The organism is Streptomyces sp. NPDC031379 (assembly GCF_055569615.1).
The window spans coordinates 56,415-107,806 of the sequence record NZ_JBVIIT010000032.1; the positions used below are offsets into that span (position 1 = coordinate 56,415).

General features: G+C 71.3%; 42 protein-coding genes, 1 tRNA gene and 2 pseudogenes. 20 read left to right on the forward strand and 25 right to left on the reverse strand.

Going from position 1 to position 51,392, the window contains the following annotated elements; all coding sequences use genetic code 11:
* Nucleotides 1–155 precede the first annotated feature (155 nt).
* Nucleotides 156–797, forward strand: coding sequence for a hypothetical protein (locus ACZ5CW_RS35765; RefSeq protein WP_468608971.1), 642 nt, complete (start codon nt 156–158; stop codon nt 795–797).
* 87 nt (nt 798–884) lie between these two features.
* On the opposite strand, the gene ACZ5CW_RS35770 is transcribed toward ACZ5CW_RS35765, so the two are convergent.
* Nucleotides 885–3,245, reverse strand: a complete 2,361-nt coding sequence (locus ACZ5CW_RS35770) for a SpoIIE family protein phosphatase (RefSeq protein WP_468608973.1) — start codon at nt 3,243–3,245, stop codon at nt 885–887.
* 207 nt (nt 3,246–3,452) lie between these two features.
* Nucleotides 3,453–4,277 carry a lysozyme gene (locus ACZ5CW_RS35775; RefSeq protein WP_468608975.1) on the reverse strand — a complete coding sequence of 275 codons (825 nt, stop codon included), beginning with the start codon at nt 4,275–4,277 and terminating at the stop codon, nt 3,453–3,455.
* 242 nt (nt 4,278–4,519) lie between these two features.
* Here ACZ5CW_RS35775 and ACZ5CW_RS35780 point away from each other — a divergent pair, with 242 nt between their 5' ends.
* Nucleotides 4,520–5,011: a MarR family winged helix-turn-helix transcriptional regulator gene (locus tag ACZ5CW_RS35780; RefSeq protein WP_468608977.1), complete on the forward strand. Its 492-nt coding sequence runs from the start codon at nt 4,520–4,522 to the stop codon at nt 5,009–5,011.
* A gap of 51 nt (nt 5,012–5,062) precedes the next feature.
* On the opposite strand, the gene ACZ5CW_RS35785 is transcribed toward ACZ5CW_RS35780, so the two are convergent.
* A complete protein-coding gene (locus ACZ5CW_RS35785; protein WP_468608979.1) occupies nt 5,063–5,851 on the reverse strand; it encodes a protein phosphatase 2C domain-containing protein in 789 nt (262 codons plus the stop codon).
* A 384-nt stretch (nt 5,852–6,235) separates the two neighbouring features.
* On the opposite strand from ACZ5CW_RS35785, the gene ACZ5CW_RS35790 reads away from it, so the two are divergent.
* Genes ACZ5CW_RS35790 through ACZ5CW_RS35810 form a run of 5 tightly spaced genes read left to right on the forward strand, consistent with a single transcriptional unit; the run spans nt 6,236 to nt 12,120 of the window.
* Nucleotides 6,236–9,286 (forward strand): sensor histidine kinase, encoded by a 3,051-nt coding sequence (locus tag ACZ5CW_RS35790; protein WP_468608981.1) that lies wholly within the window; start codon nt 6,236–6,238, stop codon nt 9,284–9,286.
* The gene (locus ACZ5CW_RS35795) at nt 9,283–9,795 is read left to right on the forward strand and encodes a roadblock/LC7 domain-containing protein (protein ID WP_468608983.1); all 513 of its coding nucleotides are present in this window, start codon (nt 9,283–9,285) and stop codon (nt 9,793–9,795) included. The genes ACZ5CW_RS35790 and ACZ5CW_RS35795 overlap by 4 nt, the downstream gene beginning before the upstream one ends.
* Nucleotides 9,792–10,199: a DUF742 domain-containing protein gene (locus tag ACZ5CW_RS35800; RefSeq protein WP_225823271.1), complete on the forward strand. Its 408-nt coding sequence runs from the start codon at nt 9,792–9,794 to the stop codon at nt 10,197–10,199. The genes ACZ5CW_RS35795 and ACZ5CW_RS35800 overlap by 4 nt, the downstream gene beginning before the upstream one ends.
* Nucleotides 10,180–10,839 (forward strand): GTP-binding protein, encoded by a 660-nt coding sequence (locus ACZ5CW_RS35805; protein ID WP_468608986.1) that lies wholly within the window; start codon nt 10,180–10,182, stop codon nt 10,837–10,839. Before ACZ5CW_RS35800 ends, ACZ5CW_RS35805 begins: the two co-directional genes overlap by 20 nt.
* Nucleotides 10,840–10,866: 27 nt before the next feature.
* Nucleotides 10,867–12,120 (forward strand): styrene monooxygenase/indole monooxygenase family protein, encoded by a 1,254-nt coding sequence (locus tag ACZ5CW_RS35810; RefSeq protein ID WP_468608988.1) that lies wholly within the window; start codon nt 10,867–10,869, stop codon nt 12,118–12,120.
* 30 nt (nt 12,121–12,150) lie between these two features.
* On the opposite strand, the gene ACZ5CW_RS35815 is transcribed toward ACZ5CW_RS35810, so the two are convergent.
* From ACZ5CW_RS35815 to ACZ5CW_RS35830, 4 genes are all read right to left on the reverse strand, one after another.
* Nucleotides 12,151–13,236: a C40 family peptidase gene (locus ACZ5CW_RS35815; RefSeq protein WP_468608990.1), complete on the reverse strand. Its 1,086-nt coding sequence runs from the start codon at nt 13,234–13,236 to the stop codon at nt 12,151–12,153.
* 112 nt (nt 13,237–13,348) lie between these two features.
* Nucleotides 13,349–13,651 (reverse strand): hypothetical protein, encoded by a 303-nt coding sequence (locus ACZ5CW_RS35820; protein WP_468608992.1) that lies wholly within the window; start codon nt 13,649–13,651, stop codon nt 13,349–13,351.
* A gap of 10 nt (nt 13,652–13,661) precedes the next feature.
* Complete coding sequence (locus tag ACZ5CW_RS35825; protein ID WP_468608994.1) at nt 13,662–14,312, reverse strand: TetR/AcrR family transcriptional regulator; 651 nt, start codon at nt 14,310–14,312, stop codon at nt 13,662–13,664.
* A 98-nt stretch (nt 14,313–14,410) separates the two neighbouring features.
* Nucleotides 14,411–15,349, reverse strand: coding sequence for an AurF N-oxygenase family protein (locus ACZ5CW_RS35830; RefSeq protein WP_468608996.1), 939 nt, complete (start codon nt 15,347–15,349; stop codon nt 14,411–14,413).
* A 123-nt stretch (nt 15,350–15,472) separates the two neighbouring features.
* Here ACZ5CW_RS35830 and ACZ5CW_RS35835 point away from each other — a divergent pair, with 123 nt between their 5' ends.
* Both ACZ5CW_RS35835 and ACZ5CW_RS35840 read left to right on the forward strand, forming a co-directional pair.
* A complete protein-coding gene (locus tag ACZ5CW_RS35835) occupies nt 15,473–16,582 on the forward strand; it encodes a ferritin-like domain-containing protein (RefSeq protein WP_468608998.1) in 1,110 nt (369 codons plus the stop codon).
* A 52-nt stretch (nt 16,583–16,634) separates the two neighbouring features.
* Complete coding sequence (locus tag ACZ5CW_RS35840; protein WP_468609000.1) at nt 16,635–17,450, forward strand: hypothetical protein; 816 nt, start codon at nt 16,635–16,637, stop codon at nt 17,448–17,450.
* Here the strand turns inward: ACZ5CW_RS35840 and ACZ5CW_RS35845 are convergent.
* From ACZ5CW_RS35845 to ACZ5CW_RS35875, 7 genes are all read right to left on the reverse strand, one after another.
* Nucleotides 17,434–17,946 carry a DUF3291 domain-containing protein gene (locus ACZ5CW_RS35845; RefSeq protein WP_468609001.1) on the reverse strand — a complete coding sequence of 171 codons (513 nt, stop codon included), beginning with the start codon at nt 17,944–17,946 and terminating at the stop codon, nt 17,434–17,436. The two genes, ACZ5CW_RS35840 and ACZ5CW_RS35845, sit on opposite strands and share 17 nt — an antisense overlap.
* A 45-nt stretch (nt 17,947–17,991) precedes the next feature.
* Nucleotides 17,992–19,449, reverse strand: a complete 1,458-nt coding sequence (locus tag ACZ5CW_RS35850; protein ID WP_468609057.1) for a penicillin-binding transpeptidase domain-containing protein — start codon at nt 19,447–19,449, stop codon at nt 17,992–17,994.
* A 23-nt stretch (nt 19,450–19,472) separates the two neighbouring features.
* The gene (locus ACZ5CW_RS35855) at nt 19,473–20,834 is read right to left on the reverse strand and encodes an FtsW/RodA/SpoVE family cell cycle protein (protein ID WP_468609003.1); all 1,362 of its coding nucleotides are present in this window, start codon (nt 20,832–20,834) and stop codon (nt 19,473–19,475) included.
* A 43-nt stretch (nt 20,835–20,877) separates the two neighbouring features.
* Nucleotides 20,878–21,393 (reverse strand): SH3 domain-containing protein, encoded by a 516-nt coding sequence (locus tag ACZ5CW_RS35860; protein WP_468609005.1) that lies wholly within the window; start codon nt 21,391–21,393, stop codon nt 20,878–20,880.
* A 112-nt stretch (nt 21,394–21,505) separates the two neighbouring features.
* Nucleotides 21,506–22,750 carry an ATP-binding protein gene (locus tag ACZ5CW_RS35865; RefSeq protein ID WP_468609007.1) on the reverse strand — a complete coding sequence of 415 codons (1,245 nt, stop codon included), beginning with the start codon at nt 22,748–22,750 and terminating at the stop codon, nt 21,506–21,508.
* The gene (locus tag ACZ5CW_RS35870) at nt 22,747–23,481 is read right to left on the reverse strand and encodes a hypothetical protein (RefSeq protein ID WP_468609009.1); all 735 of its coding nucleotides are present in this window, start codon (nt 23,479–23,481) and stop codon (nt 22,747–22,749) included. The genes ACZ5CW_RS35865 and ACZ5CW_RS35870 overlap by 4 nt, the downstream gene beginning before the upstream one ends.
* 132 nt (nt 23,482–23,613) lie before the next feature.
* The gene (locus tag ACZ5CW_RS35875) at nt 23,614–24,120 is read right to left on the reverse strand and encodes a protein-tyrosine phosphatase family protein (protein ID WP_468609011.1); all 507 of its coding nucleotides are present in this window, start codon (nt 24,118–24,120) and stop codon (nt 23,614–23,616) included.
* Nucleotides 24,121–24,221: 101 nt separating this feature from the next.
* Between ACZ5CW_RS35875 and ACZ5CW_RS35880 the strand changes: the two genes are divergently transcribed.
* Nucleotides 24,222–25,025 carry a nuclease-related domain-containing protein gene (locus ACZ5CW_RS35880; RefSeq protein ID WP_468609013.1) on the forward strand — a complete coding sequence of 268 codons (804 nt, stop codon included), beginning with the start codon at nt 24,222–24,224 and terminating at the stop codon, nt 25,023–25,025.
* A gap of 1 nt (nt 25,026) precedes the next feature.
* Here ACZ5CW_RS35880 and ligD read toward each other — a convergent pair whose 3' ends face one another.
* Entirely contained in the window at nt 25,027–25,914 is an 888-nt protein-coding gene (gene ligD / locus ACZ5CW_RS35885; protein ID WP_468609015.1) for a non-homologous end-joining DNA ligase, read from the reverse strand.
* A 53-nt stretch (nt 25,915–25,967) separates the two neighbouring features.
* On the opposite strand from ligD, the gene ku reads away from it, so the two are divergent.
* Nucleotides 25,968–27,047, forward strand: coding sequence for a non-homologous end joining protein Ku (gene ku / locus ACZ5CW_RS35890; protein WP_468609017.1), 1,080 nt, complete (start codon nt 25,968–25,970; stop codon nt 27,045–27,047).
* A gap of 93 nt (nt 27,048–27,140) precedes the next feature.
* Here the strand turns inward: ku and ACZ5CW_RS35895 are convergent, their stop codons facing one another.
* On the reverse strand, nt 27,141–28,376 hold the full coding sequence (locus ACZ5CW_RS35895) for an MFS transporter (RefSeq protein WP_468609019.1): 1,236 nt from the start codon (nt 28,374–28,376) through the stop codon (nt 27,141–27,143).
* 192 nt (nt 28,377–28,568) lie between these two features.
* Here ACZ5CW_RS35895 and ACZ5CW_RS35900 point away from each other — a divergent pair, with 192 nt between their 5' ends.
* The 3 genes and pseudogenes from ACZ5CW_RS35900 to ACZ5CW_RS35910 all read left to right on the forward strand — a co-directional run bounded on the left by ACZ5CW_RS35900 (nt 28,569) and on the right by ACZ5CW_RS35910 (nt 32,515).
* A complete protein-coding gene (locus tag ACZ5CW_RS35900; protein WP_468609021.1) occupies nt 28,569–28,934 on the forward strand; it encodes an ArsR/SmtB family transcription factor in 366 nt (121 codons plus the stop codon).
* Between the two features lie 151 nt (nt 28,935–29,085).
* Nucleotides 29,086–30,247, forward strand: a pseudogene (locus ACZ5CW_RS35905) (MFS transporter); the annotation flags it as partial.
* Between the two features lie 234 nt (nt 30,248–30,481).
* Nucleotides 30,482–32,515, forward strand: coding sequence for a TerD family protein (locus ACZ5CW_RS35910; protein WP_468609059.1), 2,034 nt, complete (start codon nt 30,482–30,484; stop codon nt 32,513–32,515).
* 290 nt (nt 32,516–32,805) lie between these two features.
* Here ACZ5CW_RS35910 and ACZ5CW_RS35915 read toward each other — a convergent pair whose 3' ends face one another.
* Genes ACZ5CW_RS35915 through ACZ5CW_RS35925 form a run of 3 tightly spaced genes read right to left on the reverse strand, consistent with a single transcriptional unit; the run spans nt 32,806 to nt 38,908 of the window.
* Nucleotides 32,806–33,411, reverse strand: coding sequence for a hypothetical protein (locus ACZ5CW_RS35915; protein ID WP_468609023.1), 606 nt, complete (start codon nt 33,409–33,411; stop codon nt 32,806–32,808).
* Nucleotides 33,408–33,767 (reverse strand): hypothetical protein, encoded by a 360-nt coding sequence (locus ACZ5CW_RS35920; protein WP_468609025.1) that lies wholly within the window; start codon nt 33,765–33,767, stop codon nt 33,408–33,410. Before ACZ5CW_RS35920 ends, ACZ5CW_RS35915 begins: the two co-directional genes overlap by 4 nt.
* Nucleotides 33,764–38,908 (reverse strand): HD domain-containing protein, encoded by a 5,145-nt coding sequence (locus tag ACZ5CW_RS35925; RefSeq protein WP_468609027.1) that lies wholly within the window; start codon nt 38,906–38,908, stop codon nt 33,764–33,766. Before ACZ5CW_RS35925 ends, ACZ5CW_RS35920 begins: the two co-directional genes overlap by 4 nt.
* A 233-nt stretch (nt 38,909–39,141) precedes the next feature.
* Between ACZ5CW_RS35925 and ACZ5CW_RS35930 the strand changes: the two genes are divergently transcribed.
* From ACZ5CW_RS35930 to ACZ5CW_RS35940, 3 genes are all read left to right on the forward strand, one after another.
* Complete coding sequence (locus ACZ5CW_RS35930; RefSeq protein ID WP_468609029.1) at nt 39,142–39,819, forward strand: HNH endonuclease family protein; 678 nt, start codon at nt 39,142–39,144, stop codon at nt 39,817–39,819.
* A 293-nt stretch (nt 39,820–40,112) separates the two neighbouring features.
* On the forward strand, nt 40,113–40,727 hold the full coding sequence (locus tag ACZ5CW_RS35935) for a DUF1326 domain-containing protein (RefSeq protein WP_468609031.1): 615 nt from the start codon (nt 40,113–40,115) through the stop codon (nt 40,725–40,727).
* Nucleotides 40,724–41,482 carry a DUF2182 domain-containing protein gene (locus tag ACZ5CW_RS35940; protein WP_468609033.1) on the forward strand — a complete coding sequence of 253 codons (759 nt, stop codon included), beginning with the start codon at nt 40,724–40,726 and terminating at the stop codon, nt 41,480–41,482. The genes ACZ5CW_RS35935 and ACZ5CW_RS35940 overlap by 4 nt, the downstream gene beginning before the upstream one ends.
* A 138-nt stretch (nt 41,483–41,620) precedes the next feature.
* On the opposite strand, the gene ACZ5CW_RS35945 is transcribed toward ACZ5CW_RS35940, so the two are convergent.
* The 4 genes and pseudogenes from ACZ5CW_RS35945 to ACZ5CW_RS35960 all read right to left on the reverse strand — a co-directional run bounded on the left by ACZ5CW_RS35945 (nt 41,621) and on the right by ACZ5CW_RS35960 (nt 45,081).
* The gene (locus ACZ5CW_RS35945) at nt 41,621–42,037 is read right to left on the reverse strand and encodes an SANT/Myb-like DNA-binding domain-containing protein (protein WP_468609035.1); all 417 of its coding nucleotides are present in this window, start codon (nt 42,035–42,037) and stop codon (nt 41,621–41,623) included.
* 240 nt (nt 42,038–42,277) lie between these two features.
* The gene (locus ACZ5CW_RS35950) at nt 42,278–43,297 is read right to left on the reverse strand and encodes a cytochrome P450 (protein ID WP_468609061.1); all 1,020 of its coding nucleotides are present in this window, start codon (nt 43,295–43,297) and stop codon (nt 42,278–42,280) included.
* Nucleotides 43,298–43,537: 240 nt separating this feature from the next.
* Nucleotides 43,538–44,908: pseudogene (locus ACZ5CW_RS35955) on the reverse strand (NAD(P)/FAD-dependent oxidoreductase); the annotation flags it as partial.
* The gene (locus ACZ5CW_RS35960; RefSeq protein ID WP_468609037.1) at nt 44,905–45,081 is read right to left on the reverse strand and encodes a ferredoxin; all 177 of its coding nucleotides are present in this window, start codon (nt 45,079–45,081) and stop codon (nt 44,905–44,907) included. The gene ACZ5CW_RS35960 and the pseudogene ACZ5CW_RS35955, both read right to left, overlap by 4 nt.
* A gap of 405 nt (nt 45,082–45,486) precedes the next feature.
* Between ACZ5CW_RS35960 and ACZ5CW_RS35965 the strand changes: the two genes are divergently transcribed.
* Nucleotides 45,487–46,044: a GNAT family N-acetyltransferase gene (locus tag ACZ5CW_RS35965; protein WP_468609039.1), complete on the forward strand. Its 558-nt coding sequence runs from the start codon at nt 45,487–45,489 to the stop codon at nt 46,042–46,044.
* A 103-nt stretch (nt 46,045–46,147) separates the two neighbouring features.
* Here the strand turns inward: ACZ5CW_RS35965 and ACZ5CW_RS35970 are convergent, their stop codons facing one another.
* Together ACZ5CW_RS35970 and ACZ5CW_RS35975 are read right to left on the reverse strand one after the other, a co-directional pair.
* Nucleotides 46,148–47,173 carry a cytochrome P450 gene (locus ACZ5CW_RS35970; protein WP_468609041.1) on the reverse strand — a complete coding sequence of 342 codons (1,026 nt, stop codon included), beginning with the start codon at nt 47,171–47,173 and terminating at the stop codon, nt 46,148–46,150.
* 1,038 nt (nt 47,174–48,211) lie between these two features.
* A tRNA-Arg gene (locus ACZ5CW_RS35975) sits at nt 48,212–48,276 on the reverse strand.
* Between the two features lie 274 nt (nt 48,277–48,550).
* Between ACZ5CW_RS35975 and ACZ5CW_RS35980 the strand changes: the two genes are divergently transcribed.
* Both ACZ5CW_RS35980 and ACZ5CW_RS35985 read left to right on the forward strand, forming a co-directional pair.
* Nucleotides 48,551–49,723: a DNA cytosine methyltransferase gene (locus ACZ5CW_RS35980; RefSeq protein ID WP_468609043.1), complete on the forward strand. Its 1,173-nt coding sequence runs from the start codon at nt 48,551–48,553 to the stop codon at nt 49,721–49,723.
* A gap of 18 nt (nt 49,724–49,741) precedes the next feature.
* Nucleotides 49,742–50,821 carry a restriction endonuclease, SacI family gene (locus ACZ5CW_RS35985; protein WP_468609045.1) on the forward strand — a complete coding sequence of 360 codons (1,080 nt, stop codon included), beginning with the start codon at nt 49,742–49,744 and terminating at the stop codon, nt 50,819–50,821.
* The last annotated feature ends 571 nt before the right edge of the window (nt 50,822–51,392 follow it).

The window sequence follows — 51,392 nt, forward strand, 5'->3', positions numbered from 1 at the left end:
GATGGGGGGGGGGGCCGGGGGGCTGGAGCTCCCTTTTGGGAAAGGGGGTGGGGGGGGGGGGGGGGGGGGGGGGGGCGCGCCGGGGGCCTCCCCCCCCCCCCTCGGCCCCGGATACCGAAAAGAATTTGCAGCCCCCTCCAGAAACGAAATCCCTCATGATGAGCAAAACCCGGAAGAACGGCTTGACCGTGGCCGTCGCCACCCTTCTGTTTCCCCTCGGAGTCCTGATCCCGGCCGGTGCCGCCGTAGCCGCGGCCGCGCCGCAGAGCGTCACTTCCTCGGTGACAGGCGGAGACCATCACGAGAACAAGGAAAAGGACAAGAAGGAAGGAAAGGGGAGCCACGGTCACAAGAAGTCCGGCCACGGCAAGCACGACCGGCACCACGGAGACCACGACTCCTGCCGGGCCGGCAATGCCACGGGCGGCAATGGCGGCAACGGCACCGGCGGAGACGCCACGGTCTGCACGGCCCCGGGTGGCACGGGCACCGGTGGCGCCGGCGGCCGCGGCAGGGGGTCGTGCGGCGGCAAGGGAACGAACGGCCGCAACGGAACCGGCACCAACGGCAAGAGCGGCCCGCCGTGCCCCGACGGCAAGACGCCGCCGCCTCCGGACCACGGCGGCTCCACCACCCCGGACGCGCCTCCCGCGCACGAGCCCGCTCCGGACACCGGCAGCACCCCGCCGCCGGACGCGCCCGCTCCGCAGCCCGAGCCCCAGCCCGCCCCGGACACCGGCGGCTCCGCGCCGGACACGCCCGCTCCGCCCCCTCCGCCCGACGTGGTCGTCAAGTGATCGCCCCGACGGGCACCCCGGGTGAGATCTCCTGAGCCCCTTGCCCCGCCGCCCCGCGGCGGGGCAAGGGGCTGTGCGGGCGCCTTCTCAGACCCGGACGACCGTCTGCTCCGCCCACACCGTCTTGCCGACCCGGTCGTGCCGGGTGCCCCAGCGTTCGGCGAGCTGGGCGACCAGCAGCAGACCCCGGCCGCCCTCGTCGAAGATCCGGGCCCGCCGCATGTGCGGAGTGGTGCCGCTGGAGTCGTACACCTCGCTGATCAGCTTGTTGCCCTGGTGGATCAGCCGGAGCTGGATGGGTGGGCGGCCGTAGCGGATGGCGTTGGTGACCAGCTCGCTGACCATCAGCTCCGTGGTGAACGCGATGTCGTCCAGGCCCCAGGAGGCCAGCTGCTCGTCGGCGTACCGGCGGGCGAGGGCGACGACGCTGGGTTCGTTGTCCAGCGCCCAGGAGGCGACCCGGTCCTCGTGCAGGGCGCGGGTCCGGGCCACCAGCAGGGCGATGTCGTCGTCGGGGCGATGGGTGAGCAGCTCGGCGAGCACCCGGTCGCAGACGGAGTCCAGCGACTTCGCGGGGCGGCCCAGTGCGGCGAACATCTTGTCCAGCGCCTCGTCGATGTCGTGGTCGCGGGCCTCGAACAGCCCGTCGGTGTAGAGGGCGAGCAGGCTGCCCTCGGGCAGTTCCGTCTCGAAGGCCTCGAAGGGCAGCCCGCCGAGCCCGAGCGGCGGTCCCGCGGGCACGTCGAGGAAGCGGACGGTGCCGTCCGGAGTCACCACGGCGGGCGGCGGATGCCCGGCCCGGGCCAGGGTGCAGCGGCGCGAGACCGGGTCGTAGACCGCGTACAGGCAGGTGGTGCCGATGCCGCCGGCGGTCTCGGCGGACGGGTCCGCGCTGCCCTCGTCGGCGGCGAGCCGCAGGACAAGGTCGTCGAGGTGGGTGAGGAGTTCGTCGGCCGGCAGATCGACGTCGGCGAGGGTGCGCACCGCCGTGCGCAGCCGGCCCATGGTGGCGGAGGCGCGCATGCCGTGGCCCACCACGTCGCCCACGACGAGCGCCACCCGCGCCCCGGACAGCGGGATCACGTCGAACCAGTCGCCGCCCACGCCGGCCCGGGTCGCGGCGGGCAGATAGCGGGTGGCGATGTCCAGAGCCCCTTGGTCGGGCAGCGTGTGCGGCAGCAGGCTGCGCTGCAGGGCCATGGTGGTGGTGCGGGCCCGCGAGTAGGAGCGGGCCTGCTGGATGCCGGTGGCCGCCTTGGCCGTGAACTCCTCGGCGAGCCGCAGATCCTCCGGGCCGAACGGCTCCCGGTCCCGGTGGCGGCCGAAGAGGGCCACGCCGAGGGTGCTGCCCTGGGCGAGCAGCGGCACCGCGAGCACCGACCGGGCACCGGACGCGCGCAGCCACGCGGCGCCCGGGTCCAGCGCCGCCCACTCGGCGACGGCCGGGTCCGTCGTGTCGTACAGGAGCGGACTCCCCGCCGTCAGGCAGTGCGCCGGAGGGGAGTCCGCCGGGCAGACGATCGCCTCGCCCACACCGGTGCCGTACGCCGGCCGGTCGCTGTCCGGAACCGCGCGCAGGGCGGCGCGGCGCAGCACGACCGGGCCCGGCGGCGGGGCGGTCTCCTCGGTGCCGGTACGAGGGGAGTCGAGCAGGTCGACCGCGATGACGTCGGCCAGCCGGGGGACCGTGACCTCGCCGAGTTCCTGCGCGGCACGGGCCTGGTCCGCCACCGTGCCGGGGCGGGAGGCGGTCTCGCCCGAGGGGCGCTGCCGGGCGGCGGTGTCCTGGGCGGGCTGCTGCGTGGACAGGCAGACGGCCCGCACTCTGCCGCCGGCGTCCTTGAGCGGGGTGAGGACGATGACGCGGCCCAGTTCCGGGCCGAGGCGGAGGCGCACCTCCTCGGGCCGGCCGGACTCCAGCGCCAGCCGCATCGAGCGATCGGTCTCCTCGCTCGCCGCACCGGGCACGATGTGGGCGAGACGCAGCCCGCGCATCGCCGCCTCGGGCAGGGCGAGGGCGTGCTCCATCCGGCGGTTGGCGCGGACCAGCCGCAGCTCCCCGTCGAAGATGGCCAGCGGGAAGGGCGACTGCAGGAACGTCCACTCCTCCAGCGGCTCGCCGCGGGGCGGCTGGGCCCGGGCCGTCACGGCGCTCACCACCAGCCAGTCGACGACCCCGGCGTCCGAGGTCCGCCGGTGCACGAGCACGCCCAGCTCCACGGACCGGCCGTCCTGGTGCCTGAGCGGGACGCTGCCGTTCCAGCGTTCCCGCCCGGCCAGCGCCCGCCGGGCCGCCGCGCCCTCGGCGGCGAGCAGCGCGGTGGCCGGCCGTCCGACGACCGCCGAGGAGTCGTAGCCGAGCAGCCGCCGGGCGCCCTCGCTCCAGCTCGTGAGGATGCCGTGCTCATCGATGGTGGCCGTGGCCGTGTACGTCGACTGTCGCTCCATCGCCGCTCATCTCGCCCTTGCTCGGCAGGCTCTCCCTGACCAGCATGATCCCGGCCGGCGCCGAACACCAACGCAGGGACGGGCGGGGAAGGGGCCGGGCCGCGGGAGGAGGGGCGGAGCGAAACTCCTGTCCGTGCCGCGTCCGCGTCGAGCCCGGCCCGCACCGGTGCGGGCCGGGCTCGACGCGGATCGCGATCCCGGAAGCCCCTAGCCGAGGGCCAGGGCCTGCACGCGGTCCAGGGCTCCGTTGAACTTGTCGTGGTCGCCGACGGTCGGCCCGGAGGAGGTGTACTGCCACATCGTGTAGTACGACCAGCCGGCCGGCAGCGTCCCCGGGTCCGAGGCGTACCGGGCGATCCACAGCGGGTTGTTCGCGGCGAAGCCGCCGTAGTTGCCGGTGCACTGGGTCCACCAGCTGGTGGCCGTGTAGATCACGGCGTACCGGCCGGTGCGCGCCTTGTAGGTGTTGATGAAGTCGGCGATCCAGCTGACCATCTGGCTCGCGGTCTTGCCGTAGCAGGCGGCGCCGTAGGGGTTCCACTCGATGTCGAGGACGCCGGGCAGGGTCTTGCCGTCCCGGGACCAGCCGCCGCCGTGGTCGACGAAGTAGTTGGCCTGGGTGGCGCCGCTGGTGGTGTCCGGGGTCGCGAAGTGATAGGCGCCGCGGATCATGCCCACGTTGTAGGAACCGTTGTACTGCTGGGCGAAGTACGGGTTCGTGTAGTAGGTGCCTTCGGTGGCCTTCGTGTACGCCCAGCGCACCCCGCTGTTCCACAGGGTCGACCAGGCGACGTTGCCCTGGTGGCCGGAGACGTCCACGCCCTCGGTCTGGGTGACGTCACCCGTGCTGGGCGTGCCGTTCTGGCCGTCGTGCGCGAGGACGCCCACGCCCATGTGGGCGGAGCCGCGGCTGGGCGTGGTCGCGGCCTGGGCGGAGGTGAGGGGAACCGTGAGGGCGAGTGCCGCGAGCAGCGCCGTGACGAGGACGGCGAGGGGGCGCGGGCGGACGGGGCCGGGTCTGTGCACGGGCATGGCGTGCCTCCGGGGAGTGGGGTGGGGGGACCGTGGCAGTGACCGTTGGGGTGGGGGGCCGCACCAATGGCGTGGGCATGCCATTGATTGCCTGATAAAGAAGCTACGCACGTAGATGATGGCGGGGGAAGGGGGTCCGGACACCGCCGTTGGTCTACGCCTGCGAAATACTTACGGAGCTGCGGCAATGACGACAATTGACGGAAACTTTCAGGACCGCGAAACCGAGCAGAGGTGCTGACGTGCACGAGGACGGAAACGGCGACGCACATCGCGTCGCCGGCCAGGTGACGCCCAGTGGTGCAGACCAGGAATTCCTGGCGCTGGAGCGCGAGTTGACCGTGCTGCTGCGGCGCGCCCGGGCCAACCAGGGCGAGATGGCCCGAGAGGTCCACCCCGACCTGGAGTCCTCCGCCTACGGACTGCTCATCCGGCTGGACGAGCTGGGCGGCCAGCGGGCCACCGAACTCGCCGCCTACATCGGCGTCGGCAAGGCCACCATGTCCCGCCAGCTGCGCGCACTGGAGGAGCTGGGCCTGATCGCCCGCCAGCCCGACCCCGCCGACGGCCGCGCCTGGCTCGTCACCCTCACCGCCGAGGGACGCGGCCGGGTCGGCAAGGTCCGCGAGGCCCGCCGCGCCCGCTATGTCAGCCAGCTCTCCCACTGGGACCGCCACGAGGTGGCCGAACTGGCCCGCTTGCTGCACCAGTTGAACGTCGGCATGGACAAGTAGACGGGACCCGGTCGGGCCGGACCCCGACCGGCCGGAAGCCGGGCGGGAGCCTCACAGCTGCGCGTACACCACCGTCGCGTCGTCATGCGTCTTGCTCCGCCCCAGGAACGCCCGCTCCTCCCGGTCCGCCGTCTCCAGTTCCCGTACCCGCTCGACCAGCGACCGGGCACCCTCCTTCTCGATCATGTCGAACAGGGCCGCCCAGTCGCCCTCGCGGAACTTCTCCGTCCAGCGGGTCGCGCCGTCCGTCAGCGCGGCCAGCGCGCGGACCTCGCGCCGGGGCAGGGAGCCGGTGACCGCGCGGGCGGCCACCGAGGGGTCGGCGGCGGCGGTGAAGAAGCCGCCCTCCTGGTTGCGCAGGGTGGTGTCCACCAGGGCCTCGTCGGCCAGCGCGGAACGGGGGAGCCGGTCGAGCCGGTCGTCCAGCACCGGGACGACCGTGCCGTCGGGGCCGCTCAGCAGCAGCGCCGCGTCGGACAGCACCAGGTACTCGACCGTGTCGGCGGACCACCGGGCCAGGGCGACGGTCGCCTGCGGCGTTCGCGGGTGAGAAAGGTCACAGGTGCCCGAATGAACCTCGGCGGTGCGTCCGATCGCCCGCGCGAGAACCTCCGGGAGCGTCAGATCTCGCCCCGAAACGGTCAGTTCGGTCAGTGCGCCGCCGAGTCGTGCGGTGAACCAGGGGACGGAATGCAGACAGCCCGTCCCGCCGCCGGGCGGGGTCACTCCGTCCAGGACGACCACGCAACCTCCCTGCCCCGAGGCGGGGAGTGCGAGACCGGCGAAGTCCTCGTTGGGGCGGGCGGCGGTGCCGGGTTCCGAGACGAGATCAGTTCGCATCCAGCCAGTCTGCACCAGGCCTTCACAGGCTTCGCCAAAGGCTGGCAAGCACCGTGGAAAGAGCACGACCCCGCAGGTCAGCCGCCAGGTTTGGGTGAGAATGATCCATTCCGGGAAGGCGTGTCGGCGAATACTGCCAAAGCCGGCCGCGCGCGTCCAACCGGCCCGCCGCGCAAGGGGGCGGACCGCGCCGCCGGAACTTGCCCGCCAACTCCCCTCCGATGTTCACTCCTTCGGGTGGCGGGTCAGGTGATGCACGACCACTGCCCACCGGCGCTGGGAGGGTCGGGAACCGTACGAACCGGGTGTACGCACCACTTGGCGCCGAAATGACGGGGCGCCACCCGGGCCCCTGGGTATACGAGTTCAGGATTGCGAGCACCGGTGCAGAAGAAGCGGCCTCGGCGCACAGGCAGGCAGACGGCCCCCGCGGGGACCGACCCGCAGACCCCCGTGGGCACCGGTCGTCCCACCCATGTGCGCACCCGGCTGATCGTCGCCGTCGCGGTGGTCGCGGCGGCTGTCGCGGGGGCCGGTGCGCCGGCCCTGCTCACGGCGTCCCGGGACGTCAGCGACTCCCAGGACCTGGTGACGCTGGCCGCCCGCACCCAGGACGCACTCGTCCTCGCCCACTCGCTCGCCGACGAGCGTGACGAGGTCACCTCCTACATCGCGGCCGGGCGCCCCAAGTCCAAGGCGCCCGCCGAGGACCGCAGCGCCCGCGTGGACCGGCAGGTCGAGGAGCTGCGCGCGGACACCGACACCCCGGCGAGCCTGCGCACCGACCTCGACGCCATCGCCGCCGTCCGCCGGTCCGCGCTCACCGGCAAGAGCACCGCCCTCCAGGCCCACCAGGCCTACTCGGCGACGATCACCGAGCTGCACCGGCTCGCCGAGCAGCTGGCCGAGCAGATGCCCCCCAGGGCCGGCTCCGGCGCCTACGCGCTCGCCGAGCTGGACTCCGCCGTCCAGCAGTCCGCCGCCGCCCGCGGCCTGCTGCTGGCCGCGCTGAACGTCCCGTCGAGCACCCAGACGGTGATCAGTCCCGTCACGGGCCTGCCGACCACGACCACGACCACGACCGAGGCGGACAGGAAGCAGCGCGACGCTCTCACGGCCGCCGCCCAGCAGGCCCGCCTGCGCGCCGACGCGGCCCTCGCCGACTTCCGCGGGACCGCCCCCCAGGCCGCCGTGGACTCCTACGGCTCCACGGTGACCGGCCCCGAGGTCAACTCCGCCGAGAAGTACCTCGCCACGCTCACGGACCAGGCGACGCTGGCCGACAGCGAGCTGACCACCAGCACCAAGAAGCTGGACGCGGCCCTGTCCGCCCGCGTCGACCTGATGCGCGGTGCCGAGTCCGCGCTCTACGACCGCCGCACCAAGGACCTCGAGAAGCTGCGGGACGACGACGTCACCGCCCTGGAGATCCGCATCGCCGTCCTCGGCGCCCTGATGCTGGTGGCGATCGGCATCGCGACCGCCATGGCACGCACCCTCACCCGCCCGCTGTCGGTCCTGCGCCGGGGCTCGGCCCGCCTCGCGGAGTCCGAGGACCCGGCGACCCAGGACCCGATCGCCTTCACCGGCCGCAACGACGAGTTCGCCCAGGTGGTCCGCTCGGTCAACGCCCTGCACGCCCACGCGGCCGCCCTGCACGAGCGCGTGGCCACGCTGGAGAGCGACCGCAAGCACCTGGTCGGCCAGCGGCAGAAGATGGCCGACGCCCGCGAGGAACTCCGCGCCGAACTCGCCGAGTCCGCCGCCCAGCTGGACCGCCTGCGCACCAGCATCGGCTCCACGTTCGTCAACCTCGCCCTGCGCACCCTCGGCCTGGTCGAACGCCAACTGGCGGTCATCGAGAACCTGGAGGAGCGAGAGCAGGACCCCGAGCGCCTCGCCACCCTCTTCAAACTGGACCACTTCGCCACGGTCATGCGCCGGCACAGCGAGAACCTCCTGGTCCTCGCCGGCACCGAGCACGTCCAGCAGCACCACGGCCCCGTCCCGCTGGTCGACGTGGTCCGCGCGGCGGTCAGCGAGATCGAACGCTACGAACGCGTCCGCATCGCCGCCCTGCCCCCGCACGCCCACGTCGCGGGCTTCGCCGCCGACGACCTCTCCCACCTCCTGGCCGAACTCATGGAGAACGCCACCTCGTTCTCCCCGCCGGAGCTGCCCGTCGAGGTCTCCGGCTGGCTCCTGGAGTCCGGCGAGGTCATGCTGTCGGTGCAGGACGAGGGCATCGGCATGGCGGGCGACCGCCTGGACCGCCTCAACTCCCGCCTCGCCGCCTTCGACCCCGAGTCCCCCTACGACCAGGAGGGCGAGGCCGGCCTCGGGCTCGGCCTCTACGTCGTCGCCCGCCTCGCCCACCGTCACGGCGTCCGGGTCCAGCTGCGCGAGCAGAAGCAGGGCGGCATCGCCGCGGTCGTGGTCCTGCCCGCCCCGCTGCTCGCCGAGGCCCCGCCGGCCTCCCTCCCGCCGCAGACCACGGTCCCGGGCGGCACCGGCGCCTTCTCCCTCCCCGGCGCCGACGCCGAGGCCAACTCCAACGTCCTGCCCGGCCGGGCCAAGGAGGGCGACCTCCTGGTCGCCCTGGCGGAAAAGGCGGTCCTGGACGCCTCCGGCGGTCCGGCGGAGGAAGGCCACGGGGCCGCGTCCGGCTCCCGGGCGGAGTCGGATGCCTCCGCCGTCCCGGCGGCAGCGGGGCAGACCGCGCACGACTCCGCCGAGCCCACGCTCCGGGACGCCACCGGCCACCCGGCCGGGCCGGACGTGCGGGACACGGGCGCCGGCCGGGCCGACGAGGCCGTGCGGGACGCGTTCGGCGGGGCTGCCGAGGAGACGGTGACGCCCCCGTCCGGCAGGCCGGCGGACAGCGACGTGCACCAGCAGGCCGAGCAGGACGGCGAGGACACCGAGACCCGCCCGAAGGCCCCGGCGGAGACCTACGCCGAGACCACGATGGAGCTGCTGCTCCCGGACCTCGCGACCGGGCCCGCCACCGAACCGGCCCCGGCTGCCGCCGACGGCGCACTCGTCCCGCAGGCGCGAGCCGCGTCCGACGACGGCCACCGCACGGACGGCACACGTGGCGCGGATGGGGACGACCGCGCCCGAGGCGAGACCGAGCCGCAGGCCGCGCCCGCCGAGGCGCCGCAGCCGGCCGTGGAGGACCGGGTCACCAGCAAGGGCCTCCCCAAGCGCACACCCAAGATCACCGCACCCGCCGCACCGCCCCGCCCGCGCAGCGGAAGCGTCGACGCCGATGCCCTGCGCCGCAGGCTGGGCGGCTTCCGCCAAGGCGCACAGGCCGGCTACCGCGACGTAGAGGCGGAGATCGCCGAACAGACGGCCGGCCACCAGCGGCCGACCACCTACGCACACGCCGAAGAAGCCACGGGGGGCACAGCCGAGGAGGCAAGCAGTTGACCGCGCCCAGTACCTACGGACTGAGCAGTGAAGCCCGCAACCTGCACTGGCTGCTGACCAACCTGGTCGAGGAAGTACCCGGCATCCAGTCCGTCGCCGTGGTCTCCTCCGACGGTCTGCTGCTGCTCTCGTCCGACCCGGGCCGCACGGAGGAGGCCCGCCAGGCCCGCGGAGCCAAGCGCAGCGGCCCCCGCGGATCCTCCGCCGACCTCGCCACCATCGTCTCCGGCATCGGCAGCCTCACCGTCGGCGCCGCGAAGCTGATGGAGTTCGGCGGGGTCAAGCACACGATGGTCGCGATGGAGGAGGGCAGCCTGTTCGTGATGTCGATCAGCGACGGCTCGCTGCTCGGCGTGCACGGTTCCGCCGAGTGCGACCTGAGCGTGGTGGCGTACCACATGGCCCTGTTCGTGGGCCGCGCCGGCCACGTCCTCACGCCGGAACTCCGCTCGGAACTGCGGCAGTCGCTCGAGTCCCGGCCGTCCGAGTCGGCGGGGAGCGCCCGATGAGCGGCACACCGAAGCTCCCCGTCCGCGGCGGCGACCGCAAACCGGCCCGCGTCCGCCCGTACTCGCTCACCGGCGGCCGTACCCGCTTCGGCCACGTCCTCCTCGTGGAGACGTTCGTGGCCGCGCTGGAGGCCCCCGAGGAGCGCAAGGAACTGACGAATGGTTCCCTCACCACCCGGGTCATGCCGGAGATGCGGGCCATCGTCGAGCTGTGCCGCCGTATGCGCACGGTGGCCGAGATCGCCGCGCTGCTGAAGATGCCGCTCGGCGTGGTCCGCGTACTCCTGAGCGATCTCGCGGACCAGGGAAAGATTCGTGTGTACGGCACCGGAACCGGTCACGGCACCGGCCGCCCGGACCGCGCTCTGCTGGAAAGGGTGCTGAGTGGACTCCGCCGTCTCTGACGCCGCCGCCTCCGCCGTCGGAGGCAACCCCCTCGCCGCCGGGTACGCCGAGCCCGACGACGACCTGAAGTCCTGGCAGACGGACCGCACCCGGGCCCCCATCGCCACGAAGATCGTGGTGGCCGGGGGCTTCGGCGTCGGCAAGACCACGCTGGTCACCTCCGTCTCGGAGATCACGCCGCTGCAGACCGAGGCGCTGATGACCGAGGCCAGCGAGGACACCGACGATCTGTCCGCCACGCCGGAGAAGCTCACCACCACCGTGGCCATGGACTTCGGCCGCATCACGCTCGACGACGACCTGGTGCTCTACCTGTTCGGCACGCCGGGCCAGCAGCGGTTCTGGTTCATGTGGGACGACCTGGTGCGTGGCGCGATCGGTGCCGTCGTCATGGCCGACACCCGCCGGCTGAAGGACTGCTTCCCGGCCCTGGACTACTTCGAGAGCTGCGGACTGCCCTACGTCGTCGCGGTCAACCACTTCGACGGCAGCGAGCGGTTCGAACCCGAGGACGTTCGGGAGGCGCTGACGATACCCGCGCACATCCCTGTCATGATCATGGACGCGCGGCGGCGGATCTCGGCCATCGAGACCCTCCTGGCCCTGGTGGCCCACGCGCTGGACGAAACCCCCGAGTAGTCCTCACCCGTAGGAGGCACCACCCGCATGCGGAAGATACTCGTCGTCGGAGCCGGCCAGTCCGGGCTCCAGCTCGCCCTCGGCCTGCAGTCGCACGGCTACGAGGTCACCTTGATGTCGAACCGGACCGCGGACGAGATCCGCTCCGGCCGGGTCATGTCGACGCAGTGCATGTTCGACACGGCACTGCAGCACGAGCGCGCTCTCCAGCTGAACTTCTGGGAGTCCCAGGCCCCGAAGATCGAAGGACTCGGCGTCTCGGTCGCCGCCCCCGGCTCGCACGACCCGGGCCCCACCCAGCGGGCGATCGACTGGGTGGGCAGGCTGGACGGGTACGCGCAGTCGGTCGACCAGCGGGTGAAGATGGCCGGCTGGATGGAGACCTTCGCGCAGCGCGGCGGCCAGCTGGTCATCCACGGCGCGGCGGTCGGCGACCTCGACTACTTCTCCCGTGCCTACGACCTCGTCCTGGTCGCGGCCGGCAAGGGCGAGCTGGTGTCGATGTTCGCCCGCGACCCCGAGCGCTCCCCGTACGCCGAGCCGCAGCGCGCCCTCGCGGTGGCCTACGTCCACGGGCTCGGCCCGCGTCCGGAGCACCCGGAGTTCGACGCGGTCCGCTGCAACCTGGTCCCCGGTGTCGGCGAGCTGTTCATCATGCCGACGTTCACCACCTCGGGGCGGGCCGACATCCTGTTCTGGGAGGGCATACCCGGCGGTCCGCTCGACGTCTTCAACGGCGTCAAGGACCCGGCGGAGCACCTCTCCCTGACCCTGGAACTCATGGAGAAGTTCACGCCCTGGGAGTACGCGCGGGCGACCAAGGTCGAACTGACGGACGCCGGCGGCACGCTGGCCGGCCGCTACGCCCCGACCGTGCGCAACCCCATCGGCCGGCTCCCCTCGGGCGGTCTGGTCCTCGGCGTGGCCGACGTGGTCGTCGCCAACGACCCGATCACCGGACAGGGCTCCAACTCCGCGTCCAAGTGCGCGGCCGCGTACCTCGCGTCCATCCTGGAGCGCGGGGACAAGCCGTTCGACGAGGAGTGGATGGGGGCCACGTTCGACCGGTACTGGGCCACCGCCCAGCACGTCACCAAGTGGACGAACGCGATGCTGGCGCCGCCGCCGGAGCACATCCTCAACCTCATCGGGGCCGCGGGCCAGCTGCAGCCGGTGGCTGATCGTTTCGCCAACGCGTTCAACGATCCGGCGGACTTCGAGAACTTCTTCTACGAGCCGGACAAGACGCAGGCCTACCTGGCCTCGGTCGCCGGGGCCTGATCGTCACGGGGCGCGGGTGCGTCGGCGGCCTCAGGCCGTCCGCGGCCGGCCGCGCCGCTCCCCGCGCCCCTCGGGGTCCGGCCCCGGGGCGGCGTCGGGGCGCACCGCGCCGAGGATGGGGTTGGCGGCCATCGGGGAGATCCTGATGGCCTGTCCCGGTCTCGGCGCCTGTACGACCTCGCCGTTCCCCACGTACATCGCCACGTGCGTCGCCTCGGGGAAGTAGACGACGAGGTCACCCGGGCGCAGGTCCTTCAGCGGGATCCTTCTGAGCCGCTTCCACTGTTCCTGGCTGGTGCGGGGGATGGGTGTGCCCGCACGCTCCCAGGCCTCGGACGTCAGGCCCGAGCAGTCGTACGCCGAAGGGCCCTCCGCTCCCCACCGGTACGGCTTGCCCAGCTGGTTCATGGCGTAGTGGACGGCCCGCTCGCCCTCGGTGGAGGCGGGGCGGTCGGTGGGGAGGGCGCCGGCGGTGGTGAGCCTCTCCTGGGCCTCGGTCGCCCCCTGCCGTTCCAGGCGGGCGATCGCGGCCAGTTGTTCGGGTGTGAGGGCGGCCAGCAGGCGTTCCACGTTCGCCAGTGCGTCCTGGACGCCGTCGCGCTGCCTCTTCTGCTGTCCGGCGAGGGTGAGCTGGGTGTCGAGCGCCTTGCGGGCCGCCCGTGCCAGGGCGTCCTTCCGCTTCTCCGTGGCGGTGAGCCGGGCCACCGTGCGGGCCCGCCGGCGGGTCAGCTCGCCGATGACATGGCCCTCGTCCAGCGCGTGCTGCGGGTCGCGGGCGAGGAGCAGACGGACGTAGGAACCCAGACCGGTGCTGTTCTGGTACTGCTGCCGGGCCAGGCGGCCGGCGTCGGTCCGGCTGTCCCGCAGCGCGAGGCGGGCGCGGGCCAGTTCGCCGTCCAGGCGGGACACCTGGGCGCGCTGCCGCTTCAGTCTCTCCGTGGTGGCGTTGTAGGTCTCGGTGGCCTGTTCGGTCTGCCGGTACAGCCGCTGAAGGTCCGTCAGCAGCTGGGCGACGGACCGCTCCGGTTCGGGTGCGGCCACGGCGGGCACGGGCGCGAGGACGGCCTGGGCCGACAGTGCCGCCGTACAGGCCAGGCGCAGAAGTCTTCCTGACACGTCATCACCTCCGTCGCGGGGAGTACGGACCCTCCGGCTCCCGTCGCAACGTGATAATCAGACGTGTCGGTGCGAGGTGTGCGCCAAGCCTGAGCGGTTCGGCGCAACCGTTTCACCCGTTCGAGTCACCCGGCTTGCCGGGCGGCGCGGTGTCCGGCCTGGACCAGGGCCACCGGAGCCTGCCGCCGGACCGGTCGTCGGGGTCGTACCGGTACTTCCATCCCTGGATCAGGCCCAGCCGCCGGCTGTGTCCTCGGGTCACACGGCGGTAGACGTGCACGGTGGGCGGCCCGCCCCCGGCGTCCGGGACGGGGATGCGGTACGTCTTCGGGGGGTGTCCGGTCGGGCCGAGCAGGACGGGCAGCACGCGTCCGTCCAGGGGGCCGCCCTCGAACGGGGTGTCCTGGCTCTTCACGGCTCCAGTCTCAGCCTTCCTCGGCGAGTGCGCCGACGAGGGAGGCCGTCTGAGCGTCACGGCCCGCCGTGACCGTGAGGACGGCCACGAACTGCTCCACCAGCCAGTCGCGCAGTTCCTCCACCGGGGGCTGCTTGTCCTCGTCCAGCCAGATCAGCGAGGCCGCCTCCACGGCCGTGATCCACATCCGGACGGTCATCCGCAGGCGGGGGCCGGGGCTCGTGACGCCGAGGTGGCTGAGGATGTGCTCGGCGGCGGCCCGGCGCACCCCGTCCACGATGGCGGTCGTCCGGGACGTCTCCACCACGCTCCCGCCCTGCAGCAGCGCGCTGAAGCCGGTGTCGTGCTCGTCCACGAAGGTCAGATAGCGGTCGAGGGCGCGGGACAGCCGGGGCAGCAGCGGGCCCTCGCGGGGCTCGTCGAAGCACTGCTGGAGTTCTTCGGCGGCGGAGCGGAGCGCGGCCTCGTACAGCTGCTGCTTGCCGCCGGGGAAGTACCGGTACACCAGTGGGCGCGAGACCCCGGCCGCCTCCGCCACGTCGTCCAGCGACACGTCCTCGGGGGCGCGGTGCGCGAAGAGGGAGAGGGCGGAGTCGAGAAGCTGACTTCGCCGCTCCTCGACGCTCAGGCGACGGTAGGCGGGGGTGGCCGACGGGGTCATGGCCGTCAGCCTAATCGCTGCGCGGCGGGGGCCGTCTTCGTCTTCCGGCCCGTCGTGGCTGGTCGCGCGGTTCCCCGCGCCCTTCGGGGCGCTCCTGCCTACGCCAGCAGCCCCGAGGACCTCCACAGCCGTCGGCCGACGCCCCGCAGTACCCCGATGTCGTCCAGGAAGTCCGTCAGCCGCTTCGCGCCCGTCTGCATGACCTCCCGCCGGTGCGCACTCGCCTTCACCTGCGCCATGGCCTCCCGCTTGTCGAGGCCGACGTTCGTGTACACCTCGGGGTTCACGAAGGCGACCGAGAAGACCCGGGCGAACTCGCCGGACGTCACCCGGGTGAACTCCTGCGACCACTTCGGTGCGGTCACCATCTGGCGCCGCAGTTCCTCACGGGCGTACCGGACATGGCGCGCCTCCTCGACCACGTGGATGCGTGTGACGCCCCGGATCAGCGGCTGCACCCGCTCGTCGGGGAACGTCAGCCGCTGCATCCAGTCCAGGACCTCCTCGCCGAGCAGCGTGGCGGTGAAGGAGCCGGGGGTCGTGGAGATGGTCTTGAAGAGGCGGCCGAGGTTCTGGTGGGCGCGGCTGACCGGGTACCAGGGCGTGCCGCCGTGCGAGATCAGCCGCGCGAACATCTTCGAGTGCCGGCACTCGTCCTCGATCTCGGTGAGCGCGTACCGCACATGCGCGCTCGTCGCCGCCTTGTCGTAGATGTGCCGGACGAGCAGCTGCATCAGGATGATCTCGAACCAGATGCCGAGCGAGGCGAGCGCCGCGGCCTCGTGCCGGGAGAGCAGGATGCGCTGTTCCTCGCTCATGCGCTTCCACATCGGGGTGTCGTACAGCGACACCAGCTCCGGCGGCCAGAACCACTTGCCCTCCTCGAAGGGCGCGTCCCAGTCCAGCTCCTTGTCCGGGTCGAAGGAGTGCTTGGCGGAGGAGACGAGCAGCCGTTCGGCCACCTGCTCCCGGTCCTTGAGCAGGCCGAGCGCGTCGCGCAGGCCGTCCAGCGCGTCCGCTTCCGTCAGGGTCGTCATGGCTCCCTCACCTCGTTACCCGGGGGTAGTCGTCCTGCCTCTTATGAGACTGCCTGTCAGCAAGGCCGTCAATCCCTTGCGCATGACTTGTTGACTCCGCGTCTACGTGTGAGTCTGCGAGGTATGCCGACCCGAGACCTGTACGCCAACGACCCCGAAGGCCCCGCCTGGCAGGTGCCCGCCAGCGGTGCCGCCCGGTTCAGCTGGGAGTACGACGGCGGCCGTGACCGCCTGCTCGCCCTGTACCAGAAGGGCAAGGACAAGCAGTGGGACGGGGCCAAGCGCATCGACTGGGACCTGGAGGTCGACCCGTACGACGCGCTGGGCACGCCCGAGGAGGCCATGTCCCTGTACGGCACGACGTACTGGGACAAGCTCACCGACAAGGACAAGGGCGAGCTGCGCCGGCACTACGCCTCCTGGCAGTTCAGCCAGTTCCTGCACGGCGAGCAGGGCGCGATGATCTGCGCGGCGCGGATCGTGGAGTCGGCGCCCGACCTGGACGCCAAGTTCTACTCCGCGACCCAGACGATGGACGAGGCCCGGCACGCCGAGATCTACGGCCGGTTCCTGCACGAGAAGATCGGCCTGGTCTACCCGATCAACGACAACCTCCAGTCGCTGCTGGGCGACACCCTGCGCGACAGCCGCTGGGACATGCCCTACCTCGGCATGCAGGTGCTCATCGAGGGGCTGGCGCTGGCCGCCTTCGGCATGATCCGGGACACCACGGACAAGCCGCTCCCGAAGCAGATCCTGACCTACGTCATGCAGGACGAGGCCCGGCACGTGGCCTTCGGCCGGATGGCGCTCAGGGACTACTACAAGCAGCTCACCGACGCCGAGCTGCGCGAGCGCGAGGAGTTCGTCATCGAGGGCTGCTACCTGATGCGCGACCGGCTGCGCGGAGTTGAGGTGCTGGAGAACTTCGGCATTCCCAAGGCCGAGGCCGAGGCGCTGAGCGAGCGGTCCGAGTTCCTCCAGCTCTTCCGCAAGCTGCTGTTCAGCCGGATCGTCCCGTGCGTCAAGGACATCGGCCTGTGGGGCAAGAGGCTGCAGCAGGCCTATGTCGACATGGGCGTCCTCGAGATGGGCGACTCCAGCCTGGATCTGCTGATGGCGCAGGACGAGGAACTGGCCGACCAGCTGGACGCCGAGCGGTTCGCCGCGGAGGAGCGGGAACGGGTGGCCGAGGTGCGTCAGGCGATCGAGTCGGGGGCGGGGGAGGCCTGACCGGTTCGGGCGCGATTCCCGGTCGTTCACCCGCGTGCAGTAGCGTGCTGGCGTGTCCATGCCTCCGCCGCCGCAGCAGCCGCAGTATCCGAACCAGCCGCAGCCCCCGTACGGGCAGCAGCCCCCGCAGGGCGCCCCCGGCCCCTACGGCTCCCCCTACCCCCAGCAGCCGTACCCGCCGCAGGCGCCCCAGCCCCAGCAGCCGTACCCCGCGTGGGGCGCGCCGCCCATGGCGCCGCCCCCGAAGAAGCGACGGGTCGGCCTGATCCTCGGGATCGTGGGCGGTGTGATCGCGGCCGGTGTCGCGGTGCTCATCCTGATCGGGGTACTGGCCGAGAGCGGCTTCCCCGAGGCGAAGGAGAAGCTCACCCTGCCCAAGACGCTGGTCGACGGCAAGTACCAGCTCGGCCAGGACCTCTCCGGTTCCGAGGGCAAGAAGATCGAGGACGAGGCGGACGGCGCCTGGGACGCCAAGGACACCCACGGTGTCGTCGGCAGCTACACCCTGGGCGGTGACGAGAGCAAGGGCACCCTGGTGGTGTCGGGCATGTACGGACGGTTCAAGAACGCCGACGCGGCCCGCCGGAACATGATGAAGGGCGCCGCCGAGGGCGACGGCGCCAAGGTCGCCGTGCCGGTGAAGGACTTCGACCTGGACGTCACGATCAGCTGCCAGGTGCTGACCCAGAACCAGCTCGGCACGAAGATCACCCTGCCGATGTGCGCCTGGGCCGACGGCAACACGGGTGCCACGATCGCCGAGGTGACCACGGAGGGCGTGACGCAGGACCCGTCGGAGGTGGACCTGGAGGCGCTCGCGAAGCAGACCCTCCAGATCCGCTCCGAGGCGGTCAAGCCGATCGGCTGACCGTCACCGCCTCGCCGGTCTCACCGGCCTGCCCGGCCTCCCCGGGAGGGAAGGACGTCCGCAGCGTGAAGGCGTACGGCGTCGCGCCGTGCGCCCTCAGGTGCCGCAGCCGGTCCTCCGCCTCGGCGACCGTCGGGCGGTGGCCGGCCGGTACCCACCACAGGGTGGCCATCGCTTCCTGGAGCCGCTCGAACCATTCCCTGCGCCGGGCCAGCAACTCCCGGTGCAGGCCCTGGTACATGAACGCCGTGAGGGCGTTCGTGTCCCGCCACACCGACATGTTGATGATCAGCCACTCGTCGCCGAGGACGGGGATGTCGGTCGCGTTGCCGGAGTCGTTCTGCAGGCGCCAGACGAAGCCGTCCGAGGCGTCCGCCGCCGCGTTCACGGGGTCGAGACCGTCGACGAAGTCCTTCAACTCGGGTGAGTCCAGCGGAAACTTGAGGCGGGCGATGTTGACCTGGGCGAGTTCGTACGCGGCTGCCGTATCCGTCATGGCCGCACGGTAGGTCGGCGTCGGCCACCACCGGTACCCCCCGTCTCACAGGCCGAGAACGGCCCGCATCACCGCCTGCGCGATCGGCGCCGCGTCCCCGCCGCCGCTGATCTCGCCCCGGTTCGCCGCCGCGTCCTCCACCACCACCGCGACCGCCACCCCCGGCTCCAGGGCGTCGTCGGCCTGCGCCCAGGAGACGAACCAGGCGTACGGCACACCGGAGTTGCCGACCCCGTGCTGGGCGGTGCCGGTCTTGCCGCCGACCGTGGCGCCGGGAATGGCCGCCCGGGTGCCGGTGCCCTCCTCGACCACATCGGTCATCAGCTCCTTCAGCCGGGTGGCCGTGGACGGCCGCATCACCTGCCGGGCCGGATGCGCCCCGGCCCCGGCGATCGTCTCGCCGCCCCGCCGTGTGGTCCGCTCCACCAGGTACGGCGACCGCAGCCGGCCGTCCCCCGCGACGGCCGCCGCGACCATCGCCATCTGCAACGGCGTGGCCCGCGTGTTGTACTGCCCGATCGACGACAGCGCCAGCTGTGCCCGGTCCACGTTCCGGTCGAAGGTGCTGGGCGAGACGGAGAACGGAATGCGCAGGCCGGTGTCGTTGAACCCGAAGGCACGGGCCGTGGCCGCCATGTCCCGCACCCCCACGTCCACACCCAGCTTCGCGAACACCGTGTTGCAGGACCACTCGAAGGCCGTCCGCAGCGAGGCGTCCCGGCAGCCGTCGGCCTCGTTGGTCAGCAGGGTCCTGGTGCCCGGCAGCCGGTAGGGGTCGGGGGAGTGGGTCCGCGCGTCCATGTCGGTGACCACGCCCGCGTCCAGCGCCGCCGCCGCGGTGACCACCTTGAACGTCGACCCCGGCGGATACGTCTGCCGCGCCGCCCGGTTGAGCATCGGCTTCTCCGGGTCGTGGTTGAGCCGCTCCCAGGCCGAGGCCACGGCCTCGCCGTTGCCGGACAGCTCCGCGGGGTCGTACGACGGGCTGGTCACCAGCGTCAGGACGCGGCCCGTGGCCGGCTCGATCGCGGCCACCGCGCCCTTGCGGCCGGCGAGCCCCCGGTACGCGGCCTCCTGGGCCCGCCGGTTCAGGGTCGTGACGACCTTCCCGCCCGGACTCCGCTTGCGCGTCACGTCGTTCCACAGGGGGAGCGGCGACAGCATCGGGTCGGTGCCGGACAGCACCCCGTCCGCCGCGTGCTCCAGCAACGCGGTGCCGTACATCTGCGAGGCGAAGCCGGTCACCGGGGCGTACAACGGGCCGTCCCGGTAGGTGCGTTCGTAGCGCAGCTGCTCGCCGGTGTCCACGGAGCCGGTGACCGGCTCGCCGCCGACCAGGATGTCGCCGCGCGGCTGCTGGTAACGGGCGATGGCCGCCCGGCGGTTGGCCGGGTTGCCTTGATGGTCGCCGGCCTGCACGAGCTGCACCCGGGCGGCGTTCACCAGCAGGGCCGCCAGCAGCAGGGTGCAGAACGCGCAGGCGTGCCGGATGTACCGGGCCATCGGCCGGCCGCCGCTGTACTCGGTCACGGAGCCTCCCGCCCGTCGTACTGGCTGCGCGCCGAGTCGCTCACCCGGATCAGCAGCGCCACGATCGCCCAGTTGGTGACCACGGAGGAGCCGCCCTGGGCGAGGAACGGCATCGCCATGCCGGTCAGCGGGATCAGCCCGGTGACCCCGCCCGCGATCACGAACACCTGCAGCGCCAGGATCGAGGCCAGCCCGACCGCGAGGAGCCGGCCGAACGGCTCGCGCAGGGCGAGGCCGGCCCGGTAGCCGCGCTCCACGAGCAGGGCGTACAGCAGGATGACCGCGGCGAGTCCGGCCAGCCCCAGCTCCTCGCCCGCGGTGGCCAGGATGAAGTCCGACTTGACGGCGAAACCGATGAGGACCGAGTGCCCGAGCCCGAGCCCGGTGCCGAGGAACCCGCCCGCCGCGAAGGCGAACAGCGACTGGGCGAGCTGGTTGGGCCCCTGCCCGGCCTCGATGGTGGCGAAGGGGTGCAGCCAGTCCTCGATCCGGCCGCCCACGTGCGGCTCGAGACGGCCGACGGCGAAGGCGCCGAGCACGGCCAGCAGCAGCCCCACCGCGATCCAGCCGGTGCGGCCGGTGGCGACGTACAGCAGCACCACGAAGAGCCCGAAGAACAGCAGCGAGGTGCCGAGGTCGCGCTCCAGGACCAGCACGCCGACGCTCAGCAGCCAGATCGTCACGATCGGGCCGAGCACCCGCCCGGTCGGGAACTGTACCCGCCACACCCGCCGGCCCGTGTACGCGAGGGCGTTGCGGTTGTCGGCGAGGTAGGCGGCGAAGAACACCGCGAGCAGCACCTTCGCGAACTCGCCCGGCTGGATGGAGAACCCGGCGATCCGGATCCAGATACGGGCGCCGTTGACCGCCGGGAAGAGGATCGGCAGCAACAGCAGCGCCAGGGCCGCGACCACGCACACGTAGGAGTAGCGCTGGAGCAGCCGGTGGTCGCGCAGCATCAGGACGACGGCGATGAACAGCCCCACCCCCAGCGTGGACCACACCAGTTGGGTGGGGGCCGCCCGGTCGCCAGGGGTCTCCAGGTCCAGCCGGTAGATCAGCACCAGGCCCAGCCCGTTGAGCAGCACGCCGATCGGCAGCGGCAGCGGATCGGCGTACGGCGCCCGGATACGGACCGCGACGTGCGCGAACAGGGCGAGCACCCCGAGCCCGGCGCCGTAGCCGACGGCACCGGGCGGGACGGTGCCGGTGCGCGCCAGCCCCACCGCGCAGTAGCCGTACACGGACAGCAGGACGGCCAGCACGATGAGGGCGAGTTCGATGCCCCGGCGCCGGGGGAGGCGTACGGCGGGTGCGGGAGCCTGGGCCGCCGCCACGGTGGTTCCGGCCTTCGTCATGCCCGGAACCTACCTAAACAGGACGTCTTGCGTGCCGTGCCCCCTAGCACCAGCGTGGCGTGGGCCCGAGGGTGCTGATGTAGCGTGCCGGGCCCCAGGCCCAGGTGCCGTCCGTGAGCAGGTACCAGATCCGGTTGGCCCCCACGTAGCCGCCTGCGGTCCGGCAGAAGATGGAGAGGACCTGGCCCTCGCGGACGAAGCGGACGCGCCGGCCGACCCGGTCCGGACGGTCGAGCAGCCAGATGCCGCCTCGCGCGGTGACGACTCCCAGGTAGCGGCCCGATGTGTCCAGGTTCCCGACGCCGCCGGGGGCGTTGACGAGGTTGCCGTTGTCGTTCCCGACGTTGCCGAGGCTGCTGGCGAGGTTGCCGTTGTCGTTCCCGACGTTGCCGAGGTCGCCGTTGTCGGTGGGCGCATTGCCCTGACCGCCGTTGTCCTGCTGGACGGTGCCCGGATCGTCGTTGTCGGCCACGGCCGGGGCGGCCGCGACGCCGGTGACCAGAGCCCCGGTGGCCACGGCTATGGCCAGCCCACGGGTGAGGGACGAGCGCAGGGGCATGGGAGTACCTCCGGGAAACGGGCGAAGCCTGACTCACCGCCACATTAGGGGCGGGCGGGTCGGGGTGCGCGCCATGATGGTCCGCCCGGGGGCAGCGCCCGCGAGTTCGGCCCTAGCCCACCGAAGGCAGGGTCAGCGTCGCGACGGCGCCCCCGTCCACCGCGTTCGTGAAGGAAAGCCGCGCCCCCAGCACCTCCGCCTGCCCCGACGCGATGGTCAGCCCCAGTCCGTGGCCCTTGGCTCCCCCCTCCGTGCGGAACCGCTGGGGTCCGTGGGCCACCAGGTACTCCGGGAATCCACTCCCGTGGTCCCGCACGGTCACCACGGGTCCGTCCACCGTCAGGACCACCGGAGGGCCGCCGTGCCGGTGCGCGTTGGCCACCAGATTGCCCAGCACCCGCTCCAGCCGCCGCCGGTCGGTCTCCACCCGCGCGTCCCGCACGATCCGCACCTCGGTGTCCGTGCCGGACGCCCGGACCACCCGCCCGGCCAGCGCCCCCAGTTCCTCGGTGTCCACCTCGAGCCTCTCCCGGCCGGTGTCCAGCCGGGAGATCTCCAGCAGGTCCTCGGTGAGCGTGCGCAGCGCCGCCACCCGGTCCCGGACCAGCTCCGTGGGCCGGCCCGGCGGCAGCAGCTCGGCCGCCGCGTGCAGCCCGGTCAGCGGGGTGCGCAGCTCGTGCGCCACGTCCGCGGTGAACCGCTGCTCGCTCAGCAGCTTGCTCTGCAGGGACGACGCCATCGAGTCCAGGGCCGCCGCCACCGTGGCCACCTCGTCCTGCGGGCGGGTCGGATCCTTGGTCCGGGGATCGTTCACCCGGGCGTCCAGGTCGCCGGCGCTGATCCGCCGGGCCACGCGCGCGGTGCCGTGCAGCCTCCGGGTCACCCGGGTCACCGCGAACACGCCGACCAGCACGGTCGCCCCGATCGCGAGGCCGGAGGACCACAGGATCGCCTTGTCGAGCCCGGCGATGGTGCCGGACTGCTGCGAGTAGTCGACCTCCACGGCGAGCGCCCGGTGCCCGGCCGCCGGACCCGCCGCCCACATGGTCGGGTGCCCCTGGTGGGTCGAGACCATCGTGCCGCGCCTGCCGCCCACCGCCAGCGCGCGCAGCGGTGCGGGCAGCCCCCGGGGGTCCACCCCGGCGCCCGGCAGCAGCCGGTCCCCGGCCTCGTACGCCTCGGTGGCGTCCGCGAGCCGGGACAGCGCGAGGCCGCGGGCCTGGCCGACGGTCTGGTTGGTCACCGAGACGTGCACCAGGACGCCGAGCAGCGCGGCCAGCGCACAGCACATCACCGTGATGAACGCGGCCGCCTTCCCGGCGAGCGTCCCGGCCCACTGGGGCAGCGCGAGCCTCATCGCGCGCCCGCGGAGGGGCCGGCCGACGCGGACGGCGACGGCGTCCTGCCGGACCGGCCGCCACCGGTGTGCAGGTACTCGTCGCGGGAGAACACCATCGCCCGCTGCCCCGGGTCCCACACCCAGGTGGTGCGGTACTCGTAGCCGGAGATGTCGGCCGGGGAGCGTTCGATCAGCGCCCGGCCGGCCAGCTCCACCCCGATGATCGCGTCGTTGTCGGCCAGCACCTGCACCAGCCTGTGCTTCTCGACGGTGTAGACCCGCACCGCAGTCTGGTTGGTCGGGTAGAGCCGGAAGCCGAGCGTCAGGTCGGCCCGGCCGTCCCCCGTGAGGTCCCGGTAGTACGGCTTGAGCAGCGGACAGCGCGCCTCGTCCCCGCCCGGACGGCACTCCCTCATCCGGTCCACGGTCGCGTGGTACGCGCCCTTGGAGCCGTAGTCGTCGGGATGCGCCGCGATCTCCGCCTCGACGACGTCCACCGGATCGACCTTCCGGATGTCGTCACCGGGGACCGTCACCCCCTTGACGATCGCCCTGGTCGCGACCGCGTAGGGGTAGGCCGGGCTGGACGCCGGCCTGAGGTCCGGCCAGAGCCGGGCGGGGCTGACGGCGGTCGGGGTGGCACCGGCGCCCCGCAGCCCGCCGGCGTCCCCGCAGGCCGCCGCCGTCGCCCACAGCAGGCCGACGGCGGCCACGGCGAGGGCGGTGCGCGTGGGGCGACGGGCTGGCACGGTGCTCCTGGGGCGTCGGGGTCGGTCCCCGCCCCCTTGATCCGGGGTTGCGTGGGGAGGTGTTCTCAGAGTCTTGGGGAAGTCCCCGGTGCGCATCCGGTGGCGGTGCCGGCGACGGCGCTGGGAGAGAGGCTACTCGGCCAGCTCCTCCAGCAGCCGCACGGTGGACAGGCCCGCCCGCAAATACTCCACGAACAGCTGGTTGTGCAGCGCCCACGCCGAGCGCCTGGCCCGGATCAGCCGGATGGCCTCCTCGGGGGCTTGCCCGCGCTGGGCCAGGGCGTGCGCGATGACCAGCCCCGAGCGGTTGTAGCCGTGGTAGCAGCGCACGAGCACCCGGCGGCCGGCGTCCAGCGACTCGTTCACCGCGCGGGCCAGCCGCATCACCCCGGCAAGCTGCGTCCCGTCCAGCGGACCGTCCGGAATCGGCCACACATGGTGCTCCACCTCCGGATCGGGCCCGTATCCCGGCAGCCGCAGCAGCGACTGCACCACATCGAACTCGTCGCGCACGACGGCGAACTCCAGCCGCCCCGAACGGCCCCGGAACTCGTGTCCGCCCATCCACAGGCCGGGCACGATCTCGCTCCACGGGCGCTCCGGAGCCGGCACGTCGGGCTGCTTTCCGCGGGTCCGCAACGGTGCCTCCCCAACTCCCCCTCGCAGGGCTGTCATCCAAGGTAACCGGTCTTGCCCCGGGAGCACCCCGCCTGTTCCCATGGTCCGAGGGGTGATGGCGCATGAGCGGACTGCGCGTGGTGCCGGCCTTTCGGTACGGCCGGGAGCGGCTGTACGTCTGCCGCCCGGACGGAAGCGACGTCGCCTGGTACGACCGTGAGACGGGCCGGGTCAACCTGCTCGGCGACGACGACCGGGACGATGTGCTCGCGGCCCTGAAACCGTTCCTGACCGGCCCCGTGACCGTGGGCCCGCCCCCGGTGCCCACCCCGGCGGAACTCGCCCGGCTGACCCTGCACCCGGACGACGACCTGGCGCCCAACCGCCCCGGCGAGGCGCTGCTCGTCGCCCTCGACCGCGATCCCGGCCCCGCCCGCCGGCTGCGTCCCGACCCGCGCCGGCGCGCGCTGGCCGCCGAGGAGACCGTCGGCGAGGCCCTGGACCGGCTGGAGGGCGCCGGCTGGCACACCCTGCACTCGGTGCCGCTCCCCGGCGGCGACCGCATCCACCATCTGCTGATCGGCGCCGGCGGTCTGTTCGCCGTCCACGCCCTGTACGCCCGCAGGACCCGGGTCCTGGTCGCCGACCCCATGGTCACCCTGGGCCGCCGCGAGGCCGAGCCGGTGCTGCGCCGGCTGCGCGCCGAAGCCGACCGGGCCTCCTACGCCCTGACCGCCGAGGTCCGCCCGGTGCTGGCCCTGGCGGGCCCGGCCCAGCTCACCGTGACCGCCGAGCCCCGCGGGGTGGTGATCCTGCAGGACCCCGAGCTGGACCGTCTCGCCCGTCTCGGCGGGGTGCTGAAACCGGCGGACGTGGAGGCGCTGCACGCGATGGCACGGGACCGCAACACCTGGGCGAGGGTGTAGGTCAGGGCAGCGCTACCGCCGTACCCGGATCCAGCAGGGGCGCCATCAGGTCGCCGAGATCCTGCAGCCGCGGGGCGATGTCCTCGGCCCGGAACTCCAGCCGGCCGGGGCTGCGGCAGTCCTCGACCTCCTCCCAGGTCACCGGCGCGGACACCAGGGGAGCCCGGCGGGCGCGCACGGTGTAGGGCGTGGCCGTCGTCTTGCGGGCCGCGTTCTGGCTCCAGTCGACGAAGACCTTCCCCGGCCTGAGGCTCTTCGTCATCCGGTGCACCACCAGCCGGGGCATCGCCCGCTCCGCCTCCACCGCCAGCGCCTTCGCGTACTCGGACGTCTGTTCGGACGAGCTTCCGTGCACCGCCGCCAGCAGGTGCAGCCCCTTCGACCCGGCCGTCTTCGGGTGCGCCTCGATCCCGTCCGCCGCCAGCCGCTCCCGCAGCCACAGGGCGACCTCGCAGCAGTGGACGACGGTCGCCGGCGGGCCCGGGTCGAGGTCGAAGACCAGCCGGTCGGCCTCGTCCGGGCGCTGCACCAGCCACTGGTGGGTGTGGAACTCGGTGACCAGGTTGGCCGCCCAGACCAGGCTCGGCAGGTCCTGCACCACCACCATCCGGGCCGGCCCCTCCGTGGAGGACCGCGGAACCGCGGAGGTCGTGACCCACTCGGGCGTACCCGGCGGCACGTTCTTGGTGAAGAACAGCTGCCCCTCCGGGCCGTCCGGGTAGCGCAGGAAGGACACCGCGCGGTCGCGCAGGTGCGGCAGCAGGGCACCGGCGGTGGTCGCGTAGTAGTGCAGCAGCTCTCCCTTGGTGAAGCCGGTCTCCGGATAGAGCACCTTCTCCAGGTTGCTGAGTGCGACCCGCCGCCCCTCCACCTCCGTGATAGGCGTCATAGGATGACAATCCCAGAAAAACCGGAGAAAACGGGAAAGGGAGGGTGCGGCACGTGCGATCGATATGGAACGGGGCCATCTCCTTCGGTCTCGTCAGCATCCCGATCAAGCTGGTGAACGCGACGGAGAGCCACTCGATCGCCTTCCGCCAGATCCACACCGAGGACAACGGCCGCATCCGCTACCGCAAGGTGTGCGAACTGGAGGACCGCGAGGTCGACCAGGCCGAGATCGGCAAGGGGTACGAGGACGCGGACGGCACGATCATCCCGATCAGCGACGACGACCTCTCGCACCTGCCCATCCCCACCGCCCGCACGATCGAGATCGTCGCCTTCGTACCGGTCGACCGGATCGATCCGCTCCAGATGGGGGCGGCCTACTACCTCGCGGCCGGCGGGGCCCCCGCCGCCAAGCCGTACACCCTTCTGCGCGAGGCCCTCAAGCGCAGCAACAAGGTCGCCATCGCCAAGTTCGCGCTGCGCGGCCGGGAGCGCCTCGGCATGCTGCGCGTGGTCGGCGACGCCATCGCCATGCACGGCCTGCTCTGGCCGGACGAGGTACGCGCCCCCGAAGGGCTCGCCCCGGACACCGACGTCACCATCCGTGACAAGGAACTCGACCTCGCGGACGCCCTGATGGACACCCTCGGCGAGGTCGATCTGGAGGACCTGCACGACGAGTACCGGGAGGCGCTGGAGGAGGTCATCGCGGCGAAGGCGGCCGGCGAGGCGCCGCCCGAGGCGCCCGCGCCGGCGGCCGGGGGCAAGGTGCTGGACCTGATGGCGGCGCTGGAGAACAGCGTGCGGGCGGCCCGGGAGTCGCGGGGTGCCGAGCCCGCGGGTGGCGAGGCCGAGGTCAGGTCGCTGCCGCGGCGGAGGGCGGCGCCCAAGGAGACGGGGGGCAAGAAGTCCACGTCCACGGCGAAGAAGACGGCCGCCGCCAAGAAGACGGCGACGGCGAGGAAGTCGACGTCCAGGACGGCGCAGGGCGCGAAGAAGACGACGGCGGCGAAGAGTACGGCCAAGTCGGCCGCGAAGAGCGCGGCGCCCGCGAAGAAGACGGCGGCGAAGGATACGGCGGCGAAGAACACGGCGGCGAAGAAGACGGCCTCGCGCAAGCGGTCCGCCTGAGCCGCCGTGCTCGAAGCGCGGCCGGGGCCCCGTCTTCGCGACCCTGTCCGAGCGCCGTCGGCCGTGGGGGCGCCGGTCCTCTGCCGGACGTCTTCAGCGTGCTGTGTCCTCCGGTATGCGTACCCGCCCCGCCACCAGGGCCAGCCCGCCCCCCGCGACGGCCAGGGCCGCCCACGCCGTACCGAAGGCCGTCGTGCCCGCGGTCAGGCCGACGGCGTCGCTGAGGTAGCCGACGGAGACCGGGAGGAGGCCGGCGGGGAGGTAGCCGCCGACGTTGAGAGCCGCGTTGGCCTCGGCGAGCCGGGGACCCGGCACGGCCGAGTTCAGCAGGGACAGACCGCCGAGCTGGCCCATGCCCTGGCCCGCGCCGGCCAGCAGCGCGGCGGCGGTCAGCGCCGGGACCGAGCCGGTGTGCACGGCCGTGACGAGTGCGAGCATGCCGAGCGCCGTGGTGGCCGCACCGGCGACCAGGACCGTGCGCCGGCGCAGCCGCCGTACCGCGAACTGCACGCCCGTCGCGCAGAGGAACATCGCGAACGCGAGCGCCCCCGGGACGATCCGGCTGTCGGTGCCCAGCAGCCCCGACAGCAGTGAGGGCCCGAGCGACAGCACGAACGACGTGGCGGTGATGCCGGGGGCGAAGACGGCGATGCCCAGCGTGAGCTGCCACCCGGCACCGCGCGGCACGGCCGGCACCCGCACCCGGGCGCGGGCCCCGGCGGCGGCCGGAGCGGGCCGGCGCAGCGGCATCCGCAGCACCACCACCAGTGCCGTGACCAGCAGCACCGCCTCCACCACGAACACGGTGACCGTAGGCGCGGGCAGCGTCTCGGACAGCACTCCGGCGAGCAGCGGCCCGAGTCCCGCGCCGAACACCATGGCGCAGGAGGCGAGCAGTGCCGCGAGGCGGCGGCGCGCGGGCCCGGCCACGTCCGTCACCGCGGCCATGCCCGCCGAGACCACGGCCCCGACCGCGATCCCGGCGCACAGCCGGGCGGCGATCAGCGCGGCCACGCCGCCCGCGGTGGCGAAGAGCAGGCAGGCCACGAGGGCGAGCCCCAGCGCGGGCACCAGGACGGGCTTGCGGCCGAACCGGTCGGAGGCGACCCCGGACACCAGCAGCGAACCCAGCAACCCGGCGATGTAGCAGGCGAAGACGACGGTCAGGGTGCCTTTGGAGAATCCCATCTCGCGCTGCCACAGCACATACAGCGGGGTGGCCGCGTTGGACAGCACGAACACGGCGGTCACGGGCCAGGCGGCGAGCCACACCCAGCGGACCGGCGCCTCACCCGCAGGCCGGCCGCGCTCCGTTCGGGCGGTACGCACGTCTGTTCCGGCGGTACGCACGTCTGTTTCTGGCACGGCACGGTCCTCCCTGAGCGACTGTACGACTCCACTCGTACTTGTACGAGTAGAGTCGAACTTAGCACGTAGTACGATCAGGTTCGTACAAGGAGTGTGTGGGAGGAGCCGCAGTTGACCCCGACCCTGTCCGCCGGAGCGGACATGAGACCGGACATGAGACCGGACATCGTGCGGCTGCCGGAACCCGCCGGCCTGCCCGATCCGCTGCCCGAGCCGACCGCCGGGGAACTGCGCCTGGAGGTGGTGCTGGGTGCGCTCAGCGACCCGCTGCGGCTGGGGATCGTGCGCAAACTGCTCCTGGAGTCGCAGGAGTTCGACCACACCTGCGGCTGGTTCGGCCTCGACCGCCCCAAGTCCTCGCTGACGCACCACTTCAGGGCGCTGCGCGAGGCGGGGATCATCCGGCAGCGCCAGTACGGCCTGGAGCGCCGCAGCCACGTCCGGGTCGCCGACCTGAACGCCCGCTTCCCCGGCCTGCTGGACCTGGTCGCCGCATGGAGCCCGCCGGACGGGGAGTGAACCGGCGCGCGTCCGCCTCGCCCGGGATGCGGCCGGATCTCCGCACCCCGATCATGAGAGACGTCGGCCGGGGCCGCCCGTGGCCTGCGCGGCACAGGGAGGCCGGCGTCGCTGCGGCCCCGGGAGGGACCGGCGCCCTGGGAGCGTGACGATGACCGGTGACAGACCCTCCGCGGCGGCCTGGCACAACCTCGTGACGGCCACCGTCGGCTTCACCCTCACCTTCTGGGCCTGGAACCTGATCGCCCCCCTCGCGGCCGACTTCGACGACCGGCTGCACATGGGCGCCACGGCCCAGTCGCTGCTCGTCGCGGTGCCGGTGCTGGTCGGCTCCCTCGGCCGCGTCCCGGTCGGCGCGCTCACCGACCGCTACGGCGCCCGCCTGATGTTCCCGCTGATCAGCGCCCTGACGATCATCCCGGTGCTGCTGCTGATCCCGGCGAAGTCCGCCTACCCCGCCCTCCTGGCGGTGGGCTTCCTCCTCGGCCTCGGCGGTACGACGTGCGCGACCGGCGTGCCCCTCGTCAACTCCTGGTTCCCACCGGCCCTGCGGGGAGGGGCGCTCGGCGTCTTCGGCATGGGCATGGGCGGCGTGGCCCTGTCCGGCTTCTTCACCCCGCGCATGTACCACCAGGGCACGACCCTCCCCTTCCTGGTCATCGCGATCGCCCTGGCCGCGTACGCCGTCCTCGCCACGTTCCTGATCAACGACCGCCCCGGCCGCCCGGTGCCCACCAGCCCCCTGGCCACCCGCCCGGGCCGCCCGCCTCCGCGTCACGTGGGAACTGTCCGCCCTGTACGCGATCGGCTTCGGCGGCATCGTCGCGTTCGGCGTCTACCTCCCCACGTACCTGAGGACCTGGTACGGCCTCAGCCCCACGGACGCCGGCACCAGAGCGGCCGGCTTCGCCCCGATCACGGTCGTGTTCCGCCCCCTCGGAGGCCGGCTGGCCGACCGCGTCCACCCGGCGATCGTCACGGCCTGGGCTCTCGGCGCGGTCGCGCTCCTCGCCGCCGTCCAGTCCTTCGACCCCGCCCTCGTGCCGGGTGTGACGATCTGCCTGCTGCTGACGGCCGCCGCCCTCGGCACGGCGAGCGGCTCCGTCTTCGCCCTGGTCTCCCGGGTCACCCCGCAGCCCCAGGTCGGCAGCGTCACGGGCATCGTCGGCGCGATGGGAGGCCTCGGCGGCTTCGTACCGCCCCTGGTGATGGGCGCCGTCCACAGCGCCAAGGGCTCCTACTCCCTCGGCTTCATGCTCCTGTCCGACCTCGCCCTGGCGGGCTGCATGTACGCCTACGGCCGGATGCGCACGGCAGGAGCGGAACCCCCACCGCAACCGGCGGCCCCCTACCGGAGGAGGTCCCCGGCTCCGGCCCGGACAGAACCGGAAGCTGAGCCCGGCGATCCCGAGCGACTCCCCGCGCTCCACTCCGTGGGCACTACAGTTGCCCGTGTGCGGCGCGTCACAGTGCGTCGCGTACCAGGCGGCCGGGGCGGGAGTGCTGCTGCGCCCGGCTTGCGTCAGTTGGGGGGCAGTGTGCAAGAAATGATCAAGGGCTCGAACGTGGCACTGGCGGCCCTGAGCGAACATGCCGGTTCGGTGATCGTCAGTCTGGGCTGGGGGAGCCCGACCGGCGAAGGCGACGCGGATGTCTCCGTCCTGCTGCTGGACCTGAACGGCAAGGTGCGCAGCGACACCGACTTCTACTTCTACAACCACCCGGTCGCTACCGACGGAAGCGTGCAGCTCCTGGGCAAGACGCCGACGGTGGACGGCAACGAGGACCGGATCAGCTTCGACTTGACCGCGGTCCCTGCGGACGTCGACCGGATCGTCGTGGCCGCCAGCCGGTACGGCGGAGCGCGCTTCGGTGAACTCGAGGGCGTACGCCTGTCGTTGGCCGACGGCGCCGGCGAGGATCTGCTCCGCTTCGCCATCGACGACATCGACTCGGTGAGCGCGGTCATCTTCGGCGAGTTGTACCGGCGCGCAGAGGAGTGGAAGTTCCGCGCCGTCGGCCAGGGCTACGACACCGGCCTCGCCGGTCTGGCGACGGACTTCGGTGTCGACATCGAGGACGACGCGGCGGCAGCGGAGACGCGGGAGCACCCGGCGGCCGACGAACAGCCGGACCCCACGGCCCCGGCGCCGGCCGGCGAGCCGGGGCCGGACGGAACGCTGGGAGCCGTCCCCTCTCCTCGCCGGCCCGACGAGGGGGGCGCGCCACGCAAGCCCACCGCTCGGCCGCGTACCGCGAAGAAGAAGGTCACCCTGCCCAAGGCGGGCAAGAAGACCCTGGCGGAGAACGACTCCTGGCGGGAAGCCCGGCTCTTTCCGGTGTCCGCGCTCAAGAGCGACCGGGACCGCGAGATGCGGGCCACCTCGGTACTGCTGTCGGTGATGGCGCAGGTACCGGAGTTCGGCAGGAGACTCACCGCTGCGTTCGGTGCCCCGGCAGGCCGCATGGAGACCTTCACTGAGGTCACCCTGCCGCACGGTGACTCGCCGCGCCGCCCCGACGGGGTGATCCGCGTCGAGCGGGCCGGCAAGCTGTGGACGGCCCTGGTCGAGACGAAGACCAACGGCAACGCCCTCAAGGACGAACAGGTGCAGGCGTACATGGACATCGCCGCGCGCCGCGGCTACGAGGCCGTGATCACGCTGTCGAACGACGTCGCGCTGGAGGGCAGCCCCCTCGTCAACGTCAAGATCGACGGCCGGCGCAAGCACAAGGTCGCGCTCAGGCACCTCTCCTGGGCGGAAGTCGCCCACCAGGCCCAGATGCTGATCCGGCACGAGGGCGTCGGCAACAAGGCGCACGCCTGGCTCCTCCATGAACTGCTCCACTACCTGCAGCACGAGAACTCCGGCTGCCACGGCTTCCAGAACATGGGCCCGGCCTGGGTACCCGTACGCAACGGCATCGACGACGAAACCCTGTGCCAGGGAGATCCGCGCGCACTGGAGGTCGTCGAGAGCTGGGAGCGGCTGATCCGCCAGGTGTGCCTCGGACTGGGCGGCGAACTTGGGCAGAAGGTACTGCCCGTCCAGCGCGCCAGGCGGGGAACGGATCCAGGAGCACGCCGGAGCCGCCTCGCCGAGCAACTCTGCCAGGACGGAAGGCTGCTGGCGGAGGTGCGCATCGAGGGCACGCCCGGCGTCCTGGCCATCAGCGCGGATCTGCGCACCGGCAGACTGCGCACCTCCATCGAGATCCCGGCACCGGAACAGGGCTACCCCCTGTCCTGGGCGAAACGGCTCGTCCGATCCCTGGCCGAGGCGCCCGCCGACCTCCACATCGAGACCCTGGTCGAAGGAGAGACAGCCGGCCCACGCGGCACACTGGAACGGCTCCGTCCCGAGCCGGCGGACCTGCTCCCCAAGGACAGCGGCACCCGCATCACCGGCTTCCGCCTGTCCCTGCTCAAGGGCATGGGCAGCAGCCGCGGCAACGCCGAGTCCGGCTTCATCCGCAGCGTCGACGACGCGGTGCACCGCTTCTACACGACTGTGGTGATCCACCTGGACCGCGCGACGCCCCGCCGGTCCCCGTCCAGGGAAGCAGAGCCGACGGGCTGACTCACCGGGCGGAGGCCGCCCGCGCAGTGCCCCCGCGGGCGTGTGCCCGTGGGGGTCGGTCCTCCGCTGGGACGGGCTCGCGTACCGCCTCGTCGGTCGTCTCAGACGGGCTGGCGTACGGTCACGGCCTCGTCGGGCGCCCGGCCCGCGTGACGGGACACATCCCGGGGCCGTCCGCGGACGGCCCCCCACGGCCGGCCGCCGTCCTGGCCCCTGCCACCAGGGACTGCACCGAGGAACGTGGCCACCCCGACCCCGAGTTCCCCTTCGTCGCCGCCGGCCCGCTCGTGTCACGGCCCTGCCGCGCAGGCCCCGGCCGGGGCGATGCTCAGGGCGGTCGTGCGCGGCACCGAGACGGTGCCGTCCGCCTTGGTCCTGATCACCACCCGTTGCGGGTCGACCAGGACCAACTCGCCACACACCGTGCCCGTGCCCGTCCTCACTTCGACCGGAGACGCGGCCGGGGCGCTCGTCGTCCCCCAGGCGAGGACGAGCGCCCCGACCACCGAGACCACTCCGAGGACACAGCACCGCGCTGCCCAGGCCAGTGCCCGTCTCACCCGGGTGACCTCCCGCTCGGTCCAGCGGCGCAGCGCCTGCCCGCCCAGGAGGATCTCGTCCTCGGGGGTCCCGTGCGCCGCTCGTACGGCCACGAGTGAACCGGTGGCCAGGAGCACGAACGCGGCGAGCAGTAGCCCGGTGGCGGTGTCGCGGGCCCAACCGGGGAGGTCGGTGAGGTCGTCACGGCCCTTGAGCAGAACGAGGACCGCGAACAGCGCCGTGAGCCCGGTCAGCCCGGTGCGCCACCCCTCGGCCTGTCTGCGCAGCTCCGGGAGCCGGGTGAACTCCAGCTCACGGGCGAGTTCGGCCCAACGGCGGTCGGAACGGCCGCTCATCGCCGGATCCGCCAGCGTGCGCCGCACCCGAGGTACGACGTGTCGGGAGGGCAGTGCGGATGAGGGTGGCCGCACTCGCACAAGTGCACCTCCGTCAGCAGCGGATCCGGCCCGTCCTCCGCTCTCCGCGCCGTCCCGATCCCCAGCAGCAGGCTCAGCACGCCCTTCGTCCCGGTTCCCGGCGGGCACCACGGGAAGAGCGTCCTGGTGGGGCCGTGGCAGCGGGGACAGGTCCCCGCGACGATCACTCCCCGCCCGTCCGGTGCGGGGAACTGGGTGAACAGGTCGGCGTCGACCTCGCCGAGATCCTCGTCGGCGTACGGCTTGCTGTGATCGTGCCGGCGGGTGCGCGTCATCGCCTCTTCTCCTGCCCGTCGGTTGCCCTGTCCGGCTCGTCGACGTGCTCGAACCGGAGCCCGAACATGCCCGCGTACACCTCCAGGCGCCCGCGTACCCACGCCGGTGTCTCGCCCGTCGCCCGGGCACAGAACGCCAGACGGTCCCGGCCCACCGTGCCGGTCAGGGCGGGCAGCCGGCCGTCGAGGCCCTCGGAGAGGATCGCCAGGTCCTGCCAGCAGGGCACGGTGTCGGGCACGTCGGTGACCGCCGCAGGCGTGCCCTCCAGGGCGAGGTACGGGGTGATACGCCGCCAGGTGTCACGCACCGATTCGCCGAGGCGTCCGGCGATGCTCACCACCTCGAGCGGCACCATCGGGGAGCCGGGGGCGCAGAGGCGGTGGGCCGGATCGACCGCCACGGCGTCGTGCGCGGTGGGCACCTCGTCCGGCAGAGCGGCCTCGGCGTCGGCGGACAGTTCCGGGACGAGGGCGCCGATGGAGCGAAAGGGCGCCAGCGCCTGATAGGCCGCCCGCGCCCCGAGGTTGCGGGCGCGAGCGTAGTTCACGAGGCGGTGCGCGGTGAGCGGGGTCCAGCTCGGGGTCTCGAACCACTCGTAATCCACGTCGTCGTGCGGGCCCTGCTCGACCAGCGCCTCCGTCTCGGCCGCCGACGGGCTGAACGACCTCAGCTCCTCGGGCGGGGGCGGTGCGACCAGGCCGGCGCCCAGCCCCAGGTCTGAGGCCTCCCGGTGCGCGGTGTCCCACAGGAACGACAGCTTCTGGCGGAGCCGCTGGCTCGCGGTGAACAGCACGGCCGCGGTGGCCGGCACGGGATAGTCGGCACCGTCCCAGCCGGGATCCTCCCCGGAGAACGCGTACCTGCTCGGAGTCGGCAGATCGTCCCAGGCCCGCAGCAGGTCCCCGGCGTCCGGCAGATCCACTCCGGCCGCCCTCAACTCCTCGGCGAACCAGGACGTCTCCTCCCAGGACCACTCGTGGGAGCGGGTGAACGCCAGGTCCCGGAGCGAAACGCCGCCCTCCAGGCGTACCTCCTCGACGTGCAGCCGCCGTGCGAGGTTGCCGGTCTCGGGTGAGGGGACCACGTCCCGCCCGGCCGACCGCCTGGTGTACCGCCGGCGGAAGACCAGTCCGAGGCCCTCCGTCTCACGGCCGAGCAGCCGCTCCGCCTCCCATACGGAGAGTTCGAGGTCCGCGGCCAGTTCGATGACGGCGGCCCACGGCAGCACCGGGCGGCCGTCGGGGCCAGGAAGGAGGTAGTGGCGCACAAGCTCGAACATGTCGGCCGACACGGCATCCCAACGGGCCACCAGGGCGGGGTCGGGCAGCGGGCGTCCCAGCCAGGCGAACCGCGCCAACCGCCACTGCGCCTCGTCCGCGTCCAGGCCGGTCGCAGCGGCCACCACCCGCACGTCCCAGGGATTCGTGGCGGGCCGCCAGCGACGCGCACGCTCGTCCTCCTGGAGGTAGAGCAGCCTCAGCTCGGCGTCGGTGCAGACGTGATCGCGGTGGTGGTCCGGCACGATGAACAGCGCGTTCTCCACGAACGGCGCGTACCGGGCGCACGCCTCGGCCAGCTCGCCCAGCGGCCGCCGGTACACGGCCGAGGCGCGGGCGATGCCGGAGAGATCTCCGGGCTCGTGCCGGTAGTGGACCTCATGGACGGGCTTGCGACGGGACATGGGCTTGCGGCCGACGGTCATCGTCATGCCGTCGAAGGGATCGGGCTCGTTGCCCACAAGCCCCTTCATGACGCACCAGTCGGTGAAGTCCGGTGTCCACTCCAGATCGCCGCCGCCCCGCACGGCCGGCCCCGCCAGCCCGGGATGGGCGACGCGCAGGCCCCGCGTCGCGCGGAGCACCTTCGCCACGGTCGTGTTCTGCTCGCGGGCCACCAGGATCGCGGAGCGCCAGTCGCCGTCGACCTGCGCCGCGATGTCCGACCAGCCCGGCTCCGGTACGGGGTGCCCGGCGAGGGACAGGGGCGCCGCCTCCTGCCGGGCCCGGTGATCGAGTCCGAGAACGGCCAGCCGCCAGGGCCGGACCATGTCCGCGGCCCCCTGCCCCTCCCGTCCGCCCGCCCGGTCGGCCAGGGAGTCCAGCTTGAACCAGCCCACTTCGTCGAGGTCGACCCGCCGGCCGTGGTCGCCCGTGACGAGCACCTTCCGCCCCTGCCAGGTCTGCCACAGGATGCGGGCCACGGCGGGCTCGAGGGACTCCAGGCTCCGGAGCCAGCCGAGACCGAGCGTGGCGCGGTCGGCCAGCACGGGGGCACCGCGCCGTAACTGCTCCCGCGCCCACCGGATGTCGTAGCCCTCCAGCTTCTTGCGGTTGAGGCTGAGTTCTCCCGCGTGCGCGCCCGACAGATTGAGCACATACCCGAAGGGGTGCTTGTCGGTGGCGATCCCGTCGCACACGATCGCCCCCCGGCCCCCGACCCACCACAGGGTGCCCGGCACCGCCTCGAGCGCCGACTCGGTGGACGCCGCCCGGGGTCCTTCCCCGGCCGCGAGGAGCCCGGGGAGCCAGACGTCCTCGGTGCCGTCCTCCCCGCGCACGTGAAGCCGGAACTCGCTGATCCGGACCAGGGACCGCAGCACGGACACGACGGAGTCCCCGGTCAGCATTCCCTCCCGGCGCAGGTGCAGCCGTACGCGCGTGCCGCCCTCCGGCAGCGCCCCGCCGTCCGGCCCGGTCTCCTCCCGGACACGGAAGAGACTGCCGCTGACCGGGATCTCGACGCGCAGCGCCTTCCGGGACGGGCGTCCGTCCAGGCCGACCGGCCGGGTCACGATCGTCATCTCGTCGGCGAGCATGAAATAGCTGAAGACACCGATGCCGAAACGGCTGTTGGGGTAGAGCTGCAGTGACCTGTCGTGCCGCAGCCACGCGGCCTGCTCCCGGCGGAACGCGTGCGACTGGTCGAAGCGGCGGCCCGCCCGCGTGAAGGTGCTCTTCAGCTGGTCGACGGTCATCCCGACGCCGTTGTCGATGCACTCGACGTAACGCCCCCGGCCGTCCTCGCCCGCCTCGATACGGATGCGGCCGGACCACTCGCCGGGCTCCCTGCCGAGCCCCCGCAGATAGCGGGCGCGCATCTCCCGGTAGCGGCAGGCGTCCATGGCGTTCTGGTACAGCTCGCGCAGGGCGAGTTCGGGTTCGCCGTCGTACAGTTTCTCGCCCATCAGCAGGCGCCGGATCTCCGTCTGCTCCAGCGTGAAACGCGCGAGCGGCACGTCGTACGCGTCCACCCCGTGCTCCCCGTCGGGCCGCAGCCGGTGGTCCGTCAGCCGGGCCGGCAGACCCCGGAGCAGCGCGGCCTCGTCCTCGGGCAGCCGGCGGGCCGACTCGCGCAGCGCATGGCCGAGGTCGTCGGCGTCCTCCACGAACGAGGCGAGCGCCGCGTGGATCGCCGGATGCGGGCAGAGGGCGTCCAGATGGAGGTACGAGGGCGTGGCCCCGTCCTGTTCGAAGTCCCAGCAGGCGTCGTGGAGCACGGTGATCACCTCGCGCGGCACCACCGGATCGGAGACGGCGAGATGTTCGGCGAGGACCTCCGGAAGGCGCCGGGCGTCGAAGGCGAGCAGCCCCGCGAGCCGCAGCAGCGCCGCGAGCGGCCGTACCCGCAGGCGCCACGGGGTGCCGTGTACGACGTGCCGGTCGGGCAGGGACAGCCGCTGGTCCGCCGGGGACAGCCGCTGCTCCTCCGGAGGAGCACCGACGGCGACGCCCGCGGCGACCGTACGCAGGGCCGCGGCCAGCGCCGCCCCGCGGCCACCGAGCCTCTCGCCCGCGGGCGCCGACCCCTGGCCCATGAGCCGCGCCGCGAACCCGTCGGCCAGGGCGGCGGGCACGCTTTCCTCGTCGGTCGAGAACCGCTCCGCGATCCACCGGTGCACCAGCCACAGGACGACCGCGTGCCGGTCGTCGGCCGGGTCCGTCAGCCACCGGTACGAGTGGGTGAGCTTCTCGGCGATCTGGGGATGGCGCTCCGCGATCTGCTCGTAGTGCCGTCGCCGGTCGTCGGCCTCGCTGTCGCGCCTGACGAACTGCGGGAGGAGTTCGGCGGCTTGACTCAGCCTTTCGGCCCAGGACGCCTCGTGGAGCAGCACACCGGCGATCAGCGCGGTGACCTCCAGGACCGACAACTCGACGCCCTTCGCCAGCAGCAAGGGGAGCCGGCCGGTCAGCAGCCGCACCGGATAGTCGTCGTCGGCCCAGGGATCGGGCAGCCGTTGCCGGGCGCGGTCGACGTGGCGGGCCGTGTCGGTGGCCAGAGAGGTCAGGCAGTCCTGCATGGGGGCGACGGCTTCCGCGTCGCACTCCGGCACCCGCTCCCAGAGCGCCGGCGCGCGCACGGCGTCCTCCCAGGCCTCCAGCAGCCGTCGGCCGCGTGCGATCTCCCGCGACCTGGTCCGCTCCGCCAGATCGGTCCCGTAGTGGATCAATACCGCCTGCGGTTCGGCCCGTTCCCGTAAGGCCAGCGCCGTTGTCTCCCGCCTGGCCGTGTCGTAGACCTCCTCCACGCTCCTGGCCTCGGTCAGGGGATCGAAGGCGCGGGCGAGTGCCCGGGTGAAGAAGCTGCCGGCTTCCGCGAACCCGCTGCGCTCACCGGGGCCGCAGCCGGTCATCATCGCGAAACCGCTGCGCGGCGGACCCTTGACGACATGGCTGCCGAAGACGACGGGCCGTCCGTCCGTCGCCTCACGGCAGGCGTCGATGAGCCACAGCACCGTGCCGGCGCCGCAGTCGGCCAGGTACCGGCTGATGTCGGCGTCGAGGAGCGACTCCCGTACGTGCGGCTGGGCCCACCCTGCCGGACCGGCGCCCGCACCGGCGGGGGCGCGGGCGTCGGCGGGTACCAGGTAGTCGGTGTCGCCGATCCGCACGCCGTGTCCCGTGAAGTAGAGGAGCAGCGTGCTATCGGCCGGTGCGCTCTTCGCGAGACCGGTGATGCGTTCGGTGATCTCGTTGCGAGTGGGGTCGCGCAGCGTCTCCACCGTGTATCCGCTGTCCCGCAGAGCCGCGTCCAGGACACACAGATCCGCTTCGACCGTCGCCCCCAGCGAGGGCAGGCAACGCTCCGCCCCCGGATTGGCCCCCACACCGATCAGCAGGGCCGTACGACTGTCCCCTTGCATGTACCCCCCTCACCCTCCGGCTCCCCATGCTCGCAGCCGGCCTTGTGCGGAGGGGGCCGATCACGCCGACTGCCGACGGGGACGAGAACGAACGCGCGTCGCCGGTTCGGGAAGCCGCTGTTCCCCGAAGGGTGTGCTCTGGCACGCCTGTACGGTGAACTCCTGCATCCAGACGGCTCATTCGTTCGAGTCGAGTACCTCGAACGAGTTACGAGCCGTCAATTCTGCGACGCGTGACCAAAAACCTCAGGCGCGCCGCAGTCGCGGCCGCACTTCTCCTCGTGCCCCTCGTGGCTCCCACCCCGGCACACGCGCAGGATCGTTCCGCCGAGACGTACACACTCCCCATGGCCGCCGCGGTCCACTTCCTCCCGCTCGCCGCCGAGGTGCGCGACGGCTACGAGCGCACCAGCTTCAAGCACTGGAACGCGGGCAAGATCCCCGCCGACGGCTGCAACACCCGGGCCGAGGTGCTCCTCTCCGAGGCGGTCGACCCACCCGGGGTCCTCCCCGGCTGCAAGCTCTCGGGCGGCCGCTGGTGGTCGTACTACGACGCCAAGTGGATCACCTCGGCCTCCGCCCTGGACATCGACCACATGGTTCCGCTCGCGGAGGCCTGGGACTCCGGGGCCTCGCAGTGGACCGCGGCGCGGCGCGAGGCGTACGCCAACGACCTCGACGCCACGACCTCCCTCGTCGCCGTCTCCGCGGCCTCGAACCGCAGCAAGGCCGACCAGGACCCGGCCCAATGGCTGCCGCCGGCGGTCGAAGCGACATGCAGGTACGCCTCGGAGTGGACCGCGACCAAACTCCGCTGGGGCCTCACCGTCGACGCCGTCGAGTCCGAAGCGCTCGGTCAGCTCGCGGACGCATGCCCAGGCACGACCGTGACCTACGAGCCCGCCCCGTAGGAACCGTGGATCCACCCGCCGGGGCGGGGCCACCGGCTGGAACCCGGCGTACCGCCTGTGTGGCACGTCTGTGGCATGCGAACGGGCCATGAAGAGGACGTCGTCACATGAAGAATCCGACGCCGCGGGCGCCCCCCACGACGCGGTACCAGGGCCGTGAGCTGCGCTGATGGCGGATCTGCGCGACGGGGGTCGTCGGGAATAGCCTGGAGAAGAGGGGCACCGGGACGGAACGGATCCTCCCGGTGCATTCCCTTCCCCGCGGGGGACGTAGAAGAGGGAGGCGGAGAGCCATGCCCTGGAATCTGAACGGCACGTATCTGGAGAGCTGCAACTGCGACGTGGTGTGCCCTTGCACGACCTCGGGCCTCACCGCACCGGCCGACCACGAGCGCTGCCAGGTGACCTTCGCGTTCCACGTGGACAGCGGGAACGTGGACGGCGTGGATGTCTCCGACCACAACGTCGCCGTCTTCATCGACGCGCCCCGGGTGATGGCCGAGGGCGGCTGGCAGGTGGCTCTGTACCTCGACGCTTCGGCCGACGACGGCCAGGCGGAGGCGCTGGGCAAGATCTTCTCCGGCCAGGCCGGCGGGCCGATGGCAGCACTCACTCCGCTCATCGGCGAGGTCCTCGGCGTGGAGCGCGTTCCCATCGACTACCGGGACGACGGCCGCCGCCACTCCGCGCGGGTGGGCGGCGCCATCGACATCGAGATCGAGGATCAGGTTGCCCCGCAGTTCGGCGAGGACGGTCCGGTCATGGGACTGACCGGCATGTTCCACCCGGTGAACAGCACGCTGACCATCGCCCGGTCGACCCGGGCGACGGGCGACGGCGTGTACGGCCGGTCCTGGGACTTCTCCGGCGGCAACGGGCACTCGGCGCCCTTCACGTGGTCCGCGTGACCGGTTGGCTGGTCACCGTCCGCCGCAGGGCGGGCCCCGCCGGACTGCTGCTGGTCGTGGCGGCTGCCGCCTGGGTCTGGGTGGTGACACGCTGGGGCGGCATGCAGGTGATGCCGGGCACCATGGGCCTGGGCCTGCCCGTTTTCCTGGCCATGTGGACGCTGATGATGGCCGCGATGATGCTGCCCGCCACGGCGCCCGTCGCCGCGCTCTACGCACGCACCATCACCGTGCATCGTGCACCGCGCATGGTCGTTTTCACGGTCGCCTACCTGCTTGTCTGGGCCGCGGCCGGGCTGCCGGCGTATGGGCTGGCCGCCGGCCTGGGCAGGGCGGCGAACCTCCCCGCGGTTGCGGGGACCGTAGTGGCCGCTGCCGTGTTCGCGCTCACCGGCGTCTACCAGCTCACGCCCCTCAAAGACCGCTGTCTGGCGAGGTGCCGCTCGCCGATCGGGCTGATGCTGCGCTACGCCTCGTACCCGGGGCGCTCGCGCGATCTGCGTGCCGGAGCCCACCACGGGGCCTTCTGCCTGGGCTGCTGTTGGTCGCTGATGGTCCTGCTGGCGGCGTTCGGTGTGATGAATCTGTGGGCCATGGTGGTTCTGACCGCCGTGATCACCACTGAGAAGCTTGCTCCGGCCGGCCGCCTGGTGGCCCGTGCCGTGGGACTCACCTCGATCGCCCTGGCCGTCGCCGTCTTCTGGTTCCCGGCGCTGGCTTCGGGCCTCACCGGTGGCGGTACGGCCGGGATGTGAGGACGGGGACGCCGACTGCGAGGATTGATCACGGCACTGCTCGGCTCTACTCTGCCTGGGTCGACGGCGCACGGCGCACGGGATGGGAGCACCCCGCGCACGCCGTTCCCAGCCACAGAAGTCTGAGCCTCGATGCTGTCAGGCGAGGCTTTCGAGACCGAGCTTGGCCAGTCGCGACCGGATGGCGCTGGGCTTCCGGCCGAACTGCTTCCCGAGGGCATTGAAGTCACGTTCTCCTTGCTGGTAGAGGGCAAGGAGGTGGGCGTCGTCCTCTGATGACCATGGGTGGCCCATCCGCGGAAAGCGAGCCCGTTGCTCTTCCGGCGTCTCACGCCTCCTGCCGGCATCGCCGTGAGGGCAGACAGACTCGATGATGTCGAGTGGGAACTCTCCGACGTGGGTGCCTGTGAGCCAGAGGTTCAGGTGGCCGTCGTCGAACGTGATCCGGTCGGCATGGATGGTCACTGCTCGCCGTAGGACGTCGCTGTCGTTCGGGTCCTGGTGGTAGTCGGTGAACGTGAGACGGAACGCTGTGCGCACGGTGGAATCCCCCATGGGGACCATGCTGGCGTCCCCGCTTGGCATGCGGTAGATCGTTTCTCGTCCTTGCCCGCTGCACGCAGCGCCCCGCCGACAGGGCGGCGCGCGCCCTGCAGCCAAGACCACGGTCAGAACGATGCCTCCGGCGGGGGATCGGCCGGCACCGGGATGGAGGGGGCGCCGTTCGCGGCTGCGGGTCCGAAGTGGCGTGCGCGGGGAACTCCCACGACCTCGCAACTGCCCTCGGCTGCCGCGTCAACCGTCCCCCTGCTCGATGTCCAGATGGATCGGGCCGCGAAGAACGGGGCTTCGCCGGTACGGCGGCGGGTCGTCGACCAGCCGGGGCCGGTCGAGGCGGCGTACCAGCTCGCCCAGCGCGATCTGGGTTTCCCGTCGGGCCAGCGGGCCGCCGAAGCACAGGTGGATGCCGCTGCCAAAGCCGAGGTGCTGGTTGTCGCGCCGATCGGGGTCGAAGCGGTCGGGATCGTGGAAGCGGTCCGGGTCGCGGCTGCCCGAGGCCAGCATGAGCATGATCTGCGAGCCCTTGGGGATGACGGTGTCGGCGACGGTGATGTCGCTGTACGCCGCCCGCCAGGGAATGATGTGCACCGGAGGCTCGTAGCGCAGCAGTTCCTCCACGAGCGGCACGATGAGGTCCGGTTCGTCGCGCAGCCGCTGCAGCACCTGGGGGTGGCGCAGCAGTGTCAGCATGCCGTTGGTGACGAGGTTGACGGTCGTCTCGTGGCCGGCGATCAGCAGCAGTTTGGCGGTGGCGACGATTTCGGCGTCGGTCATCCGGCCGTCGGGCCCGTCGTCGTTGGCCAGCCGTGACAGCAGGTCGTCGCCCGGACGGCCGTGGCGCTGTTCCACCAGCTCGCCGAGGCACTGGCGCAAGTCCTTGCGGGCCTGTACGCCGTTTTCCAGTTTCTCCTTCGGGTCGGTCTCGGGGTCGTAGTCGATCGAGTGCATGATGTCGTTCACCCAGAGGTGGAACCGCGGCTCGTCCTCGCGTGGCACGCCCAGCAAGTGACAGGTCACGGTTACGGGGAGCGGGAAGGCGAAATCGTCGACGACGTCGATCCGCTCCTTGCCCGCGAAATCGTCGATCAGGCTGCCGACGGTGGCGGTCAGGTCGCCTTCCATGCCGGTCACCAGCCCCGGGGTGTGCGGGGGGCCGAAGTGACGCATCGCCATACGCCGCAGGCGATCGTGCTGGGGCGGGTCCATGTGGATGAACGACGACGTGGTGGTGGCCCCTCCCTCGGCTGAGGGCATCGGACGCGACAGGTTGCGCGCGTCGGAACTCAGATGCGGGTCATTCAGCAGGTCCGTGATCTCGCGATAGGTACTGATGACGTAGCTGCCGTCCTCCTGCCGGGCCACCGGCGTCTCGCGCAACTCGGCATACAGCGGGTACGGGTCGGCCCGGGCGGAGTAGTCGAAGATCCGTTGCAGCGTGCCGGGCGTCTCGGCCGTGGTCGTCCGGCCTTCCTCCTGCCGATGCCGGTGCACGGCCGTGACGCGGCGCTCACCCGGGTCATGGCCCGTGACGACCACGGTGGCGCCCCGAGCGAGCAGGGCGGGGCCGGGGAAGTCGACGGGCACCGGTTTCCTGTCGGCCGACTGGTCCGGCGTGTGGCAGGGGGGCGGGAAAGGCGCGGCCGTCTCGATCAAGCGTCGGTAGTGGTCCAGCCACTTGCCGTTGTTGAAGCTCACGGCAGCCGTGACGCGGCCCCGATAGCCGTATGCGGTGACGAAACGGCGGTCGGACACCGACCCCTGGGTGACGACCACCTCGTCGGCGAAGGTCGGCACGCCGACGGACTTGATGTTGACGCCGAACTGGATCGACCAGAACAGCGGGACGGACAGGTGGGACCAGCGGTCCGCCTGGGCACTGACCATGTTGTGTGCCGCGACCTCGGCCTGTTCCACGGCGTTGGCCCAGTGCTCCAGCGAGAGGAGCCGGTATCCGTAGATGGGGTTCGGGCAACGTGCCACGTCTCCCGCGGCGAAGACGTGGTCGGTGACGCGGCCGTTGATGTCGAGGGCGCGGCAGCCCGTGTCGCAGGTGATTCCCCACACGCCCGCCGCCAGTCCCGACTCCCGCAGCCACTCGGTGTTGCGGATGCTCCCGAGCGCCACCACCGCCACATCGGCGTCGACCGAACTGCCGTCGTCGAAGTGAGCACGGCGAAACCGTCCCTGCGCGTCGCCCTCCAGCCGGACGACCTTGACAGCGCACCGCAGGTCGACACCATGAGCGCGCTGCAGGTCCGCCGCAACCTCGCCGATCATGGCGCCGAGCGCCCCGACCAGCGGGGCCGGCGCGAGTTCGGCGACGGTCACCGGGATGTCCCGCTCGCGGCAGATGGAGGCGACCTCGGAGCCGGTGAATCCCGCGCCGATGACCAGCACACGGGAGGGCCCGGCCGCGAGGGCCCGCTGCAGGCTCTCGGCATGCTCTCGCGTACGTACGACGAACACTCCGTCCAGGGCCGCCTCCGACGCGACGAACCACGGCCGGGCCCGTACCCCGGTGGAGATCAGCACCCGGTCGAAGGGAACCTCGCGTCCGTCGGCGAGACGCACGCGGTTCGTCGCGAGGTCCAGCCCGCTGGCGGGCACGCCCAGCAGCCACTCCGCATCGATGCCACGACGGCGGGGCAAAGTGGTGCCCCTGGCCGGCAGCCACCCGCTCAGTACTTGCTTGGACAGGGGAGGCCGGTCGTAGGGCTCGCCCGACTCGTCACCGATCATGGTCAACGATCCGGTGAAACCCTCGTCCCGCAGAGCCTCCGCGGCCCGCAGCCCCGCCAGCGAAGCCCCGACGACCACGACGCGGCCATCGCGCTTGAAGGCACACAGGGTGTCGGCACTGGTCATGACGGCGACGCCTCCGCCGGTACGTCCCGTCCCTCCAGCCGGTCGACCAGGATCGCCTGGACCGAGCAGGCCGCCGCGGCGCGCAGCACCTGCTCGCGCCGGTCGTCGTCGGGGTTCGGGTCGTACATCAGCGCTTCCTCATCGAGCAGCCGGGACGCTCGTCGGGTCTCCATGGAAAGAATTGATCACCGCGGCCAAGGCGATCGGCGCCTGACTAGAGACGTATCCCTGGTTGCGGCTGCATTTTGGATACGTGAGGGGCGCTCTTTCGGATTGCCGTTTCGATGGAAACCGTGTGGCACGGTGCACCGGAATACCGTCGGAGAAGCAACGTAACGGCGGCACCGATACCGGGGGGCCCAGCGTTGATCGATTAGATGGCCGCAGGTCAGAGACCCGGCCCTTCACTTCTTCGGCTTCGCGACACACCTCCGACACAGTCGGACTTGCGCCCGCCCGCTGCGCGACCCCGCCGCTCCCGACGAGGACGACGATCAGCGGTGAGACAGAGCATGGCGGGCAACACCTGCCTCGGTGTGCCTCTCGGCCTCGCGCGCACAGCAGCGTGAAAATAGGGCATGGCATCGTCCTGGACTGGTAATCGGGTACGCCTACGCGCTATCGAGCCCGACGACTGGACAGCGTTCATGCGCTTCGCCGACGACGACGGGCGGCGAGGGAGCCGGCTGGATCTGCCACGGTCCGCCGAGAGCCACCGTGCCTGGGCGAAGGAGCAAGCCGTTGCCAAGTGCGATGACGACCGCTTCCGGTTGGCAGTCGAAGCGACGGCCACGGGAGAGCTGGTCGGCACAGTCGGCTCACATCGCACCGGCCCTCGTTCAGGCTGGTTCGAGTGTGATGTCACGATCGGCGCTGACCATCGGCGCAAGGGCTACGCGGCAGAAGCCGCAGTGCTGCTGCTGCGCTTCATGTTCGCCGAGCGGCGCTATCACAAATGCCTAGCAGCGATCTTCGCCCACAACGAGGCGTCGCTGGCACTCTTTCGTCGGCTCGGCTTCACCGAAGAGGGGCGCCTGCGGGAACACGTTTTCTTCGCCGGCCAGCACCACGACCTCGTCATGATGGGCATGCTCACCGACGAGTTCGACCAGCGACACAGGATGAGCGAACCATGAGCTGGTCATTCAGGCGGGTGCGGAACGGCACTCGAACTTGATCGACGTTCGCTGGTCGCCAGTCGCTGGCGGAGGCGGCCTGTCACCGAAAGCAGGACTGCCCTCAGTCGCGCAAGGTGGCGCGCAGGCGCAAGCCGACAGTTGCGAGACCTTCGAGGGTGGTGACCTGGTAGCTGGGTTCCGGTCCGGGCGGCTCGCTCAAGTGGTAGCAGCGGGCGGTCTGCGCAGTCAGGAGCGTCAGCATCGCCATGGCCAGAGCGGCTCCCTCGCAGCCGTGCGGCCCGGTACCGAAGGAGAGGAAGACCCCGGGTTTCGCCGGTGAGCCCGCATCATCGAGCCAGCGCTCGGGCCGGAACTGGTCCGGCTCGGAATATTCCCGAGCGTCGCGGTGGGCGGTGTAGGGGCAGACGAGAACGGTGGACCCGGCGTCGATGGTGTAGTCGGCGAGCTGAGTCTGTCGCGGGGCGCGCCGGGTCAGCAGCCAGCTCGGGGGGTACAGCCGGAGCACCTCACTTACCAGTGCCTGGGTGTACTGCAGGCTGCCGAGGTGGGTGCTGGTAGTCGCGGCCGGGTCCGCGGGCAGCGAGGCGGCTTCGGCCGCGACGCGGCCCGCTGCCTGGGGGTGCCGGGCCAGGTGGAGCAGGATCCATCCGGCTGCCCGGGAAGGGGTCTCGAAGGTGGCGACGGTGATTCCGGGGAGAGTGTCGAGGATCGCCTCTTCCGGCAGTAGGCCGTAGTGGGGGGAGGGCCGGAGCATCTGTCCCAGCATGTCGTCACCGAGCCGGCCCGATGAACGACGCCGGCGGACGATGGGCCGCAAAGCGTCGGTGAAGGCGACTTGCTGCCGTGTGCGGAACCGCCGTGCCGGTGTGGGGATCCAGCGCGGCCATACCCAACGCGAGGGGCGTACGAGCACCTCCCGGGCCAGGAAGAGCTGTGAGGCATAGGGCAGCAGGGTGGGAGCGTCTTCGGAGAAGAGGTAGCTCACGCCGATCTCTGCCAGGGCGTGCCGGACCGGGGGCAGAACCTCGACGTCCTGGCCCGTGGGCCACTGGTCGGCGAATCGAGCGGTCTGGGGCGCAATCTCACCGATCCGGGCTGCAACCGCCTGCGCACGTAGTCCGCGCATACGGGCGGCGTGAGCGTGCGCACGCTCCTCGGGTGTTGGTGCTCCGCTCGACCGCTTCGACGGCGGGAAGAGGGGCGAGGATGCCTTGGGGAAGTCCTGCGCGCGGCGCAGGACTGCTTCACACGGCCCGGCCGCAGCGGCTACGTAGACACCCGGCTCCAGTTGCCAGACGTCCCCACACTCTTCAGCGCCGCGGCGCGCCAGTGCCAGCCGGTCGCGGCTCCAGGCCGCGAAGCTGCCTCCGGGCAACCGAGGCGGCTCGTTCCTTCGGCCCATGAGATGGTCCCTGGTTCTCGTACCTGTCCAGGCCGATATCGTCGGCAGAGTGGCTGGGAACCGGCGGGCGCCCAGGGGCGCCCGCCGGCAGTGCGCTCAGTCCTAGTCGCCGGCGTACGCATCCCATTCGTGGGCCCCGTACGCACCGTAGTGGCGGGTGAAGGACAGCTTGCCGAGCAGCTTGGCGATCATGGTGCACTCCTCTCGCCTGTCTTCAGCGCCCAATGCCACACCCGACATATTGCCACACAGGGTATGTCTGCGATATAAGGCACATTCCGGTCTTCGGTCGCACGCTGCCACTACTGATCACCGCATTCGGGAACCGCGGTGGCGCCGCCGTAGGGGACAGCAAGGGCAGCCGCGGATACGTCGTCGTTGTCGCCGGCCGGCAGCTGCACCATCAGATGCCGTTCCGTGGTCACCCCCGCCGAGATCCTGCGGTACAGCAGCGAAGTACCGCAGCCACCACAACCACAACAACCCCTCACGCTCAGCAGCGTCCTTGTACGGCCCGACAATGGCCGGTCTGCCCCTCTGCGGCCGCTACGGATCAGAAGCTCTCCGCGCCACACCCGTGCAGAGCTGGCGAGGAGCCATGAGGAAGCGTGGCGGCGGGCGGCTGCGTGGCCCACACGCTCCTCACACGTGATTGATGCGCAACAACGAGAAAGAGCGGGAGACAGTGAGACTGTCTCCCGCTCCTTCATGTCGGCATCCGCCCTGGTCAGCGCTTGATCTCTGCTGATCCTCGGCGAGTGCCCCCGGCAGGATTCGAACCTGCGCACACGGCTCCGGAGGCCGATTGCGTCCCGGCCGTCTCCGCAGGTCAGGGTGTCGAGCAGTCCGCAAACGTGGGTGCTGGTCCACACATAGTCCACGCCTGCCAGCCCCCTGCCAGGAGGTCGAGCATCGGAAGCTGGGAGGGATGCGGCTGGTCATGTGCCTCTCAGGCTCGCGCGTGGCACACCGACGTAGTAGTCCTCTCTGCATGACCCCCTGGCCTGGCGGAAGCGGCGAGTGGGGACAGTGGCGAGCTAGCTGGCGTCGTTTGGAGTGATCACGGAGCCCCCGTAGGTTGCGATACGTTAGTGTGGCGCGGTGAACCATGAGCTTCCCGTGATCAGTCTGTTCTCCGGGGCCGGTGGCCTCGACTGCGCCATCGAGAGCTCTGCTGAGCCACCGCTGGTCCAGGACGGCTCTGGCTCCCCACTCCGCGTCGCAGTTGCCACTGACTATGACCAGACGGCTCTGGACACTCTCTCGGCCAACTTTCCGCACACCAAGACACTGTGCGGGGATATCCAAGCGATCCCGACCGCAGAGTTGCTGGAAGCCGGCGGGCTGAAGCCCGGCGATCCGACCCTGGTCATCGGTGGTCCTCCCTGCACACCGTTCAGCAAGTCCGGGTTTTGGATCGAGGAGAAGCGCAACAGTGCTGATCCCAATGCCTCTCTCCTCGACGAGTACGTCCGGGTGGTCCGCGAGAGCAAGCCCGAAGCCTTCATCCTGGAAAATGTGCAGGGCCTGACGTATAAGACCCATCAGGCTCAGTTCGATCGGCTAATTGCGGGGCTCAAGGACGCAGGTTACAACCCGACGTTCCGTGTGCTCCTTGCGGCCGAATACGGAGTCCCCCAGCTTCGCAGGCGAGTGTTCGTCGTCGGACGACGCGATGGTAAGCCTTTCCACTTCCCGGAGACTACGCACTCTGGCGAGTCGGAGCGGGATCGGGTGATTGACCACAGCAAGATTCCCTTTACGAGCCTTCGTGAGGCGCTTGCCGGACTCCCCGATGTTCCCGAGGCAGGAGAGATTGTTGAGGGCACCTACGCCGAACTCGCTGCGGAAGTTCCTCCTGGCCAAAACTACCTGTGGCACACCGAGCGCTATGGCGGTCGCAACGAGTTCAAATGGCGCAGCCGCTATTGGACCTTCCTGCTGAAGGCAGATCCGGACCGTCCATCTACGACGCTGCAGGCTCAGCCAGGCCCGTGGGTCGGGCCATTTCACTGGGAGAATGTGAAGAACGCGAACGGGGAAGAGCGAGCACGTAGGTTTCGCGTTGCCGAGATGAAGCGGATCATGACTTTCCCGGATGAATTCATTTTCACTGGAGGAAAGCGTGAGATGCAACGGCAGATCGGTAACGCTGTTCCTGTGGAGTTGGGCAAGGTCGTCGCCAGGTCCCTGATGGAACAGCTCGGGCACCTTGAGCCTGACAGCGCCAAGATCCCTAACCAGGTTGGCCATGAACAGCTTGAACTTATTTAGAGCATAAATGGGGGAGCGGTGGGAATAACAATTAAAAAGAGTGAAGCTGAGGCGGTTCTGGAGGCGGCGTATCAGGCCGCTAGTTCGGGGGGTGAGTTTTCCGAAGAATGGACACTTCTCGCTAAGTCGCTACGTGAGGATGACGCACCGAAAACCTACACAGCCGCTTTGGTGACGGAGTTGCTGGCACGGTCTTGTGACGAGAACGTCGATCCGCAATCCATCAAAATGAAGCACGGCGAGCGCGCCTTTTCTCTCCGTGGCCTGTGCCACGGAGTTGTGGTGCCGATGTCAGGCAAGCTCGGGTTCGACCTCGGTGCGACTGGTCCGGAGCCGATAAACAACCAGCCGTTCTTCCGGTATCAGCATTTTTCTGAGATTGACGCAGTCCTGGGTAAGGCTCGGCCATACCTGGATCGGCTTAGGGCTGCGCTCGCAAGGGTAGACGAAGAGAACTATTCCGCCGATGAGGCATTTAATGCGCTCGTGGCAGTAATGGCGGTCTGCATTGCTGTAGCGGAAAAAAGGCGGCACGTTGTGGTGGGCAGCGCCGTAGTGGAGTCAAGCCTCATTTCTGCGACGCAAGAATTCGTTGGGAGCGGCAAGGATGTTCCACGTAAACTGCAAGCGTGCGTTGCGGCTGGCCTTGATATGGCCTACGACATTGTCATTTCGCGCCGAATCAACGACCCGTCTCGGGACTTCCCTGGCGACGTCCAAGTAATCTTGGACAGTGGACCTTTGCTTACCGTCGAAGTGCGCGGGAAGAGTGTGTCTGTGGAGGCGCTTGATCAGTTCGTTCGTAAGGCCGCAGAGGCTGGTTTCCGTCGAGTCGCACTCATGGTTGATACGGCTTCGCACGTGTCGCTTCTGTCAACTCATCACCTGACCAGCGAGCTTGAACGAACTTATGGGTGCATCGTCAAGATAAATGAGAGCATATCGAGCTTCTTGCGCGATGTATTCGTATGGTCGCCTCGCGACACCCAGTCGATCCTCTCGGCCTTCCCTGAGGCGATGTATCAGCGAATGATAGAGATCGAAGTTAGGGACGCTGAGGTGGAGCGATGGGCCCAGCTTTTCCCTGAAGGATCCTGACTTTCTTTGCTGGACCGCAGACGGCTCGCACTTGACCGAGCGGCCGGTGGAGCTGCTTTGGCGTGAGTGATCAGGGCCCATTACGCTAGCCCGCGAATCGGGCAGGCTTGTGGACCTGCCCGTTAGTGCCCGATTTTGGGCCCTGATCTTCGAGGCTCGCGCCAAAGTGGCTGCCTAAAGCCGTGGAGCCGGCCGCCCCAGCCACGACGGTGTTCTGACCTCGGCTGGGCCGTCTCACCCTTACCCCGGCCTGGTCTTCGCCCCCTTGTGGGCGCGGACGGTCGCCGGCGCGCGGCCCCGGTGACGAAGGCAAGGAGGGGCGGCGCGCCGGCGACCGTCCGGCGCCGCCGCGCTGTGCGCGGCACCTCCGATCTGTGATCGGACTGCTTGCAGTTCAGGAGGCCGGGAGCAACGGCGAGCGAAGCGAGCCCTTGAAGATGTAGGGAAACTTCCACCGCACGGGGCTTCAAAGCTTTTGTCTTGTCTCGGTTGATGCTTGACGTTGTGGCTTCACCTGATGCTTGACACCGCTTGCCTCGGCTTGGCTGTGCGCGTCGTATCCGCGTGCAGG

Coding starts and splice junctions, on each gene's coding strand:
- ACZ5CW_RS35920 (WP_468609025.1), bottom strand. CDS start 33,767: ATGACGCGCACCCGCCGGCACGATCACAGCAAGCCGTACGCCGACGAG.
- ACZ5CW_RS35770 (WP_468608973.1), bottom strand. CDS start 3,245: ATGGAGCGACAGTCGACGTACACGGCCACGGCCACCATCGATGAGCAC.
- ACZ5CW_RS35825 (WP_468608994.1), bottom strand. CDS start 14,312: ATGACCCCGTCGGCCACCCCCGCCTACCGTCGCCTGAGCGTCGAGGAG.
- ACZ5CW_RS35775 (WP_468608975.1), bottom strand. CDS start 4,277: ATGCCCGTGCACAGACCCGGCCCCGTCCGCCCGCGCCCCCTCGCCGTC.
- ACZ5CW_RS35935 (WP_468609031.1), top strand. CDS start 40,113: ATGCCCTGGAATCTGAACGGCACGTATCTGGAGAGCTGCAACTGCGAC.
- ACZ5CW_RS35835 (WP_468608998.1), top strand. CDS start 15,473: ATGCCGACCCGAGACCTGTACGCCAACGACCCCGAAGGCCCCGCCTGG.
- ACZ5CW_RS35850 (WP_468609057.1), bottom strand. CDS start 19,449: ATGGCCCGGTACATCCGGCACGCCTGCGCGTTCTGCACCCTGCTGCTG.
- ACZ5CW_RS35910 (WP_468609059.1), top strand. CDS start 30,482: ATGATCAAGGGCTCGAACGTGGCACTGGCGGCCCTGAGCGAACATGCC.
- ACZ5CW_RS35900 (WP_468609021.1), top strand. CDS start 28,569: ATGAGACCGGACATCGTGCGGCTGCCGGAACCCGCCGGCCTGCCCGAT.
- ACZ5CW_RS35970 (WP_468609041.1), bottom strand. CDS start 47,173: ATGCGCGGACTACGTGCGCAGGCGGTTGCAGCCCGGATCGGTGAGATT.
- ACZ5CW_RS35765 (WP_468608971.1), top strand. CDS start 156: ATGATGAGCAAAACCCGGAAGAACGGCTTGACCGTGGCCGTCGCCACC.
- ACZ5CW_RS35845 (WP_468609001.1), bottom strand. CDS start 17,946: ATGACGGATACGGCAGCCGCGTACGAACTCGCCCAGGTCAACATCGCC.
- ACZ5CW_RS35830 (WP_468608996.1), bottom strand. CDS start 15,349: ATGACGACCCTGACGGAAGCGGACGCGCTGGACGGCCTGCGCGACGCG.
- ACZ5CW_RS35800 (WP_225823271.1), top strand. CDS start 9,792: ATGAGCGGCACACCGAAGCTCCCCGTCCGCGGCGGCGACCGCAAACCG.
- ACZ5CW_RS35860 (WP_468609005.1), bottom strand. CDS start 21,393: ATGCCCCTGCGCTCGTCCCTCACCCGTGGGCTGGCCATAGCCGTGGCC.
- ACZ5CW_RS35785 (WP_468608979.1), bottom strand. CDS start 5,851: ATGCGAACTGATCTCGTCTCGGAACCCGGCACCGCCGCCCGCCCCAAC.
- ACZ5CW_RS35950 (WP_468609061.1), bottom strand. CDS start 43,297: ATGCCCTCAGCCGAGGGAGGGGCCACCACCACGTCGTCGTTCATCCAC.
- ACZ5CW_RS35810 (WP_468608988.1), top strand. CDS start 10,867: ATGCGGAAGATACTCGTCGTCGGAGCCGGCCAGTCCGGGCTCCAGCTC.
- ACZ5CW_RS35915 (WP_468609023.1), bottom strand. CDS start 33,411: ATGAGCGGCCGTTCCGACCGCCGTTGGGCCGAACTCGCCCGTGAGCTG.
- ACZ5CW_RS35945 (WP_468609035.1), bottom strand. CDS start 42,037: ATGGGGGATTCCACCGTGCGCACAGCGTTCCGTCTCACGTTCACCGAC.
- ACZ5CW_RS35960 (WP_468609037.1), bottom strand. CDS start 45,081: ATGGAGACCCGACGAGCGTCCCGGCTGCTCGATGAGGAAGCGCTGATG.
- ACZ5CW_RS35965 (WP_468609039.1), top strand. CDS start 45,487: ATGGCATCGTCCTGGACTGGTAATCGGGTACGCCTACGCGCTATCGAG.
- ACZ5CW_RS35880 (WP_468609013.1), top strand. CDS start 24,222: ATGAGCGGACTGCGCGTGGTGCCGGCCTTTCGGTACGGCCGGGAGCGG.
- ACZ5CW_RS35925 (WP_468609027.1), bottom strand. CDS start 38,908: ATGCAAGGGGACAGTCGTACGGCCCTGCTGATCGGTGTGGGGGCCAAT.
- ACZ5CW_RS35865 (WP_468609007.1), bottom strand. CDS start 22,750: ATGAGGCTCGCGCTGCCCCAGTGGGCCGGGACGCTCGCCGGGAAGGCG.
- ligD (WP_468609015.1), bottom strand. CDS start 25,914: ATGACGCCTATCACGGAGGTGGAGGGGCGGCGGGTCGCACTCAGCAAC.
- ACZ5CW_RS35855 (WP_468609003.1), bottom strand. CDS start 20,834: ATGACGAAGGCCGGAACCACCGTGGCGGCGGCCCAGGCTCCCGCACCC.